This is a genomic window from Kitasatospora sp. NPDC048286, from assembly GCF_043201735.1.
Taxonomy (GTDB): Bacteria; Actinomycetota; Actinomycetes; order Streptomycetales; family Streptomycetaceae; genus Kitasatospora.
The window spans coordinates 404,416-462,086 of the sequence record NZ_JBICZE010000007.1; the positions used below are offsets into that span (position 1 = coordinate 404,416).

Consider the following 57,671-nt stretch of genomic DNA (forward strand, 5'->3'; position numbering starts at 1 on the left):
TTCCCCCCCCCCGAGATTTTCCGAAGGGATTCCGAAGGAGTTCCGAGGGAAGGGCCGCAGCCCCCCGGACAACCGTCCGGGGGGCTGCCGTCATGCCTCCAGGACCAGCCGCAGGAGTTCGCGCAGGGACTCCCGCTGCTCGGCGCCGAGCCGGGCCAGCGGGTCTCCGGTGAAGGGCATCCGGGCCCGCAGGTCGGCGGCGACCTCGCGCCCGGCGGCGGTGGCGGCGACCCGCTTCACGCGGCGGTCGGCGGGGTCGACGCTGCGCTCGACCAGACCGCGGGACTCCAGCCGGTCGATGATCACCGTCACGTTGGACGGCTCCGCGTGCAGCTTCTCGGCGATCCGGCGGGTCGGGACCGGCGCTTCGGCCGCGAGCAGCGCCTTGGCCTGCAGCGCGGTCAGCTCGTGGACCGCCGCGGCCGCCTCGGACTCCCGGCCGTAGCGGCGGTTGATGGCCGCGAAGAGTCCGACGATCTCCGGGGTGAGGTCATCCGATGGGTGGGGCATGACCACCAGGGTATCGAGGTGCTTGACAAAGTGAAATATCGGGCCGCATAGTTATGGATCATATTGGTTATGAACCATAAGCATATGGAGTCCAGCGCGATGAGCAACAAGACCGTCCTGATCACCGGTACCTCCTCCGGCATCGGCCTGGCCACCGCCGTCGCCGCAGCCCGCGGCGGCTGGCACGTGATCGCCACCATGCGGAACACCGCGAAGGCCGGCGCGCTGCTGGCCGCCGCCGAGCAGGCCGGGGTCACCGTCGACGTCCGGGCGCTGGACGTCACCGACCCGGCCTCGGTCGAGGCCTGCCTGTCCGGCGTCGACCGGCTGGACGCCCTGGTCAACAACGCCGGCGCCGGCCACGTCGGCACCCTGGAGCAGGAGAGCGTCGACGACGTCCGCGCCGTCATGGAGGTCAACTTCTTCGGCGTACTGCACGTCACCAAGGCCGCCCTGCCCCTGCTGCGGGCGAGCAGGGGCCGGGTGCTGACCGTGACCAGCGTCGGCGGCGTGGTCGGCCAGCCCTTCAACGAGGCGTACTGCGCCGCCAAGTTCGCGGTGGAGGGCTTCATGGAGTCCCTCGCCCCGGTCGCGGCCACCGCCGGGGTGTCCGTCAGCGTGGTCGAGCCGGGCGCGGTGGCCAGCGAGTTCGTCAGCAACGTGGGCCTCACGGACGACGCCGCCGAGCAGGCCGGCCCGTACGCGCCGGCCCTGGCCAACTACCTGAACCGCACCCGCAACGCCTTCGCCAACGCGCAGACGGCCGAGGACGCGGCCGAGCGGATCCTCGGCCTGCTCGACGCCGAGCGCCCCGCCTTCCGGCTGCTCACCTCCGACGCCGCCCGGGCCTTCGCCGGGGTGAAGCTCAAGGACCTCGACGGCTCGGCCGTGCAGACGCTGACCGCCGGCTGGGTCAACCCGTGATCACCCGGGCCGCGGAGCCCACGAGGTGGAGGTAGCGGCCCGGGTCCGGGGGTGGGCGCCACGGGTCGCCGTGCCCACCCCCGCCGCCATACTGCTCCGTCAGCCGGCCAGTTCCGCGCGCAGCGTCCGGGCGGCGCCGACCAGGCTCTCCAGCGAGGCCCGGGTCTCCGGCCAGCCGCGGGTCTTCAGCCCGCAGTCCGGGTTGACCCAGAGCCGCTCCGCCGGGATCGCCGCCAGGCCGGCGCGCAGCAGGGAGACCGCCTCCGCGGTGCTGGGGACGCGCGGCGAGTGGATGTCCCAGACGCCAAAGCCCACCTCGCGCGGGTAGCCCGCCTCGGCGAGTTCGCCGGCCACCTCCATGTGGGAGCGGGCGGCCTCCAGCGAGATGACGTCCGCGTCGAGGTCGTCGATCGCGGTCATGATCGCGCCGAACTCGGCGTAGCACATGTGGGTGTGGATCTGGGTGTCGGCCCGCACCCCGGAGGTGGCCAGCCGGAAGGCCTCGGTGGCCCAGTCCAGGTACGCCGGGCGGGCGGCGGCCCGCAGCGGGAGGGTCTCGCGCAGGGCCGGCTCGTCCACCTGCACCACGGCCGCGCCCGCCGCCTCCAGGTCACCGACCTCGTCGCGCAGGGCGAGAGCGACCTGGCGGGCGGTGTCGGCGAGCGGCTGGTCGTCGCGGACGAAGGACCAGGCGAGCATGGTGACCGGGCCGGTGAGCATGCCCTTGACCGGGCGGTCGGTCAGGCTCTGCGCGTAGCCGAACCAGTCGGTGGTCATCGGGTGCGGGCGGGAGATGTCCCCGGCCAGCACCGGCGGGCGTACGTACCGGGTGCCGTACGACTGGACCCAGCCGTGCCGGGTGGCGAGGTAGCCGGTGAGCTGCTCCGCGAAGTACTGGACCATGTCGTTGCGTTCGGGCTCGCCGTGCACCAGGACGTCCAGGCCGGCCTTCTCCTGGTAGGCGATGACCTCGCGGACCTCGGCCTCCATCCGCTCCCGGTAGGCGGTCGCGTCGATCCGACCCGCCGTCAGATCTGCGCGTGCGGTGCGTAGTTCGGTGGTCTGCGGGAAGGAGCCGATGGTGGTGGTCGGCAGCAGCGGCAGGCCGAGCCGGGCGCGCTGGGCCTCGGCCCGCCGCGGGTAGGGCTGGGCCCGGCGGGTGTCGTCGGCGGTGACGGCGGCGGCCCGGGCGCGCACCGCCGGGTCGTGGGTGATCGGGGAGTTGGCGCGGGAGGCGAGGTCGGCGCGGTTGGCGGCGAGCTCGGCGGTGATCGCGCCGGTGCCCTCGCGCAGGCCGCGGGCGAGCAGCGCCGCCTCGCCGGCCTTCTGCTTGGCGAAGGCCAGCCAGCGGGCGATCTGCGGGTCCAACTCCCGTTCGGCGGCGGCGTCGAGCGGGACGTGCAGCAGTGAGCAGGACGGTGCGACGTCGACGGTGCCGGCGAGCCCGAGCAGGGTCGCCAGGGTGGCCAGCGACTTCTCCAGGTCGTTGATCCAGATGTTGCGCCCGTCGATCACCCCGGCGACCAGCCGCTTGCCGGGCAGGCCGCCGACGGCGGCGAGGTCCTCCAGATTGGCGGCGGCCGGGCCGGTGAAGTCCAGCGCCAGGCCCTCCACCGGGGCCTTGGCCAGCACCGACAGCGCCTCACCGAGCCGGTCGAAGTAGCTCGCGACCAGCAGCTTGGGCCGCTCGGTGAGGGCGCCGAGCTCGCGGTAGGCCCGGGCGGCGGCGTTCAGCTCGGCCGGGGTCCGGTCCTGGACCAGCGCGGGCTCGTCCAGCTGGACCCACTCGGCCCCCGCGGCCCTGAGCGCCGCGAGCAGCTCCGCGTAGACCGGCAGCAGCCGGTCCAGCAGGGTGATCGGCTGGAAGTCCTCGGCCACCCCGGGGGCCGGCTTGGCCAGCAGCAGGTAGGTCACCGGGCCGACCAGCACCGGACGGGCGGTGTGGCCGAGCGCGAGGGCCTCCTCGAACTCGCCGACCGCCTTGGCCGGGTTCGAGGCGAACACCGTGTCCGGCCCCAACTCCGGTACCAGGTAGTGGTAGTTGGTGTCGAACCACTTGGTCATCTCCAGCGGCGCGACGTCCTGGTTGCCGCGCGCCATCGCGAAGTACCCGACCAGCGGGTCGGCGTCGACCGCCTCCCGGTGCCGCGGCGGGATCGCGCCGACCGCCACGCTGGCGTCCAGCACGTGGTCGTAGAACGAGAAGTCACCGGTCGGGACCTCCCCGACCCCCGCCTCGGCGAGCTGGGCCCAGTTGGTCCGGCGCAGGTCGGCCGCGGTCGACAGCAGCGCCTCGGCCGTGACCGCGCCCTTCCAGTAGCCCTCGATCGCCTTCTTCAGTTCACGGTTACGACCCTGCCGGGGGTAGCCGTACGCGGTGGCCACGGACGCCGCGGCTGCGGACTTCGCTGTCAAGGGACTCTCCTTCGCGAGCCTGAATCCTCAAGTGCACCGGTGGTGGCACGAGGACGCGAAGGGATGACGAACCGGACGGACACCCGCACCCGTGCACGGCTCCGCCTGGTATGGTCGCCGACCCGCCCACGAGGTCACCGGATGGCCGCACGCGAACGGTCGCGTACGGGCAGTGGCAGGTCTTCGGACTCGCGGGCACGCCCACCCGGCCGAAACCGGGACGGACACCTACTGGCCGTCGCTTCCCAGACCCGTCCCGGGTCCAGTGCGTATGACGGCGGTCGTTCCCACTCACCGCTGCGGGGCAGTCCCGGATTCCCACCGGGTTCCCTCTTGCGACACCCCGCCTGGCGGACGGGGCGAACCAGCTGCGTCGCCAGCTTAGGGGCAAAGCGTCGCCGTCGAGGCGGAAATCTCGAAAGCCGTCTGCATGGTGAGACGCCCCGGCCGCGGGCGGCTACTCGACCGACTCGTGCTCCGGCCCGTTGCGGTCGGCGCGCTGCTCGTCGCAGGCGCCCTCCGGGACCAGCTCCGGTACCGGGTGGGGCCTGCCGTCCGAGTCGACCGCCACGAAGACCAGCTCCGCCGTCGCCACCCGGGTCACCGGCCCGGCGAGGTTCCACCGCTCCGAGGTCACCTCCACCGACACGTCCATCGAGGTCCGCCCGACGCGGCCGACCCGGGCGCGGACGGTGAGGAGGTCTCCCGCCCGGACGGGCGCGAGGAACGACATCCCCCGGACCGAGACGGTGACCGCGGGAACACCGGCGTGCCGACCCGCGGCGGCGGCAGCCGCGTCGTCGATCAGCTTCATCATCACGCCGCCGTGCACCGAACCGTAGAGGTTGGTGTCGTGGTCGCTCATGATGTGGGCGAGGGTGACCGCCGAGTCGGCCGGGGTGCGGGAGAGGACAGCGGGACTGGTCACAGCGACGGCCCGCCCGTCATGGCGCCGTGGAAATCGTGGTCGGCGTTCCGCTGCACGGAACTCTCCTTCGTGAGGTCGCGCACCTCGGGCACGCCGAGGAGCGGGCAGCCGTCCGTATGCGGCCCACCCGCACCATCGGCCCGCCCTCGGGGTCGTGGTGGGCCGCGGGCCACCACGGCACGCGGGCAGCGGCGGGTCTTCGGACTCGTGGGCGCGCCCTCCCGGCCGAACCGGGACGGACACCCACCGGTCGTCGCTCCCCGGACCCGTTGCCGGGCCCGGCGCACAGGACGGCGGTCGTTGCCGCTCGCCGCTGCGGGCGGTCCCGGACTCCCGCCGGGTTCCCTCGTGACGACACCCCGCCCGGCGGGCGGGGCGAACCAGCTGCCCCGCCAGCTTACGTCCATCCGCGCAGCTCACAGCCACCGCCCACCGCTTCGGTCGGCCACGTACGGCCCCCGGGCCCGTACGCCGGGGCGGACGGCAGAATGTCCCCCATGCGGCACATCTTCGTCATCGGCATCGGTGCGGGCGACCCGGACCACCTCACCCTGCAAGCGGTCAAGGCGATCGGTCGTACCGACGTCTTCTTCATCCTCGACAAGAGCGAGGAACGGCAGGACCTGATCGCGCTGCGCCGCCGGATGCTGGCCGAGCACGGACGGCCCGGGCACCGCGTGGTCGAGGTGCCGGACGCCGAGCGGGACCGCACGACCCCGGCGTACGCGGCCGCCGTGGACGACTGGCGCGTCCGCCGCGCCGACCTGGTCGAGCAGCTGCTCGCCGAGCACCTCGGCCCGGGCGAGAGCGGCGCGTTCCTGGTCTGGGGCGACCCGGCCCTCTACGACAGCGTCATCGCCGTGGTGGCCGACGTGTCCACCCGGGGCGGCGCGCCGTTCGAGTACCAGGTCGTCCCGGGCATCAGCAGCGTCTCCGCGCTCGCCGCCCGGCACCGCACCACGCTGACCAGGGTCGGCCGCCCGGTGCAGATCACCACCGGCCGCCGCCTGGCGGAGGGCTTCCCCGAGGGGGTGGACGACGTGGTGGTGATGCTCGACGGCCGGGCCGCCTTCACCGAGATCGACCCCGAGGGGCTGGAGATCCACTACGGCGCCTACCTCGGCACCCCCGACGAGGTGCTCGACTCCGGGCCGCTCGCCGAGGCGGCCCCGCGGATCCGTGAACTGCGCGAGCGGGCCCGGGAGCGCAAGGGCTGGATCATGGACACCTACCTGCTCCGGCGCTCGGACGGCTGACGGCACGCGAGGCGCGGCACGCGGCTGACGGCTCACCGCTGACCGATGACCGGGTCGGGCGGTGAGCCGGCCGCGGCCTCAGTCCAGCAGCTTCGCCAGTACCCGGTCGAGCGCGCGCAGGTCCTCCGGCGGCAGCCCGAGCAGCGCGTCCGGCGGGGTGCTGAGGATCGCGGTGGCGAGCGACGCCTTCGCCTCGCCCTCCTCGGTGAGGTGGACCAGCTTGGAGCGCCGGTCGGCCGGGTTGGTGATGCGTTCGGCGAGCCCCCGCCGCACCAGGTCGTCCACGATGACGGTGGTGTACGGCGGGTCGGCGGTCAGCCGCTCGGCCAGCTCCCGCAGGGTGATCGGGCCGGCGGCGAGCCGGCGCAGCGCCCTGACCCGGCTGAAGCTCATGCCCAGGGCGTCGGCGACGGTCTTGCGGCGGTCGTGGCGCTCCAGCACGAGCGCGTACATCCCCTGCCAGACCCGGGCCGCCGTGGCGGCGTCGGCCCCGCTCCCCTTGGGGTGCCCGCCGGTGTCAAGGCGCTCCATCAGGCGTCCACCGTCTCCTTCGTCTCCTCGGTTCCCTCGGCTGGCTCCTGCTCGGCGAGCCGTCGCGCCGCGCGCTCGGCCGTCGCCCGGGCCCAGCGGCCGGAAGTGAGCGTACCGGTGACCAGCACGGCCGCCCCGCAGCCGGCGATGATCCACCAGGCCGTCCGCGCGGCCCCGGTGAAGGCCGCCGGGTCCGCCAGGGCGGTCCCGGCCATCAGGGCGCCGGTCACCGCGACGCCCAGGGACTGGCCGACCTGCCGGCTGGTGGAGGCCACGGCCGCCGCCACCCCGGCCTGCGAGCGGGGCATCCCGGAGACGGCGGTGTTGGTGATGGGCGCGTTGACCAGGCCGAAGCCGGTGCCGAAGAGCAGGAAGGCGACGACCAGCAGCCCGGTCGGCAGGTGCTCGGAGTAGCCGACCGCCTGGAGCACGGCGCTCGCGGTGAGCGTCGTCCCGGCCAGCAGCAGCGGCGTGCGCGGCCCCCGAGTGGCCACCATCCGGCCGGACAGCGGCGCGGTGAGCAGCGACATGACGGCCATCGGCAGCATGAACAGCCCGGCGTGCAGCGGGTCGAGACCCCGGACGTCCTGGAGGTACAGGGAGCTGAGGAACAGGAAGCCGCCGAGGCCGGCGAAGGCGGCGACCGCGATCACGGTGGCGCCGGAGAACGGTGCGGAGCGGAAGAACCGCAGGTCGATCAGCGGGTCGGTGCGCCGGGGTTCGTACCAGAGCAGGCCCAGCAGGGCGGCCAGCGCGGCCGCGGCGCAGCCGAGCACCAGGGGTGAGGTCCAGCCGCGCTCCGGCGACTCGATGATCGCGTAGGTGAGGGCGGCGAGCAGCACGATGACCAGCAGCTGGCCGATCGGGTCCACCCGGCGGGTGCGGGCCGCCCGCGACTCCGGCACGTAGCGGGTGGTGAGGAAGAGTGCGGCCAGGCCGATCGGGACGTTGATCCAGAAGATCGCCCGCCAGCCGGCCGACTCGACCAGCGCGCCGCCGATGATCGGCCCGGCGGCCATGCTGATGCCCACCACGGCGCTCCAGACGCCGATGGCGCGGGCGCGCTGCCGGGAGTCGGTGAAGGTGTTGCTGATGATCGACATGGCGACGGGGTTCAGCATCGAGCCGCCGACCGCCTGCAGCATCCGGGCGGCGATCAGCCAGCCGAGCCCGGGGGCGAGGCTGCACAGCAGGGAGGCCCCGGTGAACACCACCAGCCCGATCCGGAACACCCGGCGGCGGCCGATCCGGTCGGCGGTGGAGCCGGAGAGCATCAGCAGGCTCGCCAGTACCAGGGTGTAGGCGTCGATCGTCCATTGCAGTCCGGACACCGAGGTGTCCAGGTCGCGCCGGATGGCGGGCAGGGCCACGTTCAGGATGGTGTTGTCGAGGCTGACGATCAGCAGGCTCATGCAGCAGATGGCGAGCACGAGCCAGGGCCGCGGTCGAGCGGCATCGGGCATGACGAACGCTCCATGATTATTTGTGTTGTTGTAATCATTGTGAGCATATAACTAAATCGGGCGACGGCTCCACCCCCGCCCCTTGCGGAGGCCCCCGGACGACGAAACGGCCGCGCCCCGCCGATCTCCTCGGCGGGGCGCGGCCGTTCAGGCGCGCGGGTCAGGCCTTCTTGACCACGCTGGACTTGAGCTGCATCGCACCGAAGCCCTCGATCCGGCAGTCGATGTCATGCCCGTCGACACCGTCCACCAGCCGGATGTTGCGTACCTTGGTGCCGGCCTTGATGCCGGAGACGCTGCCCTTGACCTTGAGCGCCTTGACCACCGTGACGGTGTCGCCGTCGTTCAGCACGTTGCCGACGGCGTCCTTGATCACACGCTCGCCGGCCGGCGCTCCGGCCTGGTCGCCACCGCCGGGCACCCACTCGTGGGCGCACTCGGGGCAGACCATGAGGGCGTTCATCTCATAGGTGTACTCGCTGGAGCACTGCGGGCACGGGGGGAGGTTGTCGCTCATGAGTTCAGATTATCCAGGGTGTTCGGGGGTGGCCTGCGGGACGGGTGAGGAGGTCAGCGGGGGTGCCGGTGCCGGTGGGCACCGGCCCCGGCGGCCGTGCGGTCGCGGTCGGCGGGGGCCGTGCGGTCGTGGTCGGCGGGGGCCGACCGCTCGCGCAGGTGGGTACGGGCGTGGGCGATGGCCTCGGGGGTCGTGGCGAAGACGTGCCCGTCGGCGCGTAGCCTGTCCAGCACGCCGAGGGCGTCCAGCGGGCGGTGGTGTTCGTCCCGCACGCCGGAGACCAGCACCAGGGTGCCGCGCCGTCGGAGCGCGGAGATGGCGTCGCCGAGGACGGTCGCGCCGCTGGCGTCGATCGCGCTGACCCGCGACATCCGCAGGATCGCGACCTCGACCTCGGCGGACTCGGTGAGTTCGAGCAGGAAGCGGTGGGCGGCCGCGAACAGCAGCGGCCCGTCGATCCGGTAGGCGACGATGTGCTCGGCGAGCAGCGCCCGCTCCTCCTCGCCGTGGTCGCCGCGGTCGGGCCGGGGCCCGGGCACCTCCCGGCCGGAGGCCTCGGGAGGCTCGGCGAGCAGCGCGACCTGTTCCACCCGGGCCGCCCGGGCGACGGCGGCGAGCGCCAGGACGCCGGAGACCAGCACACCGACCACCACGGCGGTGACCAGGTCGAAGGCCAGGGTGGCGACGGCCGTCAGGGCCAGCACGGCGGCCTCGCCGCGCCCGGTGCGGGCCAGCGCCCGCAGCGAGCCGACCTCGACCATCCGGACGGCGGTGGCGATCAGCACCCCGGCCAGCGCCGCCAGCGGGATCCCCGCGACCAGCGGCGCGGCGGCGAAGACGATCACCGCGAGCACCCCGGCGTGCACCAGGGCGGCGAGCCGGGAGGCGGCACCCGACCGCACGTTGACGGCGGTACGGGCGATCGCGCCGGTCGCGGCGACGCCGCCGAACAGCGGGGCCGCCAGGTTCGCCAGCCCCTGGCCGAACAGCTCGCGGTCGCTGTCGTGCCGGCCCGACACGCTCATCGCGTCGGCGGCCGTCGCGGACATCAGGGACTCCAGCGCGGCCAGCGCGGCGACGGCGAACGCGGAGGGCAGCAGCGCGGGGACGGCGGAGAGGTCCACGAAGCCGAGCGAGGGCGCCGGCAGCCCGCTGGGCAGGTGGCCGATGGTGGCGACGGGCAGGCCGGCCAGTTCGGCGGTGACGGTCGCGGCGACGACGGCGATCAGCGAGAACGGCAGCGCGGGCCGCAGCCGTACGCCGACCAGCATCACGGCGGCGACGGCGAGCGCCACGCCGACGGAGGCCCAGTGGGGCGCGGCGGCGAAGTCGCGCACCGCCCGGGCCGCGACCACGGCCGGGTTGTCGCCCTCGGGCTTGCGCACCCCGAGCGCGCCGGGCACCTGCTGGAGGGCGATGACCCCGGCGATGCCGACGGTGAAGCCCTCCACCACGGGCACCGGCACGTACACCATCCAGCGCCCGGCCCGGACCAGGGCGAGGACCACCAGGAGCACCCCGGCGAGCAGGCCGACGGTCAGCACGCCGTCGGTGCCGTAGCGGGCGACGATCGGGACGAGGACCACGGTCATGGCACCGGTCGGCCCGGACACCTGGAGGTCGGAGCCGCCGAAGACGGCGGCCAGCGCCCCGGCCACGACGGCGGTGGCCAGTCCGGCCTCGGCGCCGGCGCCGGAGGAGATGCCGAAGCCCAGGGCCAGCGGCAGTGCCACGATCGCCACCGTGAGGCCGGCGAGCAGGTCCCTGCGCGGGGCGCGGCCCATGGTGGCGAGGATCGCCCGGGTGGGCAGGACGGCCCGCACCCGGTCGCCCACGACGGTGGCGAGACTCATTCCGCGCCCGCCTCCGACCGCCGGGCGGGCGGCCACTGTTCGCCGATTGCCGCGGTCACGACCGCCCCTTCCTGCGTCCGACGGCGCCCGGACGCGCCTTCCACCGGTTCAACGGCACGACAGCATGTATGAACTTGAAGAATTTTTCAAATCACTTGTTTCGCATGTGATGGATTCCGACAGTAGTGGCGTCCTGTGGTCGGTGGTGGTCACGGGAACGGCCGGCCCCGGTTGCCGGGGCGCTGCTCGCCCTGGCCTCCGGGGCCGGTCCGGCCTCCGGGTCCGGTCCGGTCTCCGGCTCCGGCCCGGCGGCGGTGAGCCGCGCTACGGCGCGTAGGTGAACGCCACCGGGCCGCTGGTGCCGCCCGCCGTGGTGACCGTGACGTCCACCGGCCCCGGCTGGTCGGCCGCCGGTGCGGTGGCGGTGCACAGCCGCGGGCCGCAGGAGCGCCGGGTGGCGGGCCGGCCGCCGAAGGAGACCGTGCCGCCGGCCAGGTCGTCGCCGGTCACGATGACCGCGGTGCCGCCGCCGACCGGACCCGAGGGCGTGTTCAGGCCGGAGAGCGAGGGAGCCGGCGGGGGCGGCGGCGGGGCGCCGGTGTAGTCGAAGACCGCCGGGGCCGTGACCTTCCCGCCCGGTCCGACCACCGTGACGGCGGCGCTGCCCGAGCCGCCGGGCGTGGTCACCGTGCAGGCGGTGTCGGTGCAGGTGCCGGACGCCGGGACGCCGCCGACCAGCACCATCGCGCCCTCCAGGCCGACGCCGGTGACGGTCACAGGGGTGCCGCCCGCGCCCGGTCCCGTGATGGCGCTGACGTCGTCGATCCGCGGCTGCGAGCCGATCAGCGGCGGCAGCAGGCCGATGCCGAGCAGGTAGGTGGAGACGTGCCCGGTCGGGATCGTGTCGTTGGCGTTGGCCACCCGCGCGGTGATCGCGCCGGTGACCGGTCCGGCCCCCTCAGCGACGACCGGGATCTTCATGAACTCCTCGGTCCCGGAGCGGCGGTTGCCGGACAGGACGGCCTCCAGGTGACGGCCGTCGGGCGAGACGGTCTCCGTGAAGGTGTAGTCGTTCGGCGTGGAGTAGAACATCGCGCCGCCGGTGGTCACGCCCGGCGGCAGGTCGACGGTGAAGTGGGTCGGCCCGGCGAGGTCCTCGGTGCCGAACGCGCGCCAGGACACCGAGAAGACGCCGTACCGGTTCTGCTCGGTGGGGTAGTTCCCGGCCTGGGTGAGGACCACCCGCTGGCTGATGACGGTGGCGGTGCGCGCTTCGCCTGGGAGGTCGGTCGCCCCCGCCGGAGTCGCGGCGGCGGTCAGGGACAGGGCTGCGGCAAAACCGGCTCCCGCCAGTCTGATGATCGTAGGCATACGGAAATCCTCCCGGGCGCCCGGCAGTTCGGCGGCCGCTTTTCCGAATTGCCCGGAGCGGCACCGCATTTGGCGCGATCCCGCACCCACCCGCGCTCCCGGCCCTGCCGTCACCCGCCCTGCCGTCACCCGCCCAACGGCGCGGGCAGCGGCCGGGCATGCAGGACGTCCAGCCGGGAGACCGCCCTGGTCACCACCACGTACAGCCGGTGCAGACCGCGCGGCTCGGCCTCCACGATGGCGGCCGGCTCCAGCACCACCACGTGGTCGTACTCCAGCCCCTTCACCAGGGAGGCCGGCAGCACCGTCACCCGCGCCGTGGTGCCGACCTGTTCGGCCGCCCCGGTCGGGATGCCCGCGGCGAGCAGCGCCTCGGCGGTCCGCGCCGCCGCGCCGTCGGCCGCGATCACCGCGATCGAGCCCTCGCGCTCCAGCGCGGCCCGCACCGCCGCGACGGCCGCCGCGTCCAGGCCGCCGTCGGCCACCCGCCGCACCGTCAGCTCACCGTCCCGGCGCAGCGACACGGCCGGCGGCACGTCCACGTCCAGCGCGCCCAGCAGGGTGTTGGCGAGCTCCGCCACGGCGGCCGGGACGCGGAAGCCGGTGGTCAGCGGCACCACCGCGGCCTGCGGCTTGCCCAGGTGGGCGAGCTGCTCGGACCAGCTGCGGGCGGCCCACGGGGCGGTCGCCTGGGCGAGGTCGCCGAGGACGGTCAGGGAGCCGAAGGCGCTCCTGCGGGCGATCGCCCGGCACTGCATCGGGGAGAGGTCCTGGGCCTCGTCCACCACGACGTGGCCGAAGCCGGCCGGGCGCTCGATCAGACCGGCCACCTCGTCCAGGAGCATCAGGTCGTGCTCGGACCACGCGGCGCTCCGCTCCGAGCGCGGCGGCCGGCGCCACAGGATCGCCGCCTGCTCCCCGGGGCCGAGCACCCCGTCGGCGGCCTCGGCCAGCACCGCCGGGTCGCCCAGCAGGGCGGCGACCACGGTCTCCGGCCGCAGCCGGGGCCAGGCGGTCTCCAGGAAGGCCGCGACCGGCTTGCAGCGGCCGACCTTCCGCGTCCAGGCGCCGGACCGCACGCCCGTCCGGCGCTCGGCCTGGTCCTGGAGCATCGCCACCACCCGGGTGCGCAGGCTCTCCCGGCCGACGGCGTACGGCGGCGCCTGCTCGCGCAGTTCGGCGACGGCCCGGTCGAGCCGCTCCGGGGGCACCCGCCACCGGTAGGAGCCGTCCGGGACGACCAGCGACTCCGCGGCCGCCGCCCGGATCCGGCCGTACAGCGCCCGGCGCAGCACCGTCGCCATCCGCCCGTCCTGTTTGACGGCGGCGGCCCGCTCGTCGTCCACCGAGGTGACCGGCCGGGTGGCGACCAGGTCCTCCACGGTGCACTGGCCCACGTCGATCTCGCCGAGCGCGGGGAGCACCTCGGCGATGTAGCGCAGGAAGGTCCGGTTGGGGCCGATGACCAGCAGGCCGCCGCGCTGGATCCGCTGCGGGAAGGTGTAGAGCAGGTACGCGGCGCGGTGCAGCCCGACGGCGGTCTTGCCGCTGCCGGGCGCGCCCTGCACGCACACCGACTCGCCCAGGCCGCCCCGCACCAGCGCGTCCTGCTCGGGCTGGATGGTGGCGACGATGTCCCGCATCGGGCCGGTGCGGGGCCGTTCGATCTCGGTGGCCAGGATGCCGTCCGCGCCGCCCTCCCGGATCCCCGGCGCACCGCCGTCCGCCGAGCCGACTCCGCCGACTCCGCCGGGCCCGCCGAGGGGTTCGTCCTCCAGCCCGGTCAGCTCCTCCGGCGCGCCCAGGCTCCAGGGCGCCCAGCCGAACCGGCGGCGCCGCGCGAGCCCGAGCGGGGCGTGGGCGCTCGCCTGGTAGAACGCCCGGGAGACCGGGGCCCGCCAGTCGACCACCAACGGCGGCACCGTCGGGTCCTCGGAGATCCTCCGGCGGCCGACGTAGTAGCGCTGCCGCCGGTGGTCCCCGGCCTCCGCGGTGTCGGCGAAGTCCAGGCGGCCGAAGAACGACAGGCTCTGCGGCAGCTCCTTCATCCGCTTGGCGCGGGTGCGCAGGTACCGGCCGAGCGCCTCCGCGCTGGCGCCGTCGCCGGAGACGTCCTCCGCGGCGACGACCTGGAAGTCCGCGTCCTCGACCTGCCGGGCCGTCGCCTCCCGGCAGACCTCGACGTAGGCCCGCTCCCGTTCCAGTTCGCCGCCGAGGTTCCCGGTTTCCGAGGTCATCGTTCGCGTCCCTTCCTGCACCACGGGCCCATCCGCCGCTCGACGTCCAGCATAACTTAACCAAGTAAAGATACTGACTTAGTCACTGAACGGGAGCGGGTCCGGCCCTGACACCTCAGGACACCAGGGGCGCCTCCTCCAGCTCGGTCAGCGTCACCGTGCACAGACCGCCGCGCTCGACCCGGACGTCCGTGACCTCCAGCTGCGTGCCGGGCAGCAGGATGAACTCCTCCTCACCGGTGAACGCCGAGAAGTTCTGGATGCCGGCGGCCCGCACCGGGCGCACCTCGAAGAGCGTCCGCTTGCCCCGGCCCCCCAGGAAGGACTGCGCCACCCCGAGCTTGGAGGTGCAGGAGGACACGCCCCACCACGTCACCGTCTTCCCGAGCGGGTACTGCCGCCGCAGGTCCAGCGACACCCCTCGCCACAGCGGCGCCGTCCGGACGGGCAGCCGCGACACCGCCGCGAACAGCAGCCGCAGGTACGGCAGGTACGGCACCAGCCGGCCGCGGTCCGGCGAGCGCAGCACCGCGTTGATCTCCCGGTAGAACGCGGACTCGCAGGTGTAGAGGTAGAGCGCGGCGATCTCGTCGGCGGACAGGCCGGCGACCCCCTCGTCCGCCCGCCGCTTGCCGAAGTCGTGCGACAGCGAGACGTGCCGGTCCAGGCCGCGCAGCAGCTCGGCGACCGGCGACACCGCCTCCCGGAAGCCCGCCGGCGGAGCGTCGAACACCCCGGTGATGGCGGGCAGGACGAGGCCCTCGTCCTTCACTCCGGCGAGCCGGTCCAGGTAGAGCTGGTGCAGCTCCATGGTGGAGGCGATGAAGGCGCCCATCCGCTCGGCGACCCCGTCGTCCGCCCCGCCGCCCTGCGCCGCCGCGGCGTTCCACCCGGTGCTGGGCAGCCAGTCGACCTCGTCGGCGCCGAGCGAGGCGAGCGCGGCGTTCACCGTGGCGAAGTGCTCGCCGTCGCAGAAGATGTCGCCCTGGGCCGCCGGGTTGGCGTGGTCGATGTGCCGGACCTCGACCTCGGGGTACTTCTCCTGCAGCCGCAGCACGACGTTCTTCAGGCTGCGCGCGTGCGCGCCCCACCAGGCGAAGACCACGTAGCGGTCCTCCTCGGCGGCCTGCTGCTTGGCACCGAGGATCTCCTCCACGATCCGCTCGGCGACCGGCCGCCAGAACGCGGTGTGCTGGTCCGGCCCCATCGCGCCGTCGCTGCTCGCGGTGAGCGCCGCGTTCAGCAGCAGCACGCCCTGGGTGAGCATGGCCTGGAACCACTCCGGCGGCTGGACCGTCTCCCGCTTCTTCAGCAGCGCCCGTATGTCGGCGATCGGCGTCTTCTTGGGAATGCCGTACTTCCACATCGCCGCGGCCTTGATGAGGCAGCGGATGCTGATCACCCGGCCGAACTGGCTGTCCTTCCAGTCGTGGAAGGTGTTGTCGAACATCGCGATGCCGGTGGCGCTCTCCGGCCTCGGGTACGGGTTCTGGCCGAAGACGACGACCTTCCACTTGTGCGGCGCGTGCGGCTTGAGCGCCTGGAAGGTCAGCTCGCGGACCGGGACGACCTCCGGACCGCGACCGGGGCCGATGAACGAGGCCGCGCCCGGCTGCGCCTCGATGACCGGCTTCAGCAGCGGCAGCCACGGCTCGCCGCCGCCGGTGAAGAGCTCCGCGAGGGCGAGCGGGTCGTTCGGGTCGGGCTGGGTGGCGGGGGTGTCGACGGCGCTCATGGTGGTGCGACTCCGGCTGGTCGGGACCGTACGAATGACAGACGAACGGCAGGTGATGGCCCGTCAGCTTCCCTGGCGGACAGCACAGTCCTACCAGCAGGGTCTGACAATCCCGGCCGCCCCGACCGGCCCACCGACCGGCCCCCGACCGGCGCGGACGGGACCGGACGGATTGTCAGTCCCGGGCGCTAGCGTCGTCGGTGTCATCAAGGAACCGGCCCGCAGGCCACACCCGACCGACAGGAGCCCCGCATGGCCACCGACCGCACCCAGTCGCCGCTCAAGGTGGTGCTGACCGACCTCAACGCGTCGGTCGTGGAGTCCTGGCGGGCGGCCTTCGCCGACGTCCCCGGGGTCGAGATCCGGCACGCTTCCATCCTCACCACGAAGGTCGACGCCTGGGTCAGCCCCACCAACTCCCAAGGCCGGATGGACGGCGGGACGGACGCGGCGATCAAGCGCCACCTCGGCGCGGGCATCCAGCTGCGGGTCCAGAAGGCGATCCGCGAGCGGTACGCCGGCCACCTCCCGGTCGGCAGCGCGGTCTGCGTCCCGTCCGGCGCCGTCAACCCCGGGTTCCTGATCTCGGCCCCGACGATGCAGGCCTCCTCGCAGAACGTCAGCGAGACGTTGAACGTGGCCCTGGCCTGCGCCGCCGCCTTCCAGGCCGTCCACCGGCAGAACCGGCTGCGGCCGGGCTCCATCCGCTCCGTCGCCCTGGTCGGCATGGGCGCCCAGACCGGCAAGGTGCCGCCCCGGGTCTGCGCCAATCTGATGTGGTCCGGCCACACCCTCTTCAACGACCACCACTTCGAGGACGACGACGACCTGCGCGCCACCGTCCTCGCCCAGCTGGACGACCTCGAGCAGGCGCCCGTCACCGAGCGGGTGCGCATATCGCCTCCCGCGCGCCGGAGTTCGACCGCCCGGCGGGCCTGACGTCACCCCGGCCGGCCGCGGGCCCCGGGTCCGCCGCCCGACGGCCCACGACCCGACGACACTCCGTCAGCCCGCCGTGAGCGCGAGCCGGATCCACCGCTCGGACTCCGCGACCGCCACCCCCACGTCGAAGGCCGCCGGGGCGGCCGCGGCCTGCACCACCAGCCCCTTCAGCAGCCCGACGAAGGCCAGTGCGAAGGCCCCCGGGTCCACCACGGGGCTCAGCTCCCCGTCCCGCTGCCCCTGTCCGACCACCTCGGCCGTCCACGCCCGGGTCCTGGCGTCCAGCTCGGCCACCGCGGCGGTCAGCTCCGAGGCCCCGGCGAGCGCCTCGGCCCCCAGCACCACGAAGGCCCGGCCCAGGTCGGTCGGATTGCGCACGCCCTCCAGGCAGCCGCGCGCGAATCCGCACAGCTCGTCCACCGCCCCCGCCCCGCTTCGCTCCGGCGCGGCCGCCGCCACCGCCTCGGCCAGCGCCGCCTCCTGGAGCCGGGCGAGCAGCGCGGCCTTGGAGCCGAAGTAGTGGGTGGCCAGCCCACGACTGAAGCCCGCCTCCTCCCCCACCCTGGCGAGCGTGACCCCGGTGCTGCCGTGCTCGGCGATCAGTCGGGCGGCGGCGGCGACCAGCGCGGACTCGGCCCGGGCCCGCCGTTCGGCCTGGGTGCGGCGGGCCGGCGCCTCCCGAAGCGTCCCGGTCCGGCCGCTTCCGTCCTCATCGTGCGTAGACATAACACCATGCTAGTGTGAACTTGCTTGTCGGATAACAAGTAACTTCCGGGGTGGCGGGCACTCCCCCGATCCGCCGCCCCCGCGAGAAGGGAAGTCCCGATGACCGCCACGATGCTCGCCGGCCGGCTCGACGTCGCGAAGGGCGCCTTCGCCGTGGAGGAGGTCCCCGTCCCGGTCCCGGGTCCGGGCGAGGTGCTGATCAAGGTGGAGGCCGCCGGCGTCTGCCTCTCGGACGTCCACCTGATCGAGGGCATGCTCAAGCCGCTCTACCTCAAGGGCGACAAGGTCACCCTCGGCCACGAGGTCGCGGGCACCGTGCACGCCCTCGGCGAGGGCGTGACGACCGCGGCCGTCGGCGACCGGGTGCTGCTGCAGGCCGGCGAGACCCGCGACGGCGCCGTGCACACCCGCGGCGTGGACTACGACGGCGGCTGGGCCGAGTACGCGCTCGCCACCGCCACCACCCTGGTGCCGATCCCGGACGAACTCCCCTTCGAGCAGGCCTGCTTCATCCCCGACGCGGTCTCCACCCCCTGGGCCGCCATCACCACCACCGGCGCCGTACGCCCGGCCGAGGCGGTCGGCGTCTGGGGCGTCGGCGGGCTGGGCGCCCACGGCGTGCAGCTGCTGCGGTCCATCGGCGCCTTCCCGATCGTCGCCGTCGACCCGCTGCCGGCCGCCCGCGAACGCGCCCTGGCCTTCGGCGCCGACGCCGCCCTCGACCCGGCCGACCCCGGCTTCGCCGGACTGCTCCGCGAGGCCACCGGCGGCCGCCCGCTGACCGCCGCCTTCGACTTCGCCGGGGTCGCCCCGGTGCGCGAGCAGGCCATGGCCACCCTCGGCGAGCACGGCCGCCTGGTGCTGGTCGGCCTCACCGACAAGCCGCTGACCGTCACCAACGGCACCCGGGTCAGCTACCTGCGCCAGCAGATCCGCGGCCACTACGGCTCGGACGGCCAGGACGTCGTCGACCTGGTCAACCTGGTCCGCGGCGGCCGGCTGGAGTTCTCCCGCTCGGTGAGCGGCACCTTCCCGCTGGCCGAGGCCGCCCGCGCGGTCGAGGCGCTGGAGCGCAAGGAGGGCAACCCGATCCGCCTGGTGCTCAAGCCCTGACCCCGGCGCAAGCCCTGCCCCGGTGCGCCACCGACCCGGCGCCGCACCTCCGGACTGAGCCCGGCAGGTGCGGCGCCGCCTTCTTCCCGCGGCTACCGCACCTCCGTGACCCGCAGCGCCGGGCGCACCGCCTCGGTCGCCGCCTCGACGACCGAATCGCGGTACAACGCGGCCCGGAAGACCCCGTACAGACTCGCCGTCACCGTCACGGCCGCGCCCAGGCACAGCGCCGCCCCGGCCGTCAGCAGCGCCCCGAGTCCCCGGTCCCTCACGGTGAGCCCCATGCCGAAGGCCACCAGGCACGGCACCAGCGCCACCTGGACGGGCATCGTCATCCGGCTCGACCCCCGGACGAACCTCCCGCGGTCCCGCCGGTAGGCCGCCCGCGAGTTCCGCCGCGCCTCCCGCATCCCCGCCCCGTCGAGCACGAGCGCCGGCAGCACCAGGTAGTTCGCCGACGACCACCCCATCCCCACCAGCAGCAGCGCCCCGACGACCCCCAGGGCCCCGACCGGCATCCAGCCCGCGATCGCCGGCAACCGCCGCGCCGCCCGGGTCCAGCAGGAACCGATCCCCGCCGGCCGCCCGCACAGCGCGTCGTCCGCCGCGAGGAGCGTCACGGCGCTGCCGAAAGTGGCGGCCGCGGCGATCACCACCGCCCCCGCCGCTCCCAGCGCCACGCTCCCGCCGGCCCACAGCTCCGCCCGGACCAGCCCCCACACCAGCCCGCCCACCACCGCGGTCACGATCCCGGGCAGCAGCACCAGCTCCTTGCGCCGCCACACCACCCGCGCCAATGCCCGCACGGACCCACTCTCGCCCAACGCCCCGCCCTGCTTCCCACGCCAACGAAGCGGCCAGGCTACTGCCCGGCGGCAGCCCGACCCAGACCCGGGTCGCACGCCCCGCGGACCACCGCACCCCTCAACTTCGCCTCCCCGCACCGGAAATGGCATGCACGCCACTAGCCAACCGGCCAGTAGCGCCCCTACCGTCGACTGTTCCGTGAGACTTCGACGGAGGAGTCCGCCTTGCGTTCACGCCAACGCCAACGCCCCCACGCCCGCTCCCTCCGACTCCCGGCCGCCGCCCTCGCCTCGGCCCTGCTCGTCACCGCCGCCCTGACCACCACCCCCACCGCCACCGCCGCACCCACCTCCGCGACGACGGCCGCCGCCAACGACTACTGCGTCGGCCGCTGCTCCGACATCCTGCCGCCCGGCGAGAACGGCAACGCCACCCTCGCCGACATCCTGCTCAACCGGGCCTTCGGCACCCGCCCCGCGCACACCGACGACCAGCTCGGTCCGTACGCCGCCCTGGCCTCCGGCTACCCGGGCCTGACCGAGGCCAAGCTGCGCGACTTCTTCAACGACGCCTCCTTCGGCGTCCCCGCCGACCAGGTGGCCAGTTCCACCAGTCCGCGACCGGACGTCACCATCGTGCGCGACAAGGCCACCGGCGTCCCGCACATCACCGGCACCACCCGCTACGGCACCGAGTTCGGCGCGGGCTACGCCGCCGCCCAGGACCGGCTCTGGGTGATGGACCTCTTCCGGCACGTCGGCCGCGGCCAGCTGTCCGGCTTCGCGGGCGGCGCCGCCGCCAACCGCCAACTGGAGCAGACCTTCTGGCAGGCCGCGCCGTACACCGAGGCGGAGCTCCAGCAGCAGATCGACGCCATCGCCGCCCGCGGCGGCCGGGCCACCCAGGCGCTCACCGACGCCAACGCCTACCTCGACGGGATCAACCAGTACGCCAAGGAGTCCTACAACGCCCGCACCTTCCCGGGCGAGTACGACCTCACCGGGCACATCGACCCGATCACCAACGCCGGTTCGATCGAGCCCTTCAAGCTGACCGACCTGGTCGCCCTCGCCTCCGTGGTCGGCGCGCTGTTCGGCTCCGGCGGCGGGGGCGAACTGGCCTCCGCCCAGGTCAAGTCGGCCGCCGAGGCCCGCTACGGCAAGGACGCCGGGGACGCGGTCTGGAAGTCACTGCGCGAGGCGGACGACCCGGAGGCCGTCCAGACCCTGCACGACGGCCAGAGCTTCCCGTACGCGACCGTCCCGGAGCAGCCGCAGGGCGCGGCGCTGCCCGACCCCGGCTCGGTGGTGTCCGAGCGGGTGGTCTACGACACCACCGGATCCGCGAACTCGCTCACCACCAGGGCGAACGGCGTCCTGCCCGGGAACCTGCTGACCGCCAAGCACGGCATGTCCAACGCCCTGCTGGTCTCCGGCGCCCGCACCGACGACGGCCACCCGGTGGCCGTGTTCGGCCCGCAGACCGGCTACTTCGCCCCACAGCTGCTCATGCTGGAGGAGATCCAGGGCCCCGGGATCAGCGCCCGCGGCGCCGCCTTCGCCGGCCTGAGCTTCTACGTCCAGCTCGGCCGCGGCCAGGACTACGCCTGGAGCGCGACCTCCGCCGGGCAGGACATCACCGACACCTACGCCGTCCCGCTCTGCACCACCGACGGCTCGCCGGTCACCACCGCCGCCAACTCCTACCTCTGGCACGGCCAGTGCCTGCCCTTCGACCGGCTGGAACGCAAGAACGCCTGGAACCCGACGACCGCCGACTCCACCCCCGCCGGCTCCTACACCCTGGTGATGTACCGCTCCAGGTACGGCCTGGTGAGCGCCCGCGGCACGGTCGGCGGCGCACCCGTCGCCTTCACCTCGCTGCGCTCCACCTACCGGCACGAGGCCGACTCCATCATCGGCTTCCAGGAGCTGAACGACCCCGCCGCGGTGCGCGACGCCGCGGGCTTCCAGCAGGCGGCGCAGGACATCAACTACACCTTCAACTGGTTCTACGCCGACTCGCGGGACATCGCCTACTACAACTCCGGCAGCAACCCGGTCCGCGCCCCCGGGGTGGACCCGGGACTCCCCGTCCAGGCCCAACCAGCCTACGAGTGGGCCGACTTCGACCCCGCCACCAACACCGCCCGGTACACCCCGGCGGCCGAGCACCCGCAGTCCGTCAACCAGGACTACTACATCTCCTGGAACAACAAGCAGGCGAACGGCTACACCTCGGCCGGCTTCGGCAACGGCTCGGTGCACCGCGGCAACCTGCTGGACGACCGGGTCAAGTCCCTGCTCGGCAACGGCGGCAAGGCGAGCCGGGTGTCGCTCACCCAGGCCATGGAGAGCGCCGCCCTGGCCGACCTGCGGGCCGAGGACGTGCTGCCCGACCTGATCCGCGTGCTGCGCGGCGCGCCCGTCACCGACCAGGCCGCCCTCACCGCCCTGCAGCAGCTGGAGGCCTGGCTCGCCAACGGCGCCCAGCGGAAGGAGACTTCACCGGGCAGCCACAGCTACGCGGACGCCACCGCGATCCGGGTGATGGACGCCTGGTGGCCGCTGGTCGCCGACGGCGTCATGCGGCCGGGCCTCGGCGACCCGCTGTTCGGCGCACTGACCGGCGCCCTCCAGATCAACGAGTCCCCCTCGGGCGGCCAGACCGGCGCCGCCGGCGGCCCGGTGAGCGCCAACGAGGCCATCCCGCACAAGGGTTCGGCCTTCCAGTACGGCTGGTGGAGCTACCTGGACAAGGACCTGCGCGCCGTCCTCGGCGACCGGGTGTCCGGCCCGCTCGCCCGCCCGTTCTGCGGCGGCGGCGACCTCGCGGCCTGCCGGACCGTCCTGCTGAACACCCTGAAGCAGGCCGCCGCCCAGACCGCCGCCCAGGTCTACCCGGGCGACGCGGACTGCGCGGCCGGCGACCAGTGGTGCGCCGACACGATCATCCAGCGCCCGCTGGGCGGCGTGACGGACGCCAAGACCACCTGGCAGAACCGCCCCACCTACCAGCAGGTGGTGCAGTTCCCCAGCCACCGCTGAACCGCCGCGGCCGGGCTCCCGCGACCGGGAGCCCGGCTGACCTCAGTCCTCCTTCGGAAGCGGCGTGATCTTCCGCTCCCACTCCCTGAGGTACTCCACCTGCGGGCCCAACCGTTTGTGCACCTGGTCGTGGGCCGTGCGGCCGTCCGGCGTGGTCATCCTTCCCCCCACGGCCTGAGCCAGTTCCCGCGCCGTGTCGACCAGGTCGACCACAGCCTTGAACAGCACCGCCTCGTCGACCTCCGGAACGATCGCCCGACGCGTACGGGCCTTCGGCAACGCCTCCTCCCGGATCTTCGCCCTGGCCGCCCGGAGCACCTCGGCCATCGCCGCTATCTCGCTGTCCATCCAGGCCCCCTCGCCCTTCCGCCCTCCGACGTACCCCGCGAGCCTTCCCACCCCGGCGCCCGCTTAGGCCCAGCCCGGCGCGCGGCCCGCCGGAACTGCCCCTAGCGTGGTCCGGGGGCCGCCCCGACCACCCCCGGGCCGAGACCCGGGCCCCACTCCAGGAGGCATGCCGACCATGACCACCCCCCTCTCCGAGCTCACCGGCGACTACGTCCTCGACCCCACCCACACCCGGATCGGCTTCGTCGCCCGGCACGCCATGGTGACCAAGGTCCGCGGCGCGTTCCACCAGTTCGAGGGCACGGCCCACCTCGACGGGAAGGAGCCGTCCCGCTCCTCCGTCCAGGTGGTGATCAAGACCGAGAGCATCGACACCGGCGTGGAGCAGCGCGACCAGCACCTGCGCACCAACGACTTCCTGGACGCGCCGAACTATCCCGACATCACCTTCCGCTCCACCGCGATCGAGGCCCGCTCCGACAGCGACTACCGGGTCACCGGCGACCTCACCATCAAGGACACCACCCGCCCGGTCACCATCGACTTCGAGTACACCGGCAACGCCGTCGACCCGTACGGCAACCTCCGGGTGGGCCTGGAGGGCTCGGTCACCATCAGCCGCAAGGACTACGGCGTCACCTGGAACGCGGCGTTGGAGGGCGGCGGCGTCCTGGTCGGTGACAAGGTCGTCCTGGAGTTCGACATCTCGGCGATCCGCCAGGGCGCCTGAACCACCGAACCGCGCGCCACCGAACCGCGGAACCGCCGGACCGCGCACACCGAACCGCGGAACCACCGGACCGCACGACGGCCGCCCGGCTAGTCTCCTGACATGCCGACAGAAGACTCCCTCGCGACCGGCCAGCGCTCCCTCGGCGACCCCGCCCTCGACTACCCGCTCTGGCCCCCGCTCACCGCCGGCTGTCCGCGCACCGGCACCAAGGACGTCTCCTACCCCGTCGAGGTCGACTACGCCTACGAGAAGGCCGACCCCGCCGCCCTGTTCGACACCGCCCCGCCGAACAGCGCCCAGACGAACGGCACCCCGGCGCGCCGCGGCCTGGAGCGCTGGGCCCCGCTGCTGCCGCCGCTGCTCGCCCCGGGCCTGGGCGAGGGCTCCACCCCGCTGGTGGAGCTCGAACCCGGGGTGTACGTCAAGGACGAGTCCCGCAACCCCACCTGGAGCCACAAGGACCGGCTGAACCGCTGCACCACCAGCGCCGCCGTGGGCGTCGGCGCGCCGGGCATCGCGGTCGCCTCCTCCGGCAACCACGGCGCCTCGGCGGCCGCCTACGCCGCCCGCGCCGGACTGCCCTGCGTGGTGTTCACCGGCCCGGACCTGCCGCCGAACGTCGACGCCTTCCTCAACGCGTACGGCGCGGTGGTGCTCCCGGTGCCGTGGGAGGCCCGCTGGCCGCTGCTGCGCCAGACGGTCGAGCGGCTGGGCCTGCACCCGGTCAGCAACCTGACCACCACCCACACCGGCCACGCGTACGGGCCCGAGGGCTACAAGACGGTGGCCTACGAGATCTTCCGGGATGTCGGCGTGCCGAGCGCGGTGTTCGTCCCGACCGGCTACGGCGAGCTGCTGTTCGGCGTCTGGAAGGGCTTCGCCGAGCTGCGACGGCTGGGCCTGACCGACCGGGTGCCGCGCGTCCACTCCTGCGAGACGGCTGCCTCCGGGCCGCTGGCCCGGGCGATCGCCGAGGGTCTGCCGGCCGCCCATGTGACGGTCGGTCCGAGCGCCGCGTACTCGATCACCTCCCCGGTCAGCGGCTACCGGGGCGTGCTCGCCGTCCGGGCGAGCGGCGGCCGGGCGCTGACCCTCGACGACGCGCAACTCACCTCAGCTCAGCGGGACCTGGCCAGGGCCGGGCTGTGGACCGAGCTGTCCTCGGCCGCCGGCCTGGCCGGGCTGCGCAGCCTCGGCGCACCGGACCTCTCCGAGGGCCCGGTGGTCTGCGTGTCGACCTCCAGCGGCTTCAAGGACCTGGGTGTCGGCACTCACCGCACCGAGCCGGTCGCCCCCGACTGGGACGCGGTCGGCCGCCGTCTGCGCGCGGCCGGCCTCACCGGCTGAGGCCCGGCCCTCCACCGCCGCGAGGCCTGCTGTTCGCCCGCCCGCCCACACTCGTAGGGTCGCCGTAAGGTCGGTGTTCGCCGAACGCCACCAGGCTTGCACCCTCCGTCAACTCCCCACCTGCCGAAGGGTAGCCACCGTGTCGCGTTCCCTCCGCCGCCTGCTGCCGCTCGCCGTCGCCGTCGCGGCGGTGCCCGTGCTCGCCCTGCCCGCCCTCCCGGCCGGCGCGGTCACGTACGGCACCCCGACGATCACCTTCTCGGCCGGGTACCTGTCCGGCGCGGTCGGCGCCACCGGCGACCCGACCGTGACGGTGACGGTCGCCCAGTCCGGCGCCTCCGCCTCGGCACTGACCGTCGCCGCCTCCGCCACCACCCGCAGCGCCGTGGCCCGCACCGGAGACGTCACGGTGAGCGGCACCGGCGGCACCCGCACCCTGGCGGTGGCCGCCCAGGGCGTCGGCTACGCCGACCTCACCATCAAGGTCACCGGCCTCGGCGGCAAGAGCGCCACCCGCACCCTGCACTACGCCGCCTCCCCCGCCGTCCAGTTCTCCGCCACCAGCCGCTACCTGACCGGCTCCAGCGACGCCTCGGCCGCCGTGGACGCGGGCGGCGGCTACCTCGTGGTCGGCGACGACGAGTCCAACACCCTGCGCCTGTACGACCGCAACAACTCCGGTGCGCCGATCCGCACCTGGGACTTCAGCTCGGCCCTCGGCGTCTCCAAGGAGATCGACATCGAGGCCGCCACCCGGGTCGGCAACACCATCTACTGGACGGGCTCGCTCGGCAACAACAAGGACGGCGTGGTCAAGCCCGACCGGCACACCGTCTTCGCCACCACCATCACCGGCTCCGGCGCCGACACCCAGCTCTCCCTGGCCGGTTCGTACCACGGCCTGCGCGACGACCTGATCACCTGGGACAACGCCCACGGCAAGCGCTACGGCTTCGCGGCCGGCGCCGCCGACGGCCAGGTGCCCAAGCAGATCGACGGGTTCAACGTCGAGGGCCTGGAGTTCGCCCCCGGCAGCACCAGCACCGCCTACGTCGGCTTCCGCGCGCCGCTCACCCCGGCCGTCACCGGCGGCCGGGCGCTGCTCGTCCCGGTCACCAACCTCCCGTCCCTGCTGAACGGTTCGGCCGCGCACGCGACCTTCGGCGACGCGATCGAGCTGGACCTCGGCGGGCTGTCCGTCCGCGACATCCGCCGCAACGACCTCGGCCAGTACCTGATCGCGGCCGGCTCCTGGGCCGCCGAGGACAACTCCGCCCCGTACGCGCTCTACCGCTGGAACGGGCAGCCGGGCTCGCAGCCGACCAAGCTGATCGACCTGCCGACCAGCGACTACGGCGCCTGGGAGGCGATCGCGGACGTGCCGGACCTGGACGCCCCGGGCGCCCGCGCCCAGCTGATCACCGACGACGGCTCCGCCGACCTCTACGGCGACGCCACCGCCGCCAAGGACCTCACCCACCCCGAGTGGAAGAAGTCCCGCAGCACCTGGTTCACCCTGAACTGACCACGTGCCAGGGCCCTTCGGCGGATCCGCCGAAGGGCCCGAACGCGCGTCCGCTCCGCTCAGAGCTCGACCAGCACCTTCCCCCGGTTGGCCGAACGGTCGAGGTAGAGGCCGCGGTAGGCCCCCGGGATGCTGTCGAACCCCTGGTGCACGGTCTGCCGGTACGTCAGCCGACCGCTGCGGACCAGCGGCCCGAGGTCCCGCCGCAGCGCGGCCCAGTTCTCCTCGGTGAACCACTCCAGCGAGAAGATGCCGCGGATCGTGGCGCGCGGGAACATGATCATCGGCAGCAGCCGGGGGCCCGACCAGTCCCCGCCGACCTGGCATCCCCACTGCCAGCAGACGGCGACCCTGCTCTCCACCGCGAGCATGCCGAAGACCACGTCGGTCAGCGTCCCGCCGAGGCTGTCGAAGTAGCGGTCGATGCCGTCCGGCGCGAGCGCCGCCAGCTCCTTCTCCACCTGCTCCGGCGCGTCACCGTCGTGGTACAGCAGCACCCCGTCGAAGCCCAGCTGCCACAGCCACTCGACCTTCTCCGGCGTCGCCGTGGTACCGATCACCCGCGCGCCCCGGTGCTTGGCCAACTGCCCGACCAGCGAACCGACCGCCCCGGACGCCCCGCTGACCAGCACCGTGGACCCGGGCCGCACGTCGAGGAACTTCTCGACCGTCCCCCAGGCCGTCATCCCCGGCCCGCCCAGCACGCCGAGCGCGGTGGACAGCGGCAGGGCCTCGTCGTAGTCGGCCGGGTCCAGCCGGCGGAACGCCGGGAAGACCATCGGGAAGGTCCCGGTCTGCCAGAGCCGGGGCTCCCCGTCGCTGATCAGGTGGCTGCGCCAGCCGCCGAAGCCCTGCACCAGGTCGCCGACCGCGAAGCGCGCGGCCGGCCCGGCCTCCAGCACCTCCATGATCGAGTCCGCGCCCATGTGGTCGCCGATCGGCGTGTCCAGCGCGATGCCCTGGAGGTACGGGTCGACCGACACGTACCGGGTGCGCAGCAGCATCTCGTCCGCGGCGAGCCGGACGTCCACCTCCTCCACGACCTTCCGGTACACCCGCTCGACGTCCGGCACGCCGTCCTCGTGCTCCTGGACGACCCACTTCTCGAATCTCACGAGGTGACTCCAAACTGCCGGTCGGCGGGGCCGACCGGTTCGATGAGCAGGGTGGGCAGCGGGGCGCTGTCGTCCACCTCGGCGGTGAAGGGCCTGCCGTCGTCGCGGCAGATGAACTGGACGACGTGCCGGCCGGCCGCCGCCGCCCGGATCAGCCCGCCGGTGGTCGCCCAGACCCCGGAGAGGTAGAAGTTCGCCAGGCCGGGCAGCCCCGGGCCGTTGCGCTTGATCTCCTCCTCCAGGGTCTCGCCGCTCTCCACGAAGGGCTGCCAACCCAGCACCGTGCCGTTGTAGTTGCCGGTGTAGCGGACCTGGGTGAGCGGCGTGGAGACGTCCTTGACGGCCACCGCCTGCCGGAGCCCGGGGTGGTGGCCGTCCAGGAACTCGACGATGGCGTCGCGCACCCGGCGCTTCTCCCGCTGGTACTCCCGCCCCCGGCCGACCGGCAGGGTGTGCAACTCCTCGCCGCGCCGCACCCTGGGCTCCTGCTCCGGCCCGGTGCTCAGCTCCCGCCAGGGCTCGATGTCGCAGAAGTAGCTGGCGTACACCACGGTGGTGTCGGCCGGCGACAGCTCCGGGTAGTGGCGGCTGCGGAACTGGACGTTGATGCTCGGGTGCCGGATGCCGGTGAGCCGCTCGGCGACCTCGTCCTCCAACAGGTAGGTGGTGCACGGGTCCCCCGCCGGGAAGGGTCTGCGCAGGCCGAGGAAGACGGTCACGTAGCCGGGGAAGACCATGCCCGGTTCGGTGATGGTCTGGGTGTACAGCCGGCGGTAGGTGTCGCTCAGGTAGCGGCCCTTGAGCAGGTCCATCATGGTGGTCCGGCCGTCGCAGGCGGCCACCACGATGTCCGCCCGCACCTCCCGGCCGTCGCTCAGCCGCACCCCCACCGCGCGGTCGTCCTCGACCAGGACCTCCGCCACCTTGGTGTTGTACGTGATCTCGCCGCCCAGCCGCCGGTAGCGCTGCTCGATCGAGTTGGCCAGCCCCAGCGAGCCGCCCTCCGGCACCCCGGCCGACTGCCCGGCGTGGCAGGCGAGTTGGAAGTAGTTGGGCAGCACCGGGAAGTTGGGGTGCTTCTCGTACAGGATGAAGTTGAACGCCTCCCGCAGCAGCGGGCTCCTGAACCGCGCCGAGTAGTCGCTCATCAGCACCGTGATCGAGCGCCGGATCACGTTGAAGTACGGCAGGAAGGAGGCCAGCATCCGCATCCGCTCCCACCGGCCCATCAGCCCGACCGGCTTGAGGAAGGGGTAACGGGCCAGGGCCAGGCGGAACTTGCGCAGTCCGGCGCAGAACTGCCGGATCTGCCGGGCGTCCTCGGGGGCGAGGTCCAGCAGGTGGGCCTCCAGCCGGTCCGGGTCGGAGTAGAAGTAGACCGCCCGGCCGTCCCGGGTGCGCACCACGTTGAAGACGTCGAAGTTGCGCATCCGCTTGCCCTGCAGTGCGCCGAGTTCGAGCCAGATCTGGTGCATCTCGTTGCCCGGGCCGCTGCCCAGCAGCCAGCTGACGCAGCAGTCGAAGGTGAACTCGCCGCGGTCCCAGCCGGTGCAGCAGCCGCCGGGGATCTCGTGCATCTCCAGGATCCGGGTGCGGTAGCCGTTCATCTGCGCGTAGCAGCCGGTGGACAGGCCGCCGAGTCCTCCGCCGATGATGACCATGCTCCGCCGGCCGTCGGTCGTCGTCCCGCTCACTCCGCAACTCCCACTTCCGCCACTTCGGCCCCCGCCACTCCCGCGTCCGCCGCTCCCCGGCCCGGCAGTCCCACGGTGGCCCGGCCGAGTTGCGGCAGGCGGCCCCACTTGCCCGGGTGCCAGGGTTCCCGGTTGTCGCTCGGCCAGGCCCGGAACGGCCGGCCGAGCTCCTCGCACAGGTACTGCGCGGCGAACCGCCCGCTGGTGGCCGCCCGGATCAGCCCCCCGAGCGAGGTCCACTGGCCCGCCATGGAGAAGCCGCTCAGCCCGGGCAGCCGCATCCGGTCCCGGTTGACCAGCCGGTTGGCGGCGTCCTCGGCCTCGGAGAACGCCTGCCAGGCGAGGATGCTGCCGTAGGTGTTCCCGGTGAACCGCTCGGTGGTCACCGGCGATGCCACGTCCACGAGTTCGATCCGCCGGCCGAGCTCGGGGTACGTCCGCTCCAGGAACTCCCGGACGAACGCGGCGACTTCCTGCTTGCGCGCCCGGTAGGCCCGGCGGTCGCCGGTCCGCAGGTCCTTCCAGGAGCGGTAGTCGCTGAAGTAGGTGCAGTGCAGCACCGACTTGCCCGGCGGCGCGAAGCCGTCCGCGTAGGAGGAGCGCAGTTGCACCACCAGGCTGCGCTGGAGCGAGCCGGGCAGCCGCTCGCCGTCCTCGGGCGTCAGCAGGTAGGTGGTGCTGTGCGGCTCGCCCTCGGGCAGCGGGCCGTCGATGCCGACGAAGGCGGAGACCACGGACGGGTACAGGTTGCCCGGCTTGTCCAGCAGTTCGCCGTACAGCTTCTCGGTGGCGGGGCTGGAGTAGCGGCCCTCCAGCAGCCGGTCGAGCACCGTCGGGCCGTCGCAGGCGGCCACCACGTGGTCGGCGAAGTGCCGTGATCCGTCCTTGAGTTCCACCCCGATCGCGCGCCCGTCCTCGACCAGGACGCGCTCCACCCGGCGGCGGTAGCCGATCACCCCGCCGAGCGAGGTGTAGCGCTCCTCCACCGATCGGGCCAGGCCGAGCGAACCGCCCTGCGGGAAGCCCGCGTTGCCGTTGTGGGCGGCCGCCAGGGTGTAGAGGTACGGCAGCAGCGGGAAGCCGGCGGGCTCCTGGAGGAACATGTTGGGGAAGGCCCGCCGCAGCAGCGGGTCCTGGAAGCGCTCCGCGAAGCCGCTCATCGGGGTGGTCGCGGTGCGCCAGAACAGCCGGAAGGCGGGCAGCACGGTGCGCAGGGTGCGCAGCCGTTCCGCCGTGGTGCGCAGCGGCGGCGGGGTGAGGTCCCAGGGCAGCTCGATCGCGGCGTAGCGGCGCAGGTCCCGGCAGAACTCCCGGATCGGCTTGGCGTCGCCGGGCGCGAGGTCCAGCAGGTGGGCCTCCAGCCGGTCCGGATCGCCGTAGAAGGTGACGGCCCGGCCGTGTTCGTCGACGACGCGGTTGAAGGTGTCGAAGAGTGTCACCGACTTGCCGTCCAGGGCGCCGAGTTCGCTCCAGACCTGGTGGGCTCCGGTGCCCTCGGCGGTGCCGATCAGCCAGTCGATGCAGTAGTCGAACAGGTAGCCGTGCCGGGACCACGCGGTGCAGCAGCCGCCGGGCAGCACGTGTTTCTCGAAGATCCGGGTCTCCAGGCCGCTCATCTGCGCGTAGCAGCCGGTGGCGAGGCCGGCCAGGCCGGCCCCGATCACGATGACCCTGGGCGGGCCGCCGTCGGCCCGCTCCCGGTCGGACCAGTCCGGTCCGCGGTCAGCCGAGGCCATCGGTGCTGCCTCCGGCCAGGATGGCGCCCGCCAGTTCGGCGTTGCGGGCGGCGACCTCCCCGTCGAGCATCTCGGCGTGGACGCCGTGCCCGACGTACACCGCGGTGCCCGTGGTGGAGGCGCCGTGCCAGGAGCCCGGTTCGCCGCTCAGGTGCACGGAGAGCCGTTCCTGCTCGCAGACCACGTCCAACTGGGCCTTCACCGTCCCGGCGTTGGGGGTTCGACTGCTGAACTCCAGGTAGTCCCTGGCCTGTTCGAGGGTCTCCTGGGCGACGATCCGGGAGCCGGTGTGCCGGTGCAGGTGCTCGTGGAGTTCGCGTTCGAAGACGGCCAGGTGCTCCTCGCCGAGGTCGAAGGCCTCGGTGACCCGGTAGGCGTCCAGCAGCAGCACCGAGGCCACGGTGCGTCCACGTCGCTCCAGCTCCTTGGCGACCTCGAAGGCGAGGTTGCCGCCGAGCGAGTAGCCGAGCAGGACGTACGGCCCGTCGGCGTGCAGTTGCTCGACCAGGTCGGCGTAGCGGGCGGTCTTGTCGTCGCCGGTCAGGTAGTTGAAGGAGGCGATCCGGTGCTCCGGCAGGTGCGCGGCGAGCTGCCGGTAGACCAGCCCGTGGCCGCCGGCCGGCGGGAAGCAGAAGACCGTACGGTCCTCGGGCGCCCCGGCGTTGAACCAGAGGTAGGCCTCGCCGCCGGCCAGCTCGCCGGTGATGATCTGCTCCACGGTGCGGGCCATTCCGTGCAGGGTGGTGACCTTGAACAGCTGGCCCACCGGGATGCTGATGTTGAACTCGCTCTGGAGGTGGTGGATCAGCTCGATGAGCCGGATCGAGCTGCCGCCGAGTTCGAAGAAGTCGTGCTGGAGGCCGACCTCGTCCAGTCCGAGCAGGTTCTGCCAGTGCTCGGCGACCCTCGTCTCGTAGAGCGTGACGGGCGGTTCGTGCTGGGCGCCCGCGGTGTCGGCCTTCGGCTCGGGCAGGGCCGCGAGGTCCACCTTGCCGTTCGGGGTGAGCGGCAGGGCGGGCAGCTCGGTGAGGTAGGAGGGGATCATCACGGTGGGCAGGTGCTCGGCCAGGTGGCGGCGCAGTTCGCGGCGGTCCAGCAGGGTGCCCTCGGCGGGCACCACGTAGGCGGCGAGAACGGCCTCGCCCCTGGCGTCCTGGCGGACCGCCACGCAGGCCTGGGCGAGCTCCGGGCGGGCGGTGAGGTGGGCCTCGATCTCGCCCAGCTCGATCCGGTGGCCGCGGACCTTGACCTGGTTGTCGATCCGGCCGAGCAGGTGCACGGTGCCGGCGGTGTCCCAGTGGCCGAGGTCGCCGGTGCGGTAGAGCCGTACGGGCGTTCCGTCGAAGTCCAGGGTGCGGAAGCGCCGGGCGGTCTGCTCCGGGTCGTTGGGGTAGCCGACCGCGACGCCCGCGCCGCCGATCCACAGCTCGCCGGGCACGCCCACCGGGACGGGCTCGCCGTACGGGTCCAGGACGTACACCGCGCTGTTCGGGAACGGCCGGCCGATCGGCACCATCCGGCCGGGCTCCAGCCCGTCGGTCGCGCCCTCGTAGTAGGTGCTGTCGACGCTGGCCTCGGTCAGCCCGTAGGAGTTGACCAGCCGGGTGTGCGGACCGCAGAGGGCGCGCACCCGCTGGTGCTCGGCGGCCTTCCAGGAGTCGGAGCCGACGATCAGCAGCCGCAGGAAGTCCAGCGTCAGGCCCTCGCGCTCGCAGTGGGCCAGCAGCGCGCGGGCCACTGCGGGCACGAACTCGCCGCCGTCCACGGCCTCCTCGCGCATCACCCGGTAGAGCCGGGCGGTGTCGAAGAGCAGCTCGCGGTCGACCAGGACGAGGGTGCCGCCGGTGCTGAGCGCCCGGGCGAAGTCGCCGGAGAAGACGTCGAAGGCGGTGCCGGCCATCTGGAGGTGCACCCGCACGTCGGTGTCGAGCCGGTACTCGGCACGCCAGCCGGCGGTGACGGCGGCCAGGTTGCGGTGGTCGACCCGGACCCCCTTCGGGCGGCCGGTGGAGCCCGAGGTGTGGATCAGGTAGGCGGCCCGGTCCGGGTCGGCGGCGGGCAGCGGCACGGCGCCCCCCAGCACGGGCCGGTCCAGGGCCTCCAGGGTGACCGGTTCGGCGGGCAGTTCGGCCGCGAGCGGGCGCCGCTGGTCGACCACCACCAGCGCCGCTCCGGCGTCCGCCACCTGGTGGGCGAGCCGGTCGCCCGGGTGCCCGGGGTCGAGCGGGAGGTAGGCGGCGCCGGCCCGCCAGATCCCCAGCAGGGTGGTGATCAGCTCGGGTGACTTGTCCAGGCAGACCGCGACCACCGAGCCCTCGCCGACGCCGAGTTCGCGCAGCCGTACGGCGGTGCGCTGGGCCTGCCGTTCCAGTTCGGCATAGGTCAGCCTGCGGACGCCGTCCCGGCCGGGCGCGACCACCGCGACGGCCCCCGGCCGCTCGGCGGCGGCCTTGGCGATCAGCTCCGGAACCGGGGTGCCGTGCTCGATCCGGCGCTCGGCGCCGCTGAAGGCGGTGAGGATCCGCCGCCGTTCCGCCTGCCCCAGCATCCGCAGCCGACCGACCGGCTCGCTCTCGGCGGCGCGGGTCATGGCGTCCAGCAGGTTGCGGTAGTGCTCGGCCAGCCGCTGGACGGTGGCGGGGTCGAAGAGGTCGGAGTTGTACTTGAAGACGCAGTGGAAGCAGCCGTCCGCGCGGTCCTCGTAGGCGGACAGTGTGAGATCGAACTGTCCCTCTTCCTCGGGGAGTTCGATGTAGTCCAGGCGGTAGCCGAAGCGCTCCACGGCGACCTTGTGGGTGAGCAGGATGAACATTGCCTGGAACACCGCGGAACGGCTCGGGTCGTGCTGGAGGCCCAGCTGCTCGACCAGCAGCGGGAAGGGGTACTCCTGGTTGTCCAGCCCGCCGAGCACACTCTCCCGCACCCGGGCCAGCAGCTCGGCCACGGTCGGCTCCCCGGCCAGGCTCACGTGCAGCGGCAGCGGGTTGACGAAGTAGCCGTAGACGGAGGCGAACTCCTCCTGGGTGCGGCCGGTGACCGGGCTGCCGACCACGATGTCCTGCTGCCCGGACCACCGGTTCAGCAGCAGGTAGTAGGCGCCGAGCAGCACCATGAACGGGGTGGCGCCGTTGGCGCGGGCCAACTCGTGGACCCGGGCGGTGAGTTCGGCGTCCAGTCGGAAGAACTCGGAGGCGCCGTTGTGGGTCTGGACGGGCGGGCGCGGCCGGTCGGTGGGCAGTGCCAGCACCGGCATCTCGGCCGGCAGGTGGCCGCGCCAGTAGTCGAGCATCCGCCGGGCCTCGGGGCCGGCCAGGAAGCGGTTCTGGCGGTTGAGGAAGTCCAGGTAGCGGGCGGGGACCGGGGGCAGGTCCGGGGTGCGGCCCTGCCGCAGCGCCTCGTAGACCTCGAACAGCTCCTCGATGAAGGTGAAGGTGGAGATCGCGTCCGAGACGATGTGGTGGACGGCCTTCATCAGCACCCAGCGGTCCGGGCCGCGCCGGAACAGCCGCAGCCGCACCAGCGGGTCCTCGGCGAGGTCGTACGGCCGCCGGTACTCGCGGACGATCAGGTCGTGGATCTCCTCCCACGGCCGGCCCTCGACGTCGAACAGCCCGGTGTCGGCTTCGGCCTCCGCCCGGATGCGCTGGACCGGCCGGCCCTGCTCCGCGGTGAAGGCCGCGCGCAGCTCGGGGTGCCGGGCCACGAGGTGGCGGAAGGCCTCGAACATCAGCTCCGGGTCGAGTTCGGCGCGGACCTCGACGGCGCCGCCGATGTTGTACGCGAAGCCGTCCGGGTGCAGCAGCCGCAGGAACCAGAGCGCCTGCTGGTTGTGGGTGAGCGGGAAGCGGGACTCGTCGGTGTACAGCTCCACCTCGGCCTCGGCCGGGCCGCCGTCGGCGGCGAGCCGCTCGGCCAGCCCTTCGGTGAGCAGGTCCACCAGGTCGCCGACGGTGCCGTTGCTGAGCAGGGCCACCACCGGCAGGGCGACGCCCAGTTCGCCGTGCACCCGGGCGCGCAGCTCCATCGCGAGCAGCGAGTCCAGGCCGTGCGCGCCGAGCCTGGTCTCCTCGTCGATCCGCTCGGTACCGATCCGCAGCACGGCCGCGGCGGCGGCGGTGAACCGTTCGGTGGCCAGTTCCCGGCGGACCTGGGGGCCGGCCGCGCGGTAGGCGTCGAGGAAGCCGCCGGTCTCGGCCGGGGCCTGCTCGGCGGCGCTCGCCGCCAGGTCGGCGACCAGTGGCGGCGGCGCCGGGTACCAGGCGAGGAAGGTCGGCCAGTCGACCACGGTGGCGACCAGCAGCTGGGCGCGGTCCTGGCCGAGGACGCGCTCCAGGACGGCCGTTCCGGCGTCCGGCGGCAGGGAGCTCATGCCGCGGGCGTCGCGGTAGTGGGCGACCAGGCCCAGCTCCTCGATCATGCCGGTGGCCCACGGGCCCCAGTCCAGGCTGAGCCCCGGCAGCCCCTCGGCCCTGCGGTGGTGGGCCAGGGCGTCCAGGAAGGCGTTGCCGGCCGCGTAGTTGGTCTGCCCCGCGGTGGTGAGCAGCGAGGCGACGGAGGCGAACAGCACGAAGTGGTCGAGCGGTTCGTCGCGCAGCAGCCGGTGCAGCAGGTGACCGCCGATCACCTTGGGGGCGTAGCCGGCGTCGAAGGCCGGCCGGTCCATCTGGGCGAGCAGGGTGTCCTTGACCTGCCCGGCGAGGTGGAACACGCCTCGGATGGGCGGGAGTTGGCGCTGCCGGTAGTCGGCGAGCCAGTCCGCGAGGGCGGTCTCGTCGGTGACGTCGACCTGGGCGAGCAGGGGTTCGGCGCCGAGCGCCTGGAGTTCGCGCAGGAAGGCGATCCGCTCGCCGGCGGGGGTGTCCGGGTCGGTGTAGGCCCACGCGGAGCGCTCGGGCAGGGCGGTGCGGCCGACCAGGATCAGCCGCCGGGCGCCGCGCCGCACGAGGGTGCGGCAGAGCAGCCGGCCGAGGGCACCGAAGGCGCCGGTGACCAGGTAGCTGCCGTCGGGGCGCAGGACGGGCGGCAGCGGGCGGGTGAGGCCCTCGGCCTGCCGCAGCCTGCTGGTGAGCCGGGCGCCGGCCCGCAGGGCGATCTCCTGCTCGTCCCGGGCGGCGAGTTCGGTGAGCAGCGCCTCGGCCTGGTCGGCGGCGTCGACGGCCGGGTCGAGGTCGATCAGGGTGCCGCGCTGGGCGACCAGCTCCTGCTGCCACAGCACCCGGCCGATGCCCCAGGCGGGGGCGCCGAGCGGCTCGACCCGGTCGCCGGGGGCGGCGGGCTGGGTGCCCCGGGTGACGATGTGCAGCCGGCCGTCGGGGCGGGCGGCGGGCAGGGCCTGGGCGAGGGTGATCAGGGAGTAGGCGCCGAGGGTGGCGAGCGGGCCGAGCCGGTCGGCGCCGGCGGTGGCCAGGGCGGGCTGGTCGAGGTTCCAGAGGTGGACGACGGTGCCGAAGCCTGGGTCGAGGTCGGCGAACAGCCGCCGGACGTCCTCGGCGGAGTCGGGCCGGACGGTCGAGTGCCCCTCGCCGTGCCGGTACTCGTCGCCGGGCCGGACCAGGTGGCAGCGGGCGCCGCGAGCGGCGGCCAGTGCGGCGAGCCGCTCGCCGAGGCCGCCCTCGTCGGCGAGGAGCAGCAGGTCTCCGGGGGCCTCGTCGGCGGCCGGCCGGGCGGCTTCGACCCAGCCGACCTCGGTGAGCCAGCCGTCGATGGTGGCGAGCCCGACGGAGGCCGGGGCCTGGGCGACGTCGGCCACCCGGAAGCCGGTGACCCTGCCGACCGGGGTGCCGTCCTCGGTGTACAGCGCGAGGTCGCCGACGAGCTCCTCGCCGCTGTCCCGGGTGACGGTGGCGTGCACCCAGAGCGGGCGGTCGCCGATCTCGTCGAGCCGGACCTCCTCGATCGAGACCGGGAGCCGGACGCTGCCGTCCTCGGGCGTCTCCAGCCGGGTGGCCAGCAGGGTCTGGAAGCAGCCGTCCAGCAGCACCGGGTGCAGATGGTGGTCGGCCGCGTCCGCACCGAGCTGCGCCGGAGGCCTGACCCGGGCCAGCGCCTCGCCGGGGCCCGTCCACACCTCGGCGATGGCCTGGAACGCGGGCCCGTAGTCGTAGCCGCGCCCGGCCAGCCGCCGGTAGCAGTCCGGGCCGTCGAGGTGCCGACCCCGGGTGCGCAGGGCGTCCACGTCCAGCGCGGGCCCGTAGGAGCGGCGCTGGCCGGTGCGGACCCGGCCGCTCGCGTGCACGCTCGGCTCGCCGCCGGCCGGGGTGGAGGCGACGGTGAAGCGGGCGTCCTCCGGTGCGTAGCCGAGCTGGACGGGGACGGGCTCGCTCTCGGAGAGGAACAGGGCCCGGTTCAGCTCGACCTCGGCCAGCGTCACCTCGGCGCCGCCGGTCAGGGTGCGGACGGCCTGGGCGGCCATCTCCAGGTATCCGGCGGCCGGGAAGACCACCTGGCCCTCGATCCGGTGGTCGGTCAGGTAGGGCAACCGCTCGGGGTCGAGCGCGCTGGTCCAGCCGGGCTGGGCGCTCGCGGTACGGCGGCCGAGCAGCGGGTGGTCGAGCTGCCCGAGCCGGACCTGCTCGACCGGCTTGGGCTCCACCCAGTAGCGGTCGCGCCGCCACGGGTAGGCCGGCAGCGGCACCGGGCGGCCGGCCGGGTGCAGCGCTTCCCAGCTCAACTCGACGCCGAGGGTGTGCAGTTCGGCGAGGCTGCGGGCGAGGCGCTCCGGCTCGTCCTGCTGCCGGCGGATCGACGGCACGGTGTGCGCCTGCTCCGCGCACTCGCGGATCGCGTGGCCGAGCACCGGGTGCGGGCCGAGCTCCAGGAACAGCCGGTGCCCGTCCTCGGCCATCCGCTCGACGGCGGCCCGGAAGCGGACCGGGTTGCGGACGTTCTGCCACCAGTACTCGCCGTCCAGCTCCGGCCCGCGGGCGAGCCCCTCGCGGGCGGTCAGGTAGAGCGGCAGCCGCGCCTCCTGCGGCTTGATGGCGGCGAGCGCGGCCACCAGCTCATCCCGGATCGGGTCCATCCGCACGCTGTGGTACGGGACTTCGACGTCCAGCAGGCGGGCGAAGACGCCCTGCTGCCGCAGTTCCTCGGCCAGCGCGCCCAGCGCCTCGGCGTCCCCGGCCAGGGTCACCGCGGAGGGGCTGTTGACCGCGCCGAGCGAGACCTCGGAGCGGTACGGGCGGATCCGACGCTCCGCCTCGGCCTCCGGCAGGCCGACCGCGAGCATGGTGCCGGTGCCGGCCAGGCGCTGCTGGAGCCGGCTGCGGGCGAGCACCACCCGCACGGCGTCGGCCAGGTCGTACACCCCGGCCTCGTGGAACGCGGCGACCTCGCCGGTGCTGTGCCCGACCACCGCGTCGGGGCGCAGGCCGTGGCTCCGCCAGAGCGCCGAAAGTCCCACCTGGACGGCGAAGTTGGCGGGCTGGGCCAGCCAGGTCTCGGCCATCCGGGAGTCCGCCTCGTCACGGCCCAGCTCGGTCAGCAGCGACCAGTCGGCCTGCGCGCGGATCTCCCGGTCGACGGCCTGCACGGCCTCCCGGAAGACCGGCTCGTGCTCGTACAGCCCCCGGCCCATCCCCCACCACTGCGGGCCCATGCCGGTGAACACCCAGGCCAGTCGGCGCTGCCCGCGCTCCCGGGCGCGGCCCTGGACCACCCGGGGGTGCTCCTCGCCGCGCCCGTACGCGGCCAGTGCCTCATCCAGGTCCTCCCGGGTGGAGTAGACCACCCCGAGCCGCTCGGGGAGGTGCTGGCGGCGGTGCGCCAGGGTGTGGCCGAGGTCGGCCAGGGGCGCCCCGTCGGCGAGCTCCTGCCGTACGGCGGCGGCCAGTTCGGGCAGTCCGGCGGTGTCCTTGGTGCTCAGCGGCAGGACCGTGCGGGCCGGCTCGGCCGTCGGCGCGGCGGGGGCGGGCCGCGGCGGCTCCTCCAGCAGGACGTGGGCGTTGGTGCCGCCGAAGCCGAAGGAGTTGACGCCGGCGCGGGCCGGTCCCCGGTGCTCGGGCCAGTCCGTCGGGGCGGTCGGGATCTCGAACGGCAGCGCGTCCAGGTCGATGCCGGGGTTGGGCCGCTCCAGGTTGAGGTGCGGCGGGATGCGGCGGTGCTTGATCGCGAGCGCGGTCTTGATCAGCCCGGCGACGCCGGCCGCCGCCTCGGTGTGCCCGATGTTGGTCTTGACCGAGCCGACGTAGCAGCGGTCCCCGGCGCGCCGGCCGATGCCGAGCACCCGGCCGAGGGCGGCGGCCTCGATCGGGTCGCCGACCGGGGTGGAGGTGCCGTGGGCCTCGACGTACTGGAGGCTGCCGGGTTCCACCCCGGCCTCGGCGCAGACCCGCTCGATCAGGGTGACCTGGGCGTCGGCGCTGGGGACGGTGATGCCGTTGGTGCGGCCGTCCTGGTTGACGCCGGTGCCGAGGATGACGGCGTGCACCGGGTCCCCGTCGCGCAGCGCGTCGGAGAGCCGCTTGAGCACGACCACGCCGACGCCCTCGGCCCGGACGTAGCCGTCGGCGGAGGCGTCGAAGGCGCGCGAGCGGCCGTCCGCGGAGAGGAAGCCGCCCTTGGTCTCGGCGATCGTGTACTGCGGCGCCATGTGCAGCAACGCCCCGCCGGCCAGGGCGAGTTCGGTCTCGCCGCGGAGCAGGCTCTGGCAGGCGAGGTGGACCGCGACCAGCGAGGAGCTGCAGGCGGTGTCGATCGAGACGCTGGGCCCGCGGAAGTCGAAGCAGTGCGAGATCCGGTTGGACACCATCGTCATCATGGTGCCGGTGGCGGTGTGCGCCGCGATGGTGGCGAAGTCGAGGTCGGCGAACTGGAGGATCTTCCAGTCGAGGGTGAAGGCGCCCATGTAGACGCCGACTTCCCGGCCGGCCAGCTCGCCGGGGCGCAGCCCGCCGTCCTCCAGGGCCTCCCAGCTGACCTCCAGGAGCTTGCGCTGCTGCGGGTCCATGTGTTCGGCCTCGCGCGGGCTGATCCCGAAGAAGTCGGGGTCGAAGGTGTCGAAGCCGTCGATGTAGCCGCCCCGGCCGCCGATCAGCCGTCCCGGCTTGGCCCGGTCCCGACTGCCCAGTGTTCCGGTGTCGTAGCGGTCGGCGGGCGTCTCGGTGAGACAGTCCCGGCCCTCGATCAGGTTGCGCCAGTAGGAGCGGTGGTCGTTGGCGTGTCCCGGCAGGCGGCAGCCGATACCGGTGATCGCGATGCGTTCGCGGGGCGCGGCGAAGGGCGAGGAGGTCATGATCCAATCCGGGGGTGACGGCGTGGCGCCGGGGACACGGGCAAGTGGGAGCGGCCTCTCGGGGGCCGGGTTCAGACGGACTGCTCGGTGGTCTTCGCCCGGCGCCAGGGGTGCAGCATGGTGGCGCCGAGTTCACCGGTGGTGGGGAACGCGGCCGGGTCGGTGAGGCCGACGGCCTTCGGCACTCTGCCGGGCCGCCAGGTGAAGCTCCCGAACACGTGGTCCCAGAGCGAGAGGTCGGAGGCGTAGTGGCCGGCTTCGGCGAGGTCGGTGCTGTGGTGCAGGCGGTGGAGTTCCGGCCCGGCCAGGACGTGGCCGAGTGGGCCGATGCGGACTTCGATGTTGGCGTGGACGAAATACCCCTGAGCCAGGACGAATATTCCGACCACGAACACTGAATCCGGCGAGAATCCGATCAGCGCCAGCGAAAGTTGGACCACGGACTGCGCGACGAACACGTCCAGGAAATGATTCACGCCGTTGTTCGCGACGTTCACCTTGTCCGGGACGTGGTGCACCCCGTGCAGCCGCCAGAGCCACCGGTTGCGGTGGGACCAGCGGTGCACGAGGTAGTCGCCGAGCGAGCCGACCAGCAGCGCGAGTGGGATCTCCATCGCGAACGGCAGCGCCGGATGGGCCGGGCCGAGCATCTCCACCAGCGTCGCCACCAGCCCCTGGGCCAGTGCCCCGCCGACCATGCTCAGCACGAAGTAGACGCTGTACCAGCCGAGTTCACGTCGACTCGGGTGCCAGTCGGTCCGGTACGGGATCACCCGTTCCAGGACCGCCAGATATCCGAGGACGGCGACCAGGAAGAGCGGGGAGACCCGGTCCGGCGCCCAGTGGAAGTGCAGGGTTGCGACGGCCGTGCACAGCACACCCAGGAGCAGTAGCGGATGGGCGAGCCGGCGGGCAATGGCTGACACCACGCGCCCCCCGTTCTTCGCGGACTAACGACTGGAAACGTCAGAGACTCTAGCGGCAGACACGCGCCGTGACAGTCATTCGACGTGTTAACTCCATGAATGACCCGATCGGCGGACTATACGCTCACGAAGTTGACGTTTGTACGGCGCGAAAGGGGCGCATTTTCGAGAACGAGCGGGAGTTGACGGTGCGACAGGACCGCTGTGCAGGATGCCGGGCGCTGGTGCGCCCCCTCTCGCGCCGCCGCGCGCGGCGCCCGATCCGGCCATATCGGACGACGGTCGCCGCCGGGGGCCCACGGAGCGCCGCCGGGTCAGGAGCGGGCCGGCTCCGCCAACCGGTGTGCGGCACGGGGCGCGTGCGCCGCGAGACGATCGCGCAGACCGCGCAGTTCGTACTCGACCAGCGCGGGCAGAGCCGTCGCGCCGGTCGCCTCCAGGGCCGGGCCGAGCAGGTCGACGGCCGTCGCCGGGTCGTGCGCGCAGACGTGGCAGTCCGCCGCCCGGACGATGAAGAGGAGGCGGCTGGACGGAAGTTGGTCCGGACCGAGCAGACCGAGTGCGGTCTCGGTGGCGTCCAGCGCCCGGCGGGCCAGCCGGGGGTCGTCGGTGGCCGCGGCGAGGTCGCGCAGCGCGGCGGCCGCGGCGGACTCGACCCGCATCCGCATCGAGGCGATGGAGAGCCAGGGCACGTCGACCTCGTCCTGCGCGCCGATGTGGTCCAGGTGCGCCCGGGCCAGGCCGATCTGCCGGACGGTCGCCCGCACGTCACCGGTGAGCGCGTACGCCCGGGCCCGGCTGATCCGTCCCATCGCCCCGGCCCAGTGCCGGCCCGGCGCGACCTGCTCGATCTCGCGGGCGTAGCCGAGGGCGGCGACCGGGTCCCCGTCCAGCCGGGCCAGGATGCTCATGTCGCTCAGCGTGCCGACCTGGGTGGCCTGGTCCGCGGCCAGTCCGGCCCAGGTGAGGGCGCGGTCGTAGCTGGCCATCGCGGTGGCGTTGCGGCCGTCCTGCATCCGCAGCGCGCCGGCCGCGTGGGCGTGCTCGGCGGCCAGCCGGACCAGCGGGCCGCGCTGCGCGGCGGGGGCGGTGGCGAGCCGGGCGAGCACGGCGCGCAGGGTGCGCTCGACGGCGGCGGCCAGGCCCGGCCGGTCGCCGGTCTCGCCGGAGCGCAGGTGGGCGGCGAGCAGCCCGGTCAGGGCGTGCACGGTGACGGCGTCCAGCGGGCGGACGGCGGCCCGTCCGCCGAGCGTCTCGGGGGCACAGAACTCGGCGTGCAGGTCGGCGAGTTCCCCGGGTTCCGGGACGGGACAACCCTCGGCGCCGTGCAGCGGGCAGAGCAGACCGTAGTCGGGCAGCCGCAACGGCGCGGGGGCCGGGAGCGGGGCGGGCGGGCCGGACAGGGCCCCGCCCGGCAGCGGGGGCCGGAGCAGGGCGGGCGAGAAGGCGTTGACGTGGCAGAGTTCGGCGCTCTCGGCGCGCTGGCAGGCGGCGCTCAACTCACCGGCGGCACCGAGGAGGTCGTCGATCCGGTCGGCGGTCCTGGGGGTGACCCGGCGGGCACCGTGCTCGATCTTGCTGACCGCGGTGTGGTCGTAGCCGATCCCGGCGCCGAGTTGCGCCTGGGTGAGGCCGGCCCGGCGCCGCCAGTGCCGAAGCCGGGCGCCGAACTCCCGCCAGGCCTCCTGGCCCCGGCCGGTCGGCGGTGCCGGCACCGCCGCCGCGGGGGCCACACGGTTGCGCTGCACGGCTGCCTCCCCGGGCCCGTCGTCCCCGGCCGCTCGCACGGCCCGCCGACGATTCCAGTGGTTCCGACGACTCCGATGACGAGGACGGTACTCGATCGACACCCGCCCCGTACATGACGTGGTCTCAACCACTTGAGGAAAACCCCAGCTTGACGCGAAGGAGGGCCTGCCGCCTTGACGGAATTTGCCAACTCCTTGCCTCGAGCGCACCAGGCATTGACCTGGGCATGACGCCGTGTGAGGGTTCGGGCACCCGAGCGCGGACGGCCCGCACGGCCGTCCCCCAGACGCGGCCCTGCGGTGCGCCACCAGCCCTGGTCGTCCGCGGTCGAGGACCCCCACATGCGAGGAGCCTCGATGCAACGCAGAGTTTCCGCAGGCCGGTTGCTGACCACGGCGACCACCCTGACCGTACTGGCCGGCATGATCGCCGCCACCGCGGGCCCGGCCGGCGCCGCACCCGCCCCCTCCCCGACGCCGCCCAGCGCCCTGGCCGCCGCGGTGAACGCGGCCGACGCCGCGGCCGCGGCCGGCCTGGACGCCCTGGCCAAGGGCCCCGACGAGACCTACGAGCGCAAGGCCGTCACCCCGTGGGTGGGCGGCCTGTACTCGGTGGCGTACGAGCGCAGCTACCGCGGCCTGCCGGTGGTCGGCGGTGACGCGGTGGTCCTGGCCGACGGGCAGGGCAAGGTCCGCGCCCTGCAGTCGGCCGCCCCCGGCCCCGTCGGCGGCTCGGTCACCCCGCAGGTCAGCGCCGACCAGGCGGAGCGGACCGCCCGCACCGAGCTGGCCGCCGTGGACTCGGTCGACGCCCGCCGCCTGGTCGTCCGGGTCAAGGACGGCAGCAGCCGCCTCGCCTGGGAGACCGTCCTCACCGGCCGCACCGAAACCGCGCCCAGCCGCCTGCACGTCTTCGTCGACGCGGCGACCGGCGAGGTCGTCGACAGCTACGACGACGTGCGCGCGGGCACCGTCAACAGCGAGTGGAACGGGCCCTCCCCGGTCACCATCAGCACCACCGGCTCCGGCGGCTCGTACTCGCTGCGCGACCCCAACCGGCCCGGCCTGTCCTGCTCCGACTACGGCACCGGCCAGGTGTTCTCCAAGTCGAGCGACTCCTGGGGCACCGGCAGCGCCTCCAGCAAGGAGACCGGCTGCGGGGACGCCATGTTCGCGGCCCAGAAGGAATGGGACATGCTCCGCGACTGGCTGGGTCGCAACGGGCACAACGGCAACGGCGGCAGCTGGCCGGTCAAGGTCGGCCTCAGCGACGTCAACGCCTACTGGGACGGCTCGACGATATCCATCGGCCACAGCCAGGCCAACAAGTGGATCGCCGCCATCGACGTCGTCGGCCACGAGTTCGGCCACGGCATCGACCAGTACACCCCTGGCGGCGCCAACAACGAGGCCGGCCTGGGCGAGGCCACCGGCGACATCATGGGCGCGCTCACCGAGGCCTACGCCAACGAGCCCGCCCCCTACGACTCCCCGGACTACACCGTCGGCGAGATGATCAACCTGGTCGGCAACGGCCCGATCCGCAACATGTACAACCCCTCCCTGGTGAGCAACAACCCCAACTGCTACTCGGCGTCCATCCCGCAGACCGAGGAGCACGCGGCGGCCGGCCCGCTGAACCACTGGTTCTACCTGCTCGCCGAGGGCTCCAACCCCGGCGGCGGCAAGCCCACCAGCCCCACCTGCAACAACTCCTCCGTCACCGGCATCGGGATCAAGGACGCCGGCCGGGTCTTCTACGGCGGCATGCTGCTCAAGACCAGCGGCATGACCTACAAGCGCTACCGCACCGCCACCCTGACGGCGGCGAAGAGCCTGGACGCGAGCTGCACCTTCTTCAACCGGGCCAAGGCCGCCTGGGACGCCGTCAGCGTCCCCGCGCAGAGCGGTGACCCGACCTGCACGCCGTCCGGCACCAACGACTTCTCGCTCTCGCTCGGCCCGGCCTCCGGCTCCGTCCAGCCCGGCGCCTCGACCTCGTCGACCGTGAGCACCGCCGTCACCTCCGGCACCGCCCAGACCGTCGGCCTGACCGCCTCCGGCCTGCCCTCGGGCGTCACCGCGAGCTTCAACCCCTCGTCGGTGCAGGCCGGTTCGTCCTCGACGCTGACCCTGTCCGCCTCCGCGGCGGCCGTGGCCGGGACGTACCAGATCACCGTCACCGGCACCGCCGGCGCCACCACCCACACCGCCCAGTACGGCCTGACCGTCGGCGGCGGGGGCAACCCCGGCGGGCCCGCGCCCGACATCGACGTCGCCAAGGTCCAGGCCCACCTGTCCCAGCTGAACAGCATCGCCAACCAGAACGGCGGCCACCGCCGGGCGGGCAGCGCCGGACACAGCCAGTCGCTGGCGTACATCAAGGGCAAGCTCCAGGCCGCCGGCTACAGCGTCACCGAGCAGACCTGCACCTCCTGCACGTACCAGTCCAACAACCTGATCGCCGACTGGCCCGGCGGCCCGTCCGACCAGGTCACCATGTTCGGCGCCCACCTGGACAGCGTCTCGGCCGGGCCCGGCATCAACGACAACGGCTCCGGCTCGGCGACCCTGCTGGAGAACGCGCTCGTGCTCGCCCAGCAGAACCCCAGCCTGACCCGGCACGTCCGGTTCGCCTGGTGGACCGGCGAGGAGCAGGGCATGCAGGGCTCGCAGTCCTACGTCGGCCAGCTGAGCTCCGCCCAGCGCTCCGCGATCAAGGCGTACTACAACTTCGACATGATCGCCTCGACCAACGCCGGCTACTTCATCAACAACCTCAACTCCACCGCCGCCGCCCCGATGAAGGCCTACTGGGACTCGCTGAACCTCAAGCCGGAGGAGAACGTCGAGGGCCAGGGCCGCTCGGACGACTACTCCTTCCAGCAGGCCGGCATCCCGACCTCGGGCTACGCGGCCGGCGCCAGCGACACCAAGACCTCGGCGCAGGCGGCCAAGTGGGGCGGCACCGCGGGCCGTTCCTACGACTCCTGCTACCACTCGTCCTGCGACACCACCGCCAACATCGACGCGACGGTGCTCAACCGCAACGCCGACGGCGTGGCGTACACCATCTGGAAGACCTCGGTCGGCGGCAGCACGCCCACCAACGACTTCTCCGTCTCGGTGAACCCGACCACCGCCACCGTCAAGCCCGGTGAGACCGCCACCGCGACGGTCGCCACCGCGACCACCTCCGGCTCGGCCCAGACCGTCAACCTGACCGCCTCGGGCGCCCCGGCCGGCGTGACGGTCTCCTTCAACCCGTCCTCGGTGCAGTCCGGCGGCTCGGCGACGCTCACCGTCGCCACCTCCGCCTCGACCGCCGCCGGCACCTACAGCATCACCCTGACCGGGACCGGCTCGGCCACCCACAGCACCAGCTTCTCCCTGGTGGTGGGCAACGGCCCGACCGACCCGGGCGGTACCTGGACCCCCGGCACCACCTACCAGGCGGGTGACGTGGTGACCTACAACGGGGTCAGCTACCGCTGCCTCCAGGGCCACACCGCCCAGGTCGGCTGGGAGCCGCCGATCGTGCCCGCGCTCTGGCAGCAGGTGTGACCACGGTGTTCTGACACCCGGTGAAGCCGCTGCGCCGCGGTCCGTCGAGGGGACGGGCCGCGGCGCAGCCGTGTGTCCCGGGGCCGGCGTGCTCAGCCGGCGTGCTCAGCGGGCGTGCTCAGCCGGCGTGGAAGGCCACCCGGACACTGGCGTCGACCGGGAGGACCAGCACGTTGCCGGTCTCCCAGAGCCATCGCCGCGGGATCAGGAACATCCGGTTGTCGGACTGCGCCAGCAGCCGCAGACCCTCGTAGCGGTAGTGGAAGTGCGACCCGGCCCCCGCGTCCGGCAGCGGCGTCTCCCGCACCCCGGGCCAGTCCAGTGCGAGCCGCTCCGAGGTGTCGAGCAGGACGGCCGGCCGCACCTGGAGGTTGTGGGAGAGCGTTTCGGCGTCGGCCTGCCCCTTCTGCTGGGCGTAGCTGCCGACCGCCCAGTACGCGCACAGCGCGAGGATCGCCACCGTGACGCCCAGCGCCACCCGCTCGCCCGCCACGGGGAACGGTGCGTCGGTGCCCCGCACGTACAGCAGCCGCGCCAGGAGGGCGAGTAACAGGGCGCCGCCGATCAGCAGTGGGGTGCCCATCGGACCGGCGGCGACGACCTCGAACCCCGCCGCCAGGCCGAGCGTCAGCAGCGCGACCACCGGCAGGACGGCGGCGACGCACACCCGGCGCAGCACCCGGGAGCCGTCCGCACCGCGGCGGGCGGCGCCGGACACCAGCGGGAACGCCAGGGCGGCCACCAGCGCCCCGCTGAGCGCGACCCCGGCGGGCAGGTAGAGCGCCGGGGAACTGCGCAGGAGCAGTTCCTGGGTGGAGAAGCCGATCGTCGCGGCGTCGATGCCGAAGTAGCCGTAGAGCGCGTCGGTGTAGGCGTAGCCGAAGAAGAAGAGCAGCGCGGTGACGAAGGTGGTCGGGGCGATCCAGCCCGCGAGCGTGCTGATCCAGCCGCTCCACGGGCTCGCGGCCGGCCTCTCCTCGGCGTCGGACAGCCGCTCCTCGGCATCGGACGACCGCTCCCCCGCTTCGGCGGCCCGGTCCTCCGCTTCGGCGGGCCGGTCCTCCCCGCCAGGGCTCAGGGGGTGCCCCCGGTTCCGGTGCCGGTCCCCCCGTTGCCGTGGGTCGGGGTTTCGACCCCGCCGGGGCTCTTCGACTCGCCGCCCGAACCGGTCGCACCGGTGGCGGGCGTGCTCGGGCTGGGAGAAGACGTGCCGGTGATCTCCCCCTCGGCCTTGAGTTCCCGGCTCTCCCCGCCGATGGCCACCGTGTAGCAGATCGGTCGACTCTTCTCGCTCGACGTCGGGAGGGCGAACACCAGCGGTTCGCTGCCGCCGGAGGTCACGGTCGTCGTGGCCTGGCTCGGGGTGGCGTGCTCGGCTTTGTTCGCGCAGTCGGTGACGTCGCTGACGAGGGCCTGGACCGGGGTGGGCGAGGAGCTCTTCAGCGTGACGACGGCCCTCGTGCCCCAGCCCCGTGCACTGGCGGACACCGAGCCGGCTTCCTGGAAGCTCGCCTCGGTCTCGCGGGCCTTGGTCCGCTGGTCGTCGGGCTGCGGGCTCGTGGCCTGCCCGCTGCCGTTCTGGCCGTTGCCGTTCTGGCCGTTGTTGCCGGAGCCGCCGCCACAGGCCGCGAGGACCGGTACGAGCAGGGCGGCCACCAGCCACCGGGCCGCTCGGCCGGTCGGGCCGCCTCTGAAGTGCCGGGTCCCGGGCATGCGTTCTCCCATCCGCGCAGCGATCAGGGCCGGTCGGCCCCGCCGCACGGTACTCGGGCGGGTGCCGTGCGGCGGGGTGCCGCGCTGCCCGGGCCGCCGCCCGCCGCCCGGTCGGCGCAACCCGGGCCGGGGCGCCCTGACATAGAGTCGGTCCGGCACGGACGCACCGTCAGCAGACCGGAAGGAAACACCCCGTGAGCACGGACACCCGCCCGGTACCGGAACTGGCCGCCGAGGTCGTCGAGCAGTGGCGGGCCGAGGAGGCCGAGCTCGTCGACCTGCTGGCCCGCACCCAGCGCGGCGTCGGTGGCGTCGCCGCCTTCCGGCTCGGCCCGACGCCGACCGTCCTGGTCACGGACCCGGCCGCCGTGCAGCACGTCCTGGGCCGCCATCCGGACCGGTACGTCAAGCGCTCGCACCGCGCCCGGATGCTGGTCGGGGACGGCGTGCTGTCCGCCTCCGGGGACGCCTGGAAGCGTCAACGGCGGTTGCTGCAGTCGCAGTTCACCGGCACCGGGATGCGCCGCTACGAGCAGCGGATCGCCGCGGCGGCACAGCGCACCGCCGAGCGCTGGGCGGAGTACCGGCGCACCGGGGAGACCTTCGACCTCGGCGAGGAGATGCGCCGCTTCGCCCTGGACACCGTCTGGCGGGCGCTCACCGGGCTGCCGCTGGACGACCGGACGGACCACGAACTCCGGTCGGTGGAGCGGGTGGTGGCCGCGATGCCGAAACTGCCGACCGACGCGGCGGACGCCCGGGACGCCGTCGCCGGGGACCTCGCCCGGATCGACGCGGTGGCCCACGCGGCGATCGACGCGGCGCGCTCGGCCGGCCCGTCCGAGGAGCCCGGAGTGCTCCGGGTGCTGGTCGAGGCGGGCGAGCGGTACCCCGAGTACACCGACCGGCTGATCCGCGACGAGCTGGTCACCCTGCTCGTCGCCGGCCACGAGACCACGGCCACCACGCTCACCTGGCTCTTCCTGCTGCTCGACCGCCACCCCGGGGCCCGGACGGCCGATCCGCAGGCGCTGGTGAGCGAGACGCTGCGGCTCTACCCCTCCGCCTGGCTGCTCCCCCGGCACGCCGTCGAGGACGACGTCATCGCCGGGCACCGCGTCGCCGCCGGGACGGACGTGCTGGTCTGCCCGTACCTCACCCACCGCGACCCGGCGCTGTGGCCCGACCCGGAGCGCTTCGACCCGGCCCGCTTCGCCCCCGGCGCGGACCGCCCCGGGCAGCTCGGCGCGTACTTCCCGTTCGGCCTCGGCGCCCGCGCCTGCCTGGGCACCCAGTTCGCGCTGCGCGAGACCACGGCGCTGCTGGAACTCCTGCTGCCGATGGGGCCCCTGGCGTTCCGCTCGCGGCCGGCGGGGGCGGCGTACAGCATCACGGTGCGGCCGGACGGGCCGACGCCGGCGGTGCTGGGCTGAGACGGGCCCGAAGACGTGTGCAACCTTCCGGGCCCGCGCCGCATTGATGGGGTGGACCGGCCCGGCTGTCGACCGACCACCCGTCTCGACATAGGCTGATCCGCGCCCGAACGGACTCTCGTCCGGCCTCGGGCCCGCGGGCCGATCCGCCGAACGGGGCAGGCCCGCAGCAGACGAAGGCTCGCAGGGGGGACGGAAGCGTGTTCGAGGAGCACAGGGACAACAGGCACGAAGGTCATCAGGAGTACGACCAACTCGCCGACGACGACGTCGAGTACGACCTCGACGACCCGGACCGCGGCGAGGACGGTGGCGGTGGGGGCCGGCGCGGCTCGACCGCGCGCCGGGTCGTGATGGTGACGGCCGGCGGGGTGTTCGCCGCCCTGCTGGCGGTCGGCGGCTACGGCGCCTACAACGTGCTGAACGCCGTGACGGACAACGACCCCTCCGGCGGCGGCCACCAGGGCTCCGCCACCGTGGCGAAGGCCCCGCAGGACCCGCCGACCGCCGAGCAGGCCGAGGCGGCGGCCAGGGAGTTCCTGGCGGCCTGGAGCCGCGGCGACATCGCCGCCGCGGCCGGCCTGACGGACCACCCTGAGACCGCCCGCGCCGCGCTGGCCACGTTCAACGAGCAGGTGGGCGCCCGCTCGCTCGCGCTGACCGGGACGGGCCGCGCGCCGGCCGACACGCCGAGCGAGCCGGCCCTCGGCTTCCGGGTGAAGGCGGAGTTCGAGGGCATCCCGGACGCCTGGGAGTACGACAGCGTGCTGAGCTTCGTCCGGTCCCAGGACGGGCGGCCCGTGGTGCGCTGGAAGCCCTCGGTGATCCACCCCCAGCTCGCCCCGGGCCGGACCATCGCGGTGAAGGCGCTGCCCAACGCCGTGTCCAAGCCCACCGACCGCAAGGGCCGGCCGCTCGACGCCTTCCCCTCGCTGCGCGCCGTCCTTCCCCAGATCACCCCGCCGGAGGGCGGCACCGCCGCGCCCGGCCGGGCCGTGGTGCTCTCGGGCGCGGGCGGCGGCGCGGAGCCGGAGCAGCTGTTCGTGCTGACCCCGCCGACCGCCCCGAAGGTCAGGCTCACCCTGGACGCCGACCTCCAGCAGGCGGCCGAGGAGGCCGTCAAGCAGCAGTCGGCGAACGGCAATCCGGCCTCGCTGGTGGCCATCGAGCCGAGTACCGGCTTCATCCTGGCGACGGCGTACGCCCCGCAGGGCGGCTTCAACCGCGCGATCGCCGGCGGCCAGGCGCCCGGCTCGACGATGAAGGTGATCACCTCGGCCGCCCTGCTGGAGGCCGGGGTGAGCCCGGACACCGTGGTGCCGTGCAAGGCCACCACCAACTCCCCGCGCGCCTGGCACAACGACGAGCCCGGCGACTTCCCGTCCTACACGCTCGCCGACGACTTCTCCCACTCCTGCAACACCGGCTTCATCGACAAGGGTCTGGAGAAGCTCCAGCCCGGCGCGCTGGGCTCGGTGGCCCGCGAGCAGTTCGGGCTCGGTCTGGAGTGGCACATCGGCGTCCCGAGCCGGGACGTCACCATCCCCCCGCCGGGGAACAAGGACGAGGCCGCGGCCGAGTACATCGGCCAGGGCCGGATCCAGGCCAACTCGCTGGCGATGGCCTCGGTCGCCGCCACCGTGCAGAGCGGAACGTTCCGCCAGCCCGTGCTGCGCGAGGACGTGAAGCGGGTGGCGGCGCCCGGCAAGCTCCCCGCCGACGTCGCCCGGGACCTGCGCGCCATGATGGCCAAGACCGCCACCCAGGGCACCGCCCGCACCCCGATGGCCGGGCTGTCCGGGCAGATCGGCGCCAAGACCGGCACCGTCGAGGCCGGCGGCCAGGCGAACAACAGCTGGTTCATCGCCTACCGCGGCGACCTCGCCGTCGCGGCCGAGGTCGAGGGCGGCGGGCACGGCTTCAGCGCGGCGGGAGTGGCGGCGGCGCAGGTGCTGAAGGCGGGCAACAAGGGCTGACGGCCCGCGGCCGCGCCTTCCCGGGCGGGCCGGCCGATCCCTCACCCGGGCCGGCCGGCCGTCGACCTACGCTCCGGTGAGGGTCGGCGGCCGGTAGTCCGCCCCCAGGCCCATCCGGTCCATCAGGTCCCGCATCAGCATCTCGAACATCGGCTCCTGGTCGACGATCAGGGGCGCGAAGTGCGCGAACACCTCCAGCGCCACCTGTCCGTAGATCGAACGCCAGCTGGAGAGCATCACGACCACCGCGCCGAGCGGCATCTCCACTCCGGTCGCCGCGCGGTACGCCGCCATCTGCTGCCGCAGCAGCGGCTCCAGTTCGTCGTCGGCCGGCACCGGGTAGGGGCGGGCGTTCCAGAGCTGCACGAACACCGGGCCCCAGACCTCGGAGAGCCGGCGGACCCAGTCGCTGCTCATGTCCGTCTGGGCGTCCGCCGCCGTGGCCGTCGGCGTGCCGAACAGCAGGTTGAACTCCTCGCGGTGGGCGAGCGCCCAGTGGCGGAAGACCCGGGTGGGGGCGATCAGCCGGGCCGCGAAGTCGGTCTCGGCCTGCGCGTCGACCGCCGCCTGGAGTTCCAGCGCGAGGTCGGCGACGATGTCGCGGGCGGCGTGCCGGACGATGTCCGCCAGGTTCTCGAAGTGCCGGTAGAGCGCCGCGGGGGTCACCTGCACCCGCCGGGCGATCTCGGCGAGGCTCAGGGCCTCGACCCCGCGCACCGCGATGATGTCCCGTGCGACGGCCCGCACGTCCTCCGACATCTGGAGACGGAGTCGGTCGCGTCGCGTCAGCGTGTTCATCTTCCCGCTCTTCCCAGGCCCCGACGATCGCACGTTCGAATGCGTCGTATCCTACCGACCACCGGATCTGACCCGGCGTCGGGGCGGTACCGACGTCGGGGCCGGGCATGTCGCGGCCCTGCCCGGCCCCTGTCCCGCCGTCAGGCCAGGCTCACCGCCACGGCACCGGCGGTGAGGTAGAAGAGCAGGAACAGCACCGGGATCCACAGCTCGACCAGCGTGAGCGGGAGGTACCGCCGGATCGTCTTGCCGTCCCCGAGCTCCACCCACTCGGCATCGTACGCGCGCGCCGGAAGCCGCTGCTCCAGTGCGTTGATCACCCGGTACTTGGCCCGGTTGAGCTGCCGGTAGGACGCGATCAGCAGGAACCAGGCCGCGCACTGCCCCACCGCCACCAGGCCGGCCACCACCAGCCCCCAGGTCGGCAGCCCCTCCAGCGCACCGCCCCGGACCGCGCCGACCCCGGCCAGCAGGGCGGCGTTGACGGTCAGGAAGAAGGTGTTGGTCAGGCTGCGGCGGGCGCTGACCCGGTCCGCCATCTCCACGTACAGCTTGTACTGCTCCAGGACGGCCGCCTGGTACTTCTCGCCCGCCTCGTACTCCCGCGCGCCGACCAGGCCGTTCCACAGCCTCGCGTCGAGCGGGGTCGGCGGGTTCGGCGGGGTGGTCTGCGGGGCGGCCGACGGGGTGGTCGGCGGGACGGGCGGCGGGACGGGCGGTGCCTGGCCGGGGCTCACCACGCGGGCACCTCCGCCACCGACCCGCCCTCCGGCGGCAGTTCGCCCTCGACCTCGCGCACCCGGATGTCGACCCGGCCCGGCTTGGTCCGCGAGGGGCCGACCTCCTCGACGTCGACCAGGACCCGCCGGCCCTCCGCCAGCCGGCCCGCCTCCAGCTCCTCGCGGAGCGCGGGCAGCATGCGCCGCGCGTGCAGCAGCGCCAGCGTGGGCACCTCGGGGTGGTCGTCCAGCCTCACCAGGACGAAGGACTCGTTGACGACGGCGACGGTGGCCCCCTGCCGCTCCCCCGGCCGCGGGTAGTCGTCCAGCGACAGGGCCGGCAGCGCAACGGCCGGGGCGGCGACGGAGGTTCCGGCCGGCGGGTTCGCGGCACCGATCTCGATCCGCTGGCGCATCCGGTCGATCCACCGGATCGCCACCTGCACCTCGTCGTTCTCCTTCAGCCCCGCCGCCTCGTGCGCCCGCATCCGGGAGCGGCCGCCCCCGGGCAGCTCGACCCAGACGCCCGCGTTGTTCACCTGGTAGACCCGCGCGGTGAACACGGCGCCGCGCTGGTAGGTCCGCTCCCAGCCGTCCCAGGGGTCCTCGCCCTCCTGCTGGGTGAAGACCAGCACGTTGTCCCGGTACACGAAGAAGCCGGGGTAGTCCCGACCGACGTGGAAGCGCTGCGACATGTGGTCCGGGATGGTCTCGTGGTAGCCGATGTCCCGCTTGTGCATCTCGGCGATCCGGCGCGGGTTGCGGAGGTCGCGGACCCGGATGTGGTCCTCGCTGACCTCCTCCACCCTGGCCCTGGCGCGCTGGCGGTCCTCCGGCGTGTACGGCCGCAGGTCCATCTCCGGCGCGCGGGGCTGCCGGCGCAGGGCCTCGATCTCCGCCCGCAGGCTCTTGCGCAGCTCGAACAGGCCCCGCACGCTCCACTCGTACCACACCACCCGGAACTGTCCCAGGGCGTTGCTCGGCACCTGGGCGCCCTTGTGCGCGATCACCACCAGCCGCTTGCGCAGGCACAGCGCCCAGGCCAGCTCCATGGCCACGGACGTCGACGGGACGGAGAGGTCGGCGACCACGATCCCGGCCCGGTCGATCCCGGACCAGGCGACGTCCATCGCGCTCTCGGTGGTGCCGGGGACCTTGTCGGCACGCTCGGCGCGCAGCTCCCAATTCCTGATCCAGTCCTCGAAGTGGCCCTCGTACAGGTCGTCGAAGTTCTCCGTCCTGCCGTTCGGCAACTCCTTGTCCTCGTACGGCATCGCGAAGAAGACCATGTCCTCCTCGACCGACCCCTGTCGCCGCAGATCCAGTGTCAACTTCCCCTCCGGCTCCCCTGATGGTCCGTTACAAAGTAACGGGTATTTACACCCTGGGGCGGGGGCAGCGCAACGCGGACGACGGGACTCCGGTGCGGCGCGACGCCCTACGGCCGCCGCGGGGCCAACTCCCGTACGCCGCCGATCCACTCGACGCCACGTCGGATCTTGGTAGCGTCGGCGGTGCCGCCGCGTCACCCCGGCGCAGCTCCACCGCCGAACGAGAGGGCGTCACATGGCCCCCAGGACGATCCGCCGAGCCGTCATCCCCGCCGCGGGCCTCGGCTCCCGCCTCCTGCCGCTGACCAAGGCCACGCCGAAGGAGATGCTGCCGGTCGGCGACAAGCCGGTGATCGAACACACCGTGCGTGAGCTGGTCGAGAGCGGCATCACCGACATCACCATCGTCGTGAACGGCGACAAGGGCCTGATCCAGGAGCACTTCCGCCCCAACCCCGTCCTGGTCGAGCAGTTGCGCCGGGACGGCAAGGCGGCCTTCGCCGCGGCGGTCGAGGAGGTCGGCGAGCTGTCCCGCAAGGGCCACATCAGCTACCTCTACCAGCACGGTCCGTACGGCAACGGCACCCCGGTGCTGAACGCCGCCCGCCACTTCGGCGACGAGCCCTGCCTGGTGCTCTGGCCCGACGACGTCTTCGTGGCGGAGATCCCCCGCGCACAGCAGCTGATCCGGGCGTACGAACAGACCAACGCGCCGGTGCTCGCGCTGATGCCGATGGCTCCCGAGGACTCCTACCGCTACGGCGTGCCGGTGGTGAAGGAGGACCTGGGCGGCGGCTCGCTGCGGATCACCGGCCTGGTCGAGAAGCCGAAGCCGGCCGACGCCCCCTCCTCGTACGCGGCGATCGGCGGCTACGTGATCACCCCCGGCATCGTCGACGAACTGCGCGAACTCACCCTCCGGTGGCACGAGAAGCCCGAGGACGAGGTCTACCTGACCGACGCCATCAACGCCTACGCGGCCCGGCGGGCGGTCTACGGGCAGGTCATCGCCGGCACCTGGTACGACACCGGCAACCCCGCCGCTTACCTGCGCGCCCAGTTCGCCGCCGCGCTCGCCAACCCCGAGTACGGGCCCGAGCTGCGCCGGCTCGCCGCGGAGCTCTCCCCGGCGGCCGCCCGGTAGGGCCTGGGGCACGCTCGCCCCAGGCCCTGACCGGCGAGGCCCGCCTTGCCGGTCAGTAGTCCGGCAGGTCGAAGTCGAGGGCCGCCCGGAAGGCCGCCTCCAGCGCCGGGTCGACCTGTCCGAGGTTCTCGGCGGTCTCGGACCGGGCCTTCCGGTCCCCGGTCAGTTCGAGGATCGCCTGGTTGGCGGCCACGTGGTCGCGCAGCCGCCGCTCGTAGGCGGGGTAGGCCGTGCGGTGGTCGCCGTCGGCCGCGTGCAGCTCGCCCGCCAGGACGTAGGCGGCGGTCAGCGCCACACTGGTGCCCTGGCCGGTGGCCGGGGAGCAGCAGTACCCGGCGTCGCCGAGCAGCACGACCCGATCCTTGGACCAACTCGCCATCCGGATCTGGGCGATGACGTCGTAGTGGAAGGCGTCGGTCTCCTCCAACGCCCGGAGGAGGCGCGGCAGCTCCCAGCGCGCGTGGGCGGAGCGCTCGGCCACCAGCCGGCGCTGCCGGGCCGGGTCGCGCGGCAGCATGTCGTCGAGCGGCTCGTCGCTGTGGAAGCCGACGAAGACCCGCAGTTCGCTGTTGTCGCGGACGGTCATCACCAGGCTGAACCAGTTCGGGTCGTCGTCGCTCCGGTGGGCGATCTCCCAGCGGTCGAGCCCGAGGTGGTTGGGCGCGCTCCAGCCGGCCAGGTAGGTGCCGATGGGGTGCAGGTAGTCCGCCTCGGGGCCGAAGACCAGCCGGCGGGTGTTCGAGTGCAGGCCGTCGGCGCCGACCACCAGGTCGAAGGACCGCTCGACGCCGCTGCGGAACCGGACGTCGACGCCCTCCGGGTGCTGCACCAGGGTGTCGATCGAGTCGTCGAAGCGGTACTCGACCCCGGGCCCGGCGGCTTCCGTGCCGCTCCTCTCCGCTCCGGCGATCAGCTCGGCGAGCTCGTCGCGCAGGATCTCCACCTCCGGACCGCCGATCGGCCCGCCGGTGGCCGTCCACTCCGTGCTGCGGCGCAGCTCCCGGCCCTCCGCGTCCACCGCGGACATCCCGCGCAGCCCGGTCCGACGGGCCCTCGCCTCCTCCAGCAGCCCCATCCGCTCGACCACCGCCAGCGCACTGCCCCGGACGTCCACCGCCTGCCCGCCACCCCGCAGCGAGGGCGCCCGCTCCACGACGGTGACGCGGAACCCGTACCGGTTCAGCCAGTACGCCAGGGCCGTGCCGGCGATCCCGGCCCCGGAGACCAGGACGGAGGTGGTGCGCGCCGCGGAGTGCGGTCGGATGCTGTTCGACATGGTGACCTCCCATGGGTTGCTCTGTCTCAACCCCAGCCTGCGGCAAGCCACTTGCAACACACGGACAGCGCGCGGACAGCGCACGAACAGACCGCTGTCACCGCCGACAGGAAACCGTCGGCGCGCCGGTATGACAGCGGGGCCGCCACCATGGTGGTGACGGCCCCGCTCAGGTGGCGCTCGGTGTCACGAATGGAATCGGACGCGGACGATGAAGGCGTCGTCCGGCAGTTCGCGGAGGTACCGGTCCGCGAAGTCGAAGTACGCGTAGGCCGCGTTCGGTTGCTCCGGCGTGGGGGCGTACTCGAAGCAATCGGTCCACCGGCCGTCGAGGGTGACCAGGACGTTCGTGGTCTCGGCCCGTACGGCGGCTCGGTGCGCGTACTGTTCGCGGCTCTCGCCGAAGTACTCGACGGGATCCGAGTGCTTCGCCCATGCGGGGACGTTCGGGTCGGACTGCCGCCAGGCGGCTAGAGCCCGCATCAGCGGTTGTTCCCTGAACTCCTGATAGGGCAAGCCGATCGCGGGGGCGCCGGACGGGCTGCGTTCGGACTTCGCCTGGAGGGGCTGGGCGGGCGGGAACCGCGCGGCGAACTCGGACCAGGTGTCCCACTCCCGGGCAGCGGCAACGGCGGCGGCCGTGCGCTCGGTGTCGAGGTCGAGGACTCCTCGGGGTCCGCCGTCGCACCGGTGCGCGGGCTGCGCCGGGCGCGGGGAGCCGTCCAACCAGATGGGGCTGCGGATCAGTCGCGGGTCGTTCTCATGGCCCGGGCGGACGGCCAGGCCCCGCTCACCGTCGCCCCCGTAGACGTGCCACCAGTCCCATTCACCCTGCCAGCGGCCGTCCACCGGCTGGACGTCGTGCGCGAAGGGGGCGAGGGCCTCGGTGAGGGCGGCCGTCACATCGTCGGTGGCCGTCCCGTCCAGGCAGACCGTGG

General features: G+C 73.6%; 38 protein-coding genes and 1 riboswitch (1 of these 39 running past the window's edge). Of the genes, 12 read left to right on the forward strand and 26 right to left on the reverse strand.

Going from position 1 to position 57,671, the window contains the following annotated elements; all coding sequences use genetic code 11:
* Positions 1-90: 90 nt before the first annotated feature.
* A complete protein-coding gene (locus ACGF13_RS19875; RefSeq protein WP_392876676.1) occupies positions 91-510 on the reverse strand; it encodes a MarR family winged helix-turn-helix transcriptional regulator in 420 nt (139 codons plus the stop codon).
* A 69-nt stretch (positions 511-579) separates the two neighbouring features.
* Between ACGF13_RS19875 and ACGF13_RS19880 the strand changes: the two genes are divergently transcribed.
* Positions 580-1,434 carry an SDR family oxidoreductase gene (locus tag ACGF13_RS19880; RefSeq protein ID WP_392876678.1) on the forward strand — a complete coding sequence of 285 codons (855 nt, stop codon included), beginning with the start codon at positions 580-582 and terminating at the stop codon, positions 1,432-1,434.
* A gap of 99 nt (positions 1,435-1,533) precedes the next feature.
* Here the strand turns inward: ACGF13_RS19880 and metE are convergent, their stop codons facing one another.
* Together metE and ACGF13_RS19890 are read right to left on the reverse strand one after the other, a co-directional pair.
* Positions 1,534-3,849 carry a 5-methyltetrahydropteroyltriglutamate--homocysteine S-methyltransferase gene (gene metE / locus ACGF13_RS19885; protein ID WP_392876681.1) on the reverse strand — a complete coding sequence of 772 codons (2,316 nt, stop codon included), beginning with the start codon at positions 3,847-3,849 and terminating at the stop codon, positions 1,534-1,536.
* Between the two features lie 156 nt (positions 3,850-4,005).
* Positions 4,006-4,233, reverse strand: a riboswitch (cobalamin riboswitch).
* A 73-nt stretch (positions 4,234-4,306) separates the two neighbouring features.
* Entirely contained in the window at positions 4,307-4,777 is a 471-nt protein-coding gene (locus ACGF13_RS19890; RefSeq protein ID WP_392876684.1) for an acyl-CoA thioesterase, read from the reverse strand.
* 497 nt (positions 4,778-5,274) lie between these two features.
* Between ACGF13_RS19890 and cobF the strand changes: the two genes are divergently transcribed.
* Positions 5,275-6,033 carry a precorrin-6A synthase (deacetylating) gene (gene cobF, locus ACGF13_RS19895; protein WP_392876687.1) on the forward strand — a complete coding sequence of 253 codons (759 nt, stop codon included), beginning with the start codon at positions 5,275-5,277 and terminating at the stop codon, positions 6,031-6,033.
* 78 nt (positions 6,034-6,111) lie between these two features.
* Here cobF and ACGF13_RS19900 read toward each other — a convergent pair whose 3' ends face one another.
* The 7 genes from ACGF13_RS19900 to ACGF13_RS19930 form a co-directional block, all read right to left on the reverse strand.
* Positions 6,112-6,564 (reverse strand): MarR family winged helix-turn-helix transcriptional regulator, encoded by a 453-nt coding sequence (locus tag ACGF13_RS19900; RefSeq protein ID WP_392876690.1) that lies wholly within the window; start codon positions 6,562-6,564, stop codon positions 6,112-6,114.
* Positions 6,564-8,027 (reverse strand): MFS transporter, encoded by a 1,464-nt coding sequence (locus ACGF13_RS19905; RefSeq protein WP_392876693.1) that lies wholly within the window; start codon positions 8,025-8,027, stop codon positions 6,564-6,566. The genes ACGF13_RS19900 and ACGF13_RS19905 overlap by 1 nt, the downstream gene beginning before the upstream one ends.
* A gap of 160 nt (positions 8,028-8,187) precedes the next feature.
* Positions 8,188-8,544, reverse strand: coding sequence for a zinc ribbon domain-containing protein YjdM (locus ACGF13_RS19910; protein ID WP_392876696.1), 357 nt, complete (start codon positions 8,542-8,544; stop codon positions 8,188-8,190).
* Positions 8,545-8,597: 53 nt separating this feature from the next.
* On the reverse strand, positions 8,598-10,397 hold the full coding sequence (locus ACGF13_RS19915; protein WP_392876699.1) for a SulP family inorganic anion transporter: 1,800 nt from the start codon (positions 10,395-10,397) through the stop codon (positions 8,598-8,600).
* Between the two features lie 324 nt (positions 10,398-10,721).
* Complete coding sequence (locus ACGF13_RS19920; protein ID WP_392876702.1) at positions 10,722-11,768, reverse strand: IPT/TIG domain-containing protein; 1,047 nt, start codon at positions 11,766-11,768, stop codon at positions 10,722-10,724.
* 125 nt (positions 11,769-11,893) lie between these two features.
* Entirely contained in the window at positions 11,894-14,005 is a 2,112-nt protein-coding gene (locus ACGF13_RS19925; RefSeq protein WP_392876705.1) for a HelD family protein, read from the reverse strand.
* Positions 14,006-14,120: 115 nt separating this feature from the next.
* Positions 14,121-15,740 carry an ADP-ribosyltransferase domain-containing protein gene (locus ACGF13_RS19930; protein ID WP_392876708.1) on the reverse strand — a complete coding sequence of 540 codons (1,620 nt, stop codon included), beginning with the start codon at positions 15,738-15,740 and terminating at the stop codon, positions 14,121-14,123.
* Positions 15,741-15,992: 252 nt separating this feature from the next.
* On the opposite strand from ACGF13_RS19930, the gene ACGF13_RS19935 reads away from it, so the two are divergent.
* Positions 15,993-16,679, forward strand: coding sequence for a macro domain-containing protein (locus ACGF13_RS19935; RefSeq protein ID WP_392876711.1), 687 nt, complete (start codon positions 15,993-15,995; stop codon positions 16,677-16,679).
* Between the two features lie 66 nt (positions 16,680-16,745).
* On the opposite strand, the gene ACGF13_RS19940 is transcribed toward ACGF13_RS19935, so the two are convergent.
* A complete protein-coding gene (locus tag ACGF13_RS19940) occupies positions 16,746-17,408 on the reverse strand; it encodes a TetR/AcrR family transcriptional regulator (protein WP_392876714.1) in 663 nt (220 codons plus the stop codon).
* A 99-nt stretch (positions 17,409-17,507) separates the two neighbouring features.
* Here ACGF13_RS19940 and ACGF13_RS19945 point away from each other — a divergent pair, with 99 nt between their 5' ends.
* Positions 17,508-18,521: a zinc-binding dehydrogenase gene (locus ACGF13_RS19945; protein WP_392876717.1), complete on the forward strand. Its 1,014-nt coding sequence runs from the start codon at positions 17,508-17,510 to the stop codon at positions 18,519-18,521.
* 92 nt (positions 18,522-18,613) lie between these two features.
* Here the strand turns inward: ACGF13_RS19945 and ACGF13_RS19950 are convergent, their stop codons facing one another.
* Entirely contained in the window at positions 18,614-19,327 is a 714-nt protein-coding gene (locus tag ACGF13_RS19950; protein ID WP_392876720.1) for a hypothetical protein, read from the reverse strand.
* A gap of 225 nt (positions 19,328-19,552) precedes the next feature.
* Between ACGF13_RS19950 and ACGF13_RS19955 the strand changes: the two genes are divergently transcribed.
* Complete coding sequence (locus ACGF13_RS19955) at positions 19,553-22,375, forward strand: penicillin acylase family protein (RefSeq protein WP_392876723.1); 2,823 nt, start codon at positions 19,553-19,555, stop codon at positions 22,373-22,375.
* A 42-nt stretch (positions 22,376-22,417) separates the two neighbouring features.
* On the opposite strand, the gene ACGF13_RS19960 is transcribed toward ACGF13_RS19955, so the two are convergent.
* Positions 22,418-22,723 (reverse strand): hypothetical protein, encoded by a 306-nt coding sequence (locus ACGF13_RS19960; RefSeq protein WP_392876726.1) that lies wholly within the window; start codon positions 22,721-22,723, stop codon positions 22,418-22,420.
* Positions 22,724-22,898: 175 nt separating this feature from the next.
* Between ACGF13_RS19960 and ACGF13_RS19965 the strand changes: the two genes are divergently transcribed.
* The 3 genes from ACGF13_RS19965 (at position 22,899) to ACGF13_RS19975 (ending at position 26,328) form a co-directional block, all read left to right on the forward strand.
* Positions 22,899-23,453, forward strand: a complete 555-nt coding sequence (locus ACGF13_RS19965) for a YceI family protein (RefSeq protein WP_392876728.1) — start codon at positions 22,899-22,901, stop codon at positions 23,451-23,453.
* A 102-nt stretch (positions 23,454-23,555) separates the two neighbouring features.
* A complete protein-coding gene (locus tag ACGF13_RS19970; protein ID WP_392876731.1) occupies positions 23,556-24,803 on the forward strand; it encodes a pyridoxal-phosphate dependent enzyme in 1,248 nt (415 codons plus the stop codon).
* A 139-nt stretch (positions 24,804-24,942) separates the two neighbouring features.
* On the forward strand, positions 24,943-26,328 hold the full coding sequence (locus ACGF13_RS19975) for a hypothetical protein (protein WP_392876734.1): 1,386 nt from the start codon (positions 24,943-24,945) through the stop codon (positions 26,326-26,328).
* A gap of 59 nt (positions 26,329-26,387) precedes the next feature.
* Here ACGF13_RS19975 and ACGF13_RS19980 read toward each other — a convergent pair whose 3' ends face one another.
* From ACGF13_RS19980 to ACGF13_RS20005, 6 genes are all read right to left on the reverse strand, one after another.
* Positions 26,388-27,443 (reverse strand): zinc-binding dehydrogenase, encoded by a 1,056-nt coding sequence (locus ACGF13_RS19980; RefSeq protein ID WP_392876737.1) that lies wholly within the window; start codon positions 27,441-27,443, stop codon positions 26,388-26,390.
* Positions 27,440-29,104 (reverse strand): phytoene desaturase family protein, encoded by a 1,665-nt coding sequence (locus ACGF13_RS19985; protein WP_392876847.1) that lies wholly within the window; start codon positions 29,102-29,104, stop codon positions 27,440-27,442. The genes ACGF13_RS19980 and ACGF13_RS19985 overlap by 4 nt, the downstream gene beginning before the upstream one ends.
* Positions 29,105-29,133: 29 nt before the next feature.
* Positions 29,134-30,873, reverse strand: coding sequence for a phytoene desaturase family protein (locus tag ACGF13_RS19990; protein ID WP_392876739.1), 1,740 nt, complete (start codon positions 30,871-30,873; stop codon positions 29,134-29,136).
* Positions 30,860-40,105 (reverse strand): amino acid adenylation domain-containing protein, encoded by a 9,246-nt coding sequence (locus tag ACGF13_RS19995; protein WP_392876742.1) that lies wholly within the window; start codon positions 40,103-40,105, stop codon positions 30,860-30,862. Before ACGF13_RS19995 ends, ACGF13_RS19990 begins: the two co-directional genes overlap by 14 nt.
* Positions 40,106-40,176: 71 nt before the next feature.
* Positions 40,177-41,034, reverse strand: coding sequence for a sterol desaturase family protein (locus ACGF13_RS20000; protein ID WP_392876745.1), 858 nt, complete (start codon positions 41,032-41,034; stop codon positions 40,177-40,179).
* Between the two features lie 311 nt (positions 41,035-41,345).
* Positions 41,346-42,779: a helix-turn-helix domain-containing protein gene (locus ACGF13_RS20005; RefSeq protein WP_392876748.1), complete on the reverse strand. Its 1,434-nt coding sequence runs from the start codon at positions 42,777-42,779 to the stop codon at positions 41,346-41,348.
* Positions 42,780-43,136: 357 nt separating this feature from the next.
* Between ACGF13_RS20005 and ACGF13_RS20010 the strand changes: the two genes are divergently transcribed.
* Positions 43,137-46,343 (forward strand): M28 family peptidase, encoded by a 3,207-nt coding sequence (locus tag ACGF13_RS20010; RefSeq protein ID WP_392876751.1) that lies wholly within the window; start codon positions 43,137-43,139, stop codon positions 46,341-46,343.
* Positions 46,344-46,461: 118 nt separating this feature from the next.
* Here ACGF13_RS20010 and ACGF13_RS20015 read toward each other — a convergent pair whose 3' ends face one another.
* Together ACGF13_RS20015 and ACGF13_RS20020 are read right to left on the reverse strand one after the other, a co-directional pair.
* Complete coding sequence (locus tag ACGF13_RS20015) at positions 46,462-47,085, reverse strand: hypothetical protein (protein WP_392876754.1); 624 nt, start codon at positions 47,083-47,085, stop codon at positions 46,462-46,464.
* Positions 47,086-47,417: 332 nt separating this feature from the next.
* A complete protein-coding gene (locus ACGF13_RS20020; RefSeq protein ID WP_392876757.1) occupies positions 47,418-48,056 on the reverse strand; it encodes a hypothetical protein in 639 nt (212 codons plus the stop codon).
* A gap of 194 nt (positions 48,057-48,250) precedes the next feature.
* On the opposite strand from ACGF13_RS20020, the gene ACGF13_RS20025 reads away from it, so the two are divergent.
* Together ACGF13_RS20025 and ACGF13_RS20030 are read left to right on the forward strand one after the other, a co-directional pair.
* A complete protein-coding gene (locus tag ACGF13_RS20025; RefSeq protein ID WP_392876760.1) occupies positions 48,251-49,489 on the forward strand; it encodes a cytochrome P450 in 1,239 nt (412 codons plus the stop codon).
* 200 nt (positions 49,490-49,689) lie between these two features.
* Positions 49,690-51,465, forward strand: coding sequence for a penicillin-binding transpeptidase domain-containing protein (locus ACGF13_RS20030; RefSeq protein WP_392876763.1), 1,776 nt, complete (start codon positions 49,690-49,692; stop codon positions 51,463-51,465).
* Between the two features lie 66 nt (positions 51,466-51,531).
* On the opposite strand, the gene ACGF13_RS20035 is transcribed toward ACGF13_RS20030, so the two are convergent.
* From ACGF13_RS20035 to ACGF13_RS20045, 3 genes are all read right to left on the reverse strand, one after another.
* Positions 51,532-52,263: a TetR/AcrR family transcriptional regulator gene (locus ACGF13_RS20035; protein WP_392876766.1), complete on the reverse strand. Its 732-nt coding sequence runs from the start codon at positions 52,261-52,263 to the stop codon at positions 51,532-51,534.
* A gap of 140 nt (positions 52,264-52,403) precedes the next feature.
* A complete protein-coding gene (locus tag ACGF13_RS20040; RefSeq protein ID WP_392876769.1) occupies positions 52,404-53,000 on the reverse strand; it encodes a hypothetical protein in 597 nt (198 codons plus the stop codon).
* Complete coding sequence (locus tag ACGF13_RS20045) at positions 52,997-54,313, reverse strand: hypothetical protein (protein ID WP_392876772.1); 1,317 nt, start codon at positions 54,311-54,313, stop codon at positions 52,997-52,999. The genes ACGF13_RS20040 and ACGF13_RS20045 overlap by 4 nt, the downstream gene beginning before the upstream one ends.
* Positions 54,314-54,548: 235 nt before the next feature.
* Between ACGF13_RS20045 and ACGF13_RS20050 the strand changes: the two genes are divergently transcribed.
* Positions 54,549-55,457 carry a UTP--glucose-1-phosphate uridylyltransferase gene (locus ACGF13_RS20050; protein WP_392876775.1) on the forward strand — a complete coding sequence of 303 codons (909 nt, stop codon included), beginning with the start codon at positions 54,549-54,551 and terminating at the stop codon, positions 55,455-55,457.
* 52 nt (positions 55,458-55,509) lie between these two features.
* Here the strand turns inward: ACGF13_RS20050 and ACGF13_RS20055 are convergent, their stop codons facing one another.
* Both ACGF13_RS20055 and ACGF13_RS20060 read right to left on the reverse strand, forming a co-directional pair.
* Positions 55,510-56,733, reverse strand: coding sequence for an FAD-dependent monooxygenase (locus tag ACGF13_RS20055; RefSeq protein ID WP_392876778.1), 1,224 nt, complete (start codon positions 56,731-56,733; stop codon positions 55,510-55,512).
* Positions 56,734-56,919: 186 nt separating this feature from the next.
* Positions 56,920-57,671 carry the 3' portion of a hypothetical protein gene (locus tag ACGF13_RS20060; protein ID WP_392876781.1) on the reverse strand. Its footprint extends 16 nt past the window's final position, so the window shows 752 of its 768 coding nt (coding positions 17-768); the start codon falls outside the window, past its right edge; it ends in the stop codon at positions 56,920-56,922.

Coding starts and splice junctions, on each gene's coding strand:
- ACGF13_RS19960 (WP_392876726.1), bottom strand. CDS start 22,723: ATGGACAGCGAGATAGCGGCGATGGCCGAGGTGCTCCGGGCGGCCAGG.
- ACGF13_RS19970 (WP_392876731.1), top strand. CDS start 23,556: ATGCCGACAGAAGACTCCCTCGCGACCGGCCAGCGCTCCCTCGGCGAC.
- ACGF13_RS19905 (WP_392876693.1), bottom strand. CDS start 8,027: ATGCCCGATGCCGCTCGACCGCGGCCCTGGCTCGTGCTCGCCATCTGC.
- ACGF13_RS19935 (WP_392876711.1), top strand. CDS start 15,993: ATGGCCACCGACCGCACCCAGTCGCCGCTCAAGGTGGTGCTGACCGAC.
- ACGF13_RS20055 (WP_392876778.1), bottom strand. CDS start 56,733: ATGTCGAACAGCATCCGACCGCACTCCGCGGCGCGCACCACCTCCGTC.
- ACGF13_RS20050 (WP_392876775.1), top strand. CDS start 54,549: ATGGCCCCCAGGACGATCCGCCGAGCCGTCATCCCCGCCGCGGGCCTC.
- ACGF13_RS19925 (WP_392876705.1), bottom strand. CDS start 14,005: ATGACCTCGGAAACCGGGAACCTCGGCGGCGAACTGGAACGGGAGCGG.
- ACGF13_RS20020 (WP_392876757.1), bottom strand. CDS start 48,056: ATGCCCGGGACCCGGCACTTCAGAGGCGGCCCGACCGGCCGAGCGGCC.
- ACGF13_RS19965 (WP_392876728.1), top strand. CDS start 22,899: ATGACCACCCCCCTCTCCGAGCTCACCGGCGACTACGTCCTCGACCCC.
- ACGF13_RS19900 (WP_392876690.1), bottom strand. CDS start 6,564: ATGGAGCGCCTTGACACCGGCGGGCACCCCAAGGGGAGCGGGGCCGAC.
- ACGF13_RS19945 (WP_392876717.1), top strand. CDS start 17,508: ATGACCGCCACGATGCTCGCCGGCCGGCTCGACGTCGCGAAGGGCGCC.
- ACGF13_RS19985 (WP_392876847.1), bottom strand. CDS start 29,104: ATGGTCATCATCGGCGGAGGACTCGGCGGCCTGTCCACCGGCTGCTAC.
- ACGF13_RS19995 (WP_392876742.1), bottom strand. CDS start 40,105: ATGACCTCCTCGCCCTTCGCCGCGCCCCGCGAACGCATCGCGATCACC.
- ACGF13_RS20010 (WP_392876751.1), top strand. CDS start 43,137: ATGCAACGCAGAGTTTCCGCAGGCCGGTTGCTGACCACGGCGACCACC.
- ACGF13_RS19940 (WP_392876714.1), bottom strand. CDS start 17,408: ATGTCTACGCACGATGAGGACGGAAGCGGCCGGACCGGGACGCTTCGG.
- ACGF13_RS19915 (WP_392876699.1), bottom strand. CDS start 10,397: ATGAGTCTCGCCACCGTCGTGGGCGACCGGGTGCGGGCCGTCCTGCCC.
- ACGF13_RS20035 (WP_392876766.1), bottom strand. CDS start 52,263: ATGAACACGCTGACGCGACGCGACCGACTCCGTCTCCAGATGTCGGAG.
- ACGF13_RS19920 (WP_392876702.1), bottom strand. CDS start 11,768: ATGCCTACGATCATCAGACTGGCGGGAGCCGGTTTTGCCGCAGCCCTG.
- ACGF13_RS19875 (WP_392876676.1), bottom strand. CDS start 510: ATGCCCCACCCATCGGATGACCTCACCCCGGAGATCGTCGGACTCTTC.
- ACGF13_RS19910 (WP_392876696.1), bottom strand. CDS start 8,544: ATGAGCGACAACCTCCCCCCGTGCCCGCAGTGCTCCAGCGAGTACACC.
- cobF (WP_392876687.1), top strand. CDS start 5,275: ATGCGGCACATCTTCGTCATCGGCATCGGTGCGGGCGACCCGGACCAC.
- ACGF13_RS19880 (WP_392876678.1), top strand. CDS start 580: ATGAACCATAAGCATATGGAGTCCAGCGCGATGAGCAACAAGACCGTC.
- ACGF13_RS19990 (WP_392876739.1), bottom strand. CDS start 30,873: ATGGCCTCGGCTGACCGCGGACCGGACTGGTCCGACCGGGAGCGGGCC.
- ACGF13_RS19930 (WP_392876708.1), bottom strand. CDS start 15,740: ATGAGCGCCGTCGACACCCCCGCCACCCAGCCCGACCCGAACGACCCG.